The organism is Microbacterium sp. str. 'China' (genome assembly GCF_002993305.1).
GTDB classification, from domain to species: domain Bacteria; phylum Actinomycetota; class Actinomycetes; order Actinomycetales; family Microbacteriaceae; genus Microbacterium; species Microbacterium paraoxydans.
On the sequence record NZ_CP027434.1, the window covers coordinates 1,523,827 to 1,576,776 of the forward strand.

At 69.2% G+C, this 52,950-nt stretch carries 72 protein-coding genes and 1 tRNA gene (2 of these 73 cut by a window edge); 55 read left to right on the top strand and 18 right to left on the bottom strand.

What is annotated here, in order from left to right:
* From C6C15_RS07185 to C6C15_RS07250, 15 genes are all read left to right on the top strand, one after another.
* Positions 1-194, top strand: partial view of a hypothetical protein gene (locus tag C6C15_RS07185; RefSeq protein ID WP_105949674.1) — the 3' portion only. It extends 4 nt beyond the left edge of the window; 194 of the gene's 198 nt are visible here — the last part of the coding sequence; its start codon lies off the left edge, out of view; it ends in the stop codon at positions 192-194.
* The gene (locus C6C15_RS07190; protein WP_105949675.1) at positions 191-733 is read left to right on the top strand and encodes a hypothetical protein; all 543 of its coding nucleotides are present in this window, start codon (positions 191-193) and stop codon (positions 731-733) included. The genes C6C15_RS07185 and C6C15_RS07190 overlap by 4 nt, the downstream gene beginning before the upstream one ends.
* A gap of 12 nt (positions 734-745) precedes the next feature.
* Positions 746-1,375: a hypothetical protein gene (locus C6C15_RS07195; protein ID WP_105949676.1), complete on the top strand. Its 630-nt coding sequence runs from the start codon at positions 746-748 to the stop codon at positions 1,373-1,375.
* A gap of 2 nt (positions 1,376-1,377) precedes the next feature.
* Positions 1,378-1,761, top strand: a complete 384-nt coding sequence (locus C6C15_RS07200) for a hypothetical protein (RefSeq protein WP_105949677.1) — start codon at positions 1,378-1,380, stop codon at positions 1,759-1,761.
* 64 nt (positions 1,762-1,825) lie between these two features.
* A complete protein-coding gene (locus tag C6C15_RS07205; RefSeq protein ID WP_105949678.1) occupies positions 1,826-2,281 on the top strand; it encodes a hypothetical protein in 456 nt (151 codons plus the stop codon).
* The gene (locus C6C15_RS07210; RefSeq protein WP_105949679.1) at positions 2,278-3,276 is read left to right on the top strand and encodes a hypothetical protein; all 999 of its coding nucleotides are present in this window, start codon (positions 2,278-2,280) and stop codon (positions 3,274-3,276) included. Before C6C15_RS07205 ends, C6C15_RS07210 begins: the two co-directional genes overlap by 4 nt.
* A gap of 22 nt (positions 3,277-3,298) precedes the next feature.
* Positions 3,299-4,042: a hypothetical protein gene (locus C6C15_RS07215; RefSeq protein ID WP_105949680.1), complete on the top strand. Its 744-nt coding sequence runs from the start codon at positions 3,299-3,301 to the stop codon at positions 4,040-4,042.
* Between the two features lie 51 nt (positions 4,043-4,093).
* Complete coding sequence (locus C6C15_RS17050) at positions 4,094-4,321, top strand: hypothetical protein (protein WP_158698527.1); 228 nt, start codon at positions 4,094-4,096, stop codon at positions 4,319-4,321.
* Positions 4,315-4,638 carry a DUF4406 domain-containing protein gene (locus C6C15_RS07220; RefSeq protein WP_199787700.1) on the top strand — a complete coding sequence of 108 codons (324 nt, stop codon included), beginning with the start codon at positions 4,315-4,317 and terminating at the stop codon, positions 4,636-4,638. Before C6C15_RS17050 ends, C6C15_RS07220 begins: the two co-directional genes overlap by 7 nt.
* On the top strand, positions 4,635-7,088 hold the full coding sequence (locus C6C15_RS07225) for a phage/plasmid primase, P4 family (protein ID WP_105949681.1): 2,454 nt from the start codon (positions 4,635-4,637) through the stop codon (positions 7,086-7,088). Before C6C15_RS07220 ends, C6C15_RS07225 begins: the two co-directional genes overlap by 4 nt.
* Positions 7,085-7,429, top strand: coding sequence for a hypothetical protein (locus C6C15_RS07230; RefSeq protein ID WP_105949682.1), 345 nt, complete (start codon positions 7,085-7,087; stop codon positions 7,427-7,429). Before C6C15_RS07225 ends, C6C15_RS07230 begins: the two co-directional genes overlap by 4 nt.
* A gap of 11 nt (positions 7,430-7,440) precedes the next feature.
* Positions 7,441-7,638: a hypothetical protein gene (locus tag C6C15_RS07235; RefSeq protein WP_105949683.1), complete on the top strand. Its 198-nt coding sequence runs from the start codon at positions 7,441-7,443 to the stop codon at positions 7,636-7,638.
* Positions 7,635-8,297, top strand: a complete 663-nt coding sequence (locus tag C6C15_RS07240) for a helix-turn-helix domain-containing protein (protein WP_105949684.1) — start codon at positions 7,635-7,637, stop codon at positions 8,295-8,297. Before C6C15_RS07235 ends, C6C15_RS07240 begins: the two co-directional genes overlap by 4 nt.
* Positions 8,294-8,932: a hypothetical protein gene (locus C6C15_RS07245; RefSeq protein WP_105949685.1), complete on the top strand. Its 639-nt coding sequence runs from the start codon at positions 8,294-8,296 to the stop codon at positions 8,930-8,932. The genes C6C15_RS07240 and C6C15_RS07245 overlap by 4 nt, the downstream gene beginning before the upstream one ends.
* Complete coding sequence (locus tag C6C15_RS07250; RefSeq protein ID WP_105949686.1) at positions 8,929-9,498, top strand: hypothetical protein; 570 nt, start codon at positions 8,929-8,931, stop codon at positions 9,496-9,498. The genes C6C15_RS07245 and C6C15_RS07250 overlap by 4 nt, the downstream gene beginning before the upstream one ends.
* A 220-nt stretch (positions 9,499-9,718) precedes the next feature.
* On the opposite strand, the gene C6C15_RS07255 is transcribed toward C6C15_RS07250, so the two are convergent.
* The gene (locus C6C15_RS07255) at positions 9,719-10,252 is read right to left on the bottom strand and encodes a hypothetical protein (RefSeq protein WP_105949687.1); all 534 of its coding nucleotides are present in this window, start codon (positions 10,250-10,252) and stop codon (positions 9,719-9,721) included.
* A 71-nt stretch (positions 10,253-10,323) separates the two neighbouring features.
* On the opposite strand from C6C15_RS07255, the gene C6C15_RS07260 reads away from it, so the two are divergent.
* On the top strand, positions 10,324-10,551 hold the full coding sequence (locus C6C15_RS07260; RefSeq protein WP_105949688.1) for a hypothetical protein: 228 nt from the start codon (positions 10,324-10,326) through the stop codon (positions 10,549-10,551).
* Here C6C15_RS07260 and C6C15_RS07265 read toward each other — a convergent pair.
* Complete coding sequence (locus C6C15_RS07265) at positions 10,539-11,057, bottom strand: hypothetical protein (protein WP_105949689.1); 519 nt, start codon at positions 11,055-11,057, stop codon at positions 10,539-10,541. The genes C6C15_RS07260 and C6C15_RS07265 overlap by 13 nt on opposite strands.
* A gap of 272 nt (positions 11,058-11,329) precedes the next feature.
* Between C6C15_RS07265 and C6C15_RS07270 the strand changes: the two genes are divergently transcribed.
* Both C6C15_RS07270 and C6C15_RS07275 read left to right on the top strand, forming a co-directional pair.
* Positions 11,330-11,671 (top strand): hypothetical protein, encoded by a 342-nt coding sequence (locus C6C15_RS07270; RefSeq protein ID WP_105949690.1) that lies wholly within the window; start codon positions 11,330-11,332, stop codon positions 11,669-11,671.
* Positions 11,672-12,172: 501 nt separating this feature from the next.
* A complete protein-coding gene (locus tag C6C15_RS07275) occupies positions 12,173-12,487 on the top strand; it encodes a hypothetical protein (RefSeq protein WP_105949691.1) in 315 nt (104 codons plus the stop codon).
* A gap of 9 nt (positions 12,488-12,496) precedes the next feature.
* Here the strand turns inward: C6C15_RS07275 and C6C15_RS07280 are convergent, their stop codons facing one another.
* A complete protein-coding gene (locus C6C15_RS07280) occupies positions 12,497-13,273 on the bottom strand; it encodes a DUF5677 domain-containing protein (RefSeq protein WP_105949692.1) in 777 nt (258 codons plus the stop codon).
* Positions 13,274-13,442: 169 nt separating this feature from the next.
* Between C6C15_RS07280 and C6C15_RS07285 the strand changes: the two genes are divergently transcribed.
* From C6C15_RS07285 to C6C15_RS07400, 25 genes are all read left to right on the top strand, one after another.
* Positions 13,443-14,747, top strand: a complete 1,305-nt coding sequence (locus tag C6C15_RS07285) for a DNA methyltransferase (protein ID WP_105949693.1) — start codon at positions 13,443-13,445, stop codon at positions 14,745-14,747.
* A complete protein-coding gene (locus C6C15_RS07290; RefSeq protein WP_105949694.1) occupies positions 14,740-15,378 on the top strand; it encodes a terminase small subunit in 639 nt (212 codons plus the stop codon). The genes C6C15_RS07285 and C6C15_RS07290 overlap by 8 nt, the downstream gene beginning before the upstream one ends.
* A complete protein-coding gene (locus tag C6C15_RS07295; protein WP_199787701.1) occupies positions 15,338-17,008 on the top strand; it encodes a hypothetical protein in 1,671 nt (556 codons plus the stop codon). Before C6C15_RS07290 ends, C6C15_RS07295 begins: the two co-directional genes overlap by 41 nt.
* Before the next feature lie 11 nt (positions 17,009-17,019).
* On the top strand, positions 17,020-18,528 hold the full coding sequence (locus tag C6C15_RS07300) for a phage portal protein family protein (protein WP_105949695.1): 1,509 nt from the start codon (positions 17,020-17,022) through the stop codon (positions 18,526-18,528).
* Entirely contained in the window at positions 18,525-19,874 is a 1,350-nt protein-coding gene (locus C6C15_RS07305) for a head maturation protease, ClpP-related (RefSeq protein WP_105949696.1), read from the top strand. Before C6C15_RS07300 ends, C6C15_RS07305 begins: the two co-directional genes overlap by 4 nt.
* A 1-nt stretch (position 19,875) precedes the next feature.
* Positions 19,876-20,244, top strand: a complete 369-nt coding sequence (locus tag C6C15_RS07310; RefSeq protein WP_105949697.1) for a DUF2190 family protein — start codon at positions 19,876-19,878, stop codon at positions 20,242-20,244.
* A 10-nt stretch (positions 20,245-20,254) separates the two neighbouring features.
* Positions 20,255-21,172 carry a phage major capsid protein gene (locus tag C6C15_RS07315; protein ID WP_105949698.1) on the top strand — a complete coding sequence of 306 codons (918 nt, stop codon included), beginning with the start codon at positions 20,255-20,257 and terminating at the stop codon, positions 21,170-21,172.
* Entirely contained in the window at positions 21,172-21,591 is a 420-nt protein-coding gene (locus C6C15_RS07320) for a hypothetical protein (protein ID WP_105949699.1), read from the top strand. Before C6C15_RS07315 ends, C6C15_RS07320 begins: the two co-directional genes overlap by 1 nt.
* Before the next feature lie 13 nt (positions 21,592-21,604).
* Positions 21,605-21,973, top strand: coding sequence for a hypothetical protein (locus C6C15_RS07325; RefSeq protein WP_105949700.1), 369 nt, complete (start codon positions 21,605-21,607; stop codon positions 21,971-21,973).
* Positions 21,970-22,299, top strand: a complete 330-nt coding sequence (locus C6C15_RS07330; RefSeq protein ID WP_105949701.1) for a hypothetical protein — start codon at positions 21,970-21,972, stop codon at positions 22,297-22,299. Before C6C15_RS07325 ends, C6C15_RS07330 begins: the two co-directional genes overlap by 4 nt.
* An 11-nt stretch (positions 22,300-22,310) precedes the next feature.
* On the top strand, positions 22,311-22,631 hold the full coding sequence (locus C6C15_RS07335) for an HK97 gp10 family phage protein (protein ID WP_105949702.1): 321 nt from the start codon (positions 22,311-22,313) through the stop codon (positions 22,629-22,631).
* On the top strand, positions 22,624-23,043 hold the full coding sequence (locus C6C15_RS07340) for a minor capsid protein (RefSeq protein ID WP_234024231.1): 420 nt from the start codon (positions 22,624-22,626) through the stop codon (positions 23,041-23,043). The genes C6C15_RS07335 and C6C15_RS07340 overlap by 8 nt, the downstream gene beginning before the upstream one ends.
* On the top strand, positions 23,040-23,798 hold the full coding sequence (locus C6C15_RS07345; RefSeq protein WP_105949704.1) for a phage tail tube protein: 759 nt from the start codon (positions 23,040-23,042) through the stop codon (positions 23,796-23,798). Before C6C15_RS07340 ends, C6C15_RS07345 begins: the two co-directional genes overlap by 4 nt.
* A gap of 3 nt (positions 23,799-23,801) precedes the next feature.
* Complete coding sequence (locus C6C15_RS07350; RefSeq protein WP_105949705.1) at positions 23,802-24,203, top strand: DUF7426 family protein; 402 nt, start codon at positions 23,802-23,804, stop codon at positions 24,201-24,203.
* 110 nt (positions 24,204-24,313) lie between these two features.
* Positions 24,314-24,538 (top strand): hypothetical protein, encoded by a 225-nt coding sequence (locus C6C15_RS17055; protein ID WP_158698528.1) that lies wholly within the window; start codon positions 24,314-24,316, stop codon positions 24,536-24,538.
* Positions 24,516-27,383 carry a phage tail tape measure protein gene (locus C6C15_RS07355; RefSeq protein WP_105949706.1) on the top strand — a complete coding sequence of 956 codons (2,868 nt, stop codon included), beginning with the start codon at positions 24,516-24,518 and terminating at the stop codon, positions 27,381-27,383. The genes C6C15_RS17055 and C6C15_RS07355 overlap by 23 nt, the downstream gene beginning before the upstream one ends.
* A 3-nt stretch (positions 27,384-27,386) precedes the next feature.
* A complete protein-coding gene (locus C6C15_RS07360; RefSeq protein ID WP_105949707.1) occupies positions 27,387-28,214 on the top strand; it encodes a hypothetical protein in 828 nt (275 codons plus the stop codon).
* A gap of 14 nt (positions 28,215-28,228) precedes the next feature.
* Entirely contained in the window at positions 28,229-29,419 is a 1,191-nt protein-coding gene (locus tag C6C15_RS07365; RefSeq protein ID WP_105949708.1) for a phage tail protein, read from the top strand.
* A complete protein-coding gene (locus tag C6C15_RS07370; protein WP_105949709.1) occupies positions 29,419-30,183 on the top strand; it encodes a hypothetical protein in 765 nt (254 codons plus the stop codon). The genes C6C15_RS07365 and C6C15_RS07370 overlap by 1 nt, the downstream gene beginning before the upstream one ends.
* Positions 30,180-31,055, top strand: a complete 876-nt coding sequence (locus C6C15_RS07375; protein ID WP_105949710.1) for a hypothetical protein — start codon at positions 30,180-30,182, stop codon at positions 31,053-31,055. The genes C6C15_RS07370 and C6C15_RS07375 overlap by 4 nt, the downstream gene beginning before the upstream one ends.
* Before the next feature lie 9 nt (positions 31,056-31,064).
* On the top strand, positions 31,065-31,643 hold the full coding sequence (locus C6C15_RS07380) for a hypothetical protein (RefSeq protein WP_105949711.1): 579 nt from the start codon (positions 31,065-31,067) through the stop codon (positions 31,641-31,643).
* Positions 31,644-31,665: 22 nt separating this feature from the next.
* Positions 31,666-32,391, top strand: coding sequence for a hypothetical protein (locus tag C6C15_RS07385; RefSeq protein ID WP_105949712.1), 726 nt, complete (start codon positions 31,666-31,668; stop codon positions 32,389-32,391).
* A 75-nt stretch (positions 32,392-32,466) separates the two neighbouring features.
* Positions 32,467-32,832: a hypothetical protein gene (locus C6C15_RS07390; protein WP_060921002.1), complete on the top strand. Its 366-nt coding sequence runs from the start codon at positions 32,467-32,469 to the stop codon at positions 32,830-32,832.
* A gap of 2 nt (positions 32,833-32,834) precedes the next feature.
* Positions 32,835-33,431, top strand: a complete 597-nt coding sequence (locus C6C15_RS07395; protein ID WP_158698529.1) for a hypothetical protein — start codon at positions 32,835-32,837, stop codon at positions 33,429-33,431.
* Positions 33,428-33,934: a holin gene (locus C6C15_RS07400; protein ID WP_105949713.1), complete on the top strand. Its 507-nt coding sequence runs from the start codon at positions 33,428-33,430 to the stop codon at positions 33,932-33,934. Before C6C15_RS07395 ends, C6C15_RS07400 begins: the two co-directional genes overlap by 4 nt.
* A gap of 64 nt (positions 33,935-33,998) precedes the next feature.
* Here C6C15_RS07400 and C6C15_RS17215 read toward each other — a convergent pair whose 3' ends face one another.
* Together C6C15_RS17215 and C6C15_RS07410 are read right to left on the bottom strand one after the other, a co-directional pair.
* Entirely contained in the window at positions 33,999-34,652 is a 654-nt protein-coding gene (locus C6C15_RS17215; protein ID WP_199787702.1) for a hypothetical protein, read from the bottom strand.
* An 87-nt stretch (positions 34,653-34,739) separates the two neighbouring features.
* Positions 34,740-35,093, bottom strand: coding sequence for a hypothetical protein (locus C6C15_RS07410; protein WP_105949714.1), 354 nt, complete (start codon positions 35,091-35,093; stop codon positions 34,740-34,742).
* Between the two features lie 166 nt (positions 35,094-35,259).
* Between C6C15_RS07410 and C6C15_RS07415 the strand changes: the two genes are divergently transcribed.
* Positions 35,260-35,589 carry a DUF3263 domain-containing protein gene (locus tag C6C15_RS07415; protein ID WP_105949715.1) on the top strand — a complete coding sequence of 110 codons (330 nt, stop codon included), beginning with the start codon at positions 35,260-35,262 and terminating at the stop codon, positions 35,587-35,589.
* Between the two features lie 333 nt (positions 35,590-35,922).
* Here the strand turns inward: C6C15_RS07415 and C6C15_RS07420 are convergent, their stop codons facing one another.
* Complete coding sequence (locus C6C15_RS07420; RefSeq protein WP_105949716.1) at positions 35,923-36,267, bottom strand: hypothetical protein; 345 nt, start codon at positions 36,265-36,267, stop codon at positions 35,923-35,925.
* Between the two features lie 212 nt (positions 36,268-36,479).
* Here C6C15_RS07420 and C6C15_RS07425 point away from each other — a divergent pair, with 212 nt between their 5' ends.
* Together C6C15_RS07425 and C6C15_RS07430 are read left to right on the top strand one after the other, a co-directional pair.
* A complete protein-coding gene (locus tag C6C15_RS07425; RefSeq protein ID WP_060920996.1) occupies positions 36,480-36,707 on the top strand; it encodes a DUF2188 domain-containing protein in 228 nt (75 codons plus the stop codon).
* A gap of 57 nt (positions 36,708-36,764) precedes the next feature.
* Positions 36,765-37,079, top strand: coding sequence for a DUF7882 family protein (locus C6C15_RS07430; protein ID WP_025103247.1), 315 nt, complete (start codon positions 36,765-36,767; stop codon positions 37,077-37,079).
* Between the two features lie 56 nt (positions 37,080-37,135).
* Here the strand turns inward: C6C15_RS07430 and C6C15_RS17060 are convergent, their stop codons facing one another.
* The 3 genes from C6C15_RS17060 to C6C15_RS07440 all read right to left on the bottom strand — a co-directional run bounded on the left by C6C15_RS17060 (position 37,136) and on the right by C6C15_RS07440 (position 38,762).
* Positions 37,136-37,312 (bottom strand): hypothetical protein, encoded by a 177-nt coding sequence (locus C6C15_RS17060; RefSeq protein WP_158698530.1) that lies wholly within the window; start codon positions 37,310-37,312, stop codon positions 37,136-37,138.
* An 88-nt stretch (positions 37,313-37,400) separates the two neighbouring features.
* Positions 37,401-37,949 (bottom strand): hypothetical protein, encoded by a 549-nt coding sequence (locus C6C15_RS07435; RefSeq protein ID WP_105949717.1) that lies wholly within the window; start codon positions 37,947-37,949, stop codon positions 37,401-37,403.
* 15 nt (positions 37,950-37,964) lie between these two features.
* Positions 37,965-38,762: an inositol monophosphatase family protein gene (locus C6C15_RS07440; RefSeq protein ID WP_060920994.1), complete on the bottom strand. Its 798-nt coding sequence runs from the start codon at positions 38,760-38,762 to the stop codon at positions 37,965-37,967.
* Between the two features lie 155 nt (positions 38,763-38,917).
* Between C6C15_RS07440 and C6C15_RS07445 the strand changes: the two genes are divergently transcribed.
* Positions 38,918-38,990 (top strand) — tRNA-Lys (locus tag C6C15_RS07445).
* Positions 38,991-39,159: 169 nt separating this feature from the next.
* Here C6C15_RS07445 and C6C15_RS07450 read toward each other — a convergent pair.
* From C6C15_RS07450 to C6C15_RS07485, 8 genes are all read right to left on the bottom strand, one after another.
* The gene (locus C6C15_RS07450) at positions 39,160-39,435 is read right to left on the bottom strand and encodes a hypothetical protein (RefSeq protein WP_060920993.1); all 276 of its coding nucleotides are present in this window, start codon (positions 39,433-39,435) and stop codon (positions 39,160-39,162) included.
* A gap of 29 nt (positions 39,436-39,464) precedes the next feature.
* On the bottom strand, positions 39,465-39,734 hold the full coding sequence (locus tag C6C15_RS07455; RefSeq protein ID WP_144880981.1) for a hypothetical protein: 270 nt from the start codon (positions 39,732-39,734) through the stop codon (positions 39,465-39,467).
* A 64-nt stretch (positions 39,735-39,798) separates the two neighbouring features.
* The gene (locus C6C15_RS07460; protein ID WP_060920991.1) at positions 39,799-40,140 is read right to left on the bottom strand and encodes a DUF7882 family protein; all 342 of its coding nucleotides are present in this window, start codon (positions 40,138-40,140) and stop codon (positions 39,799-39,801) included.
* Between the two features lie 145 nt (positions 40,141-40,285).
* A complete protein-coding gene (locus C6C15_RS07465) occupies positions 40,286-40,978 on the bottom strand; it encodes an SOS response-associated peptidase (protein WP_085607360.1) in 693 nt (230 codons plus the stop codon).
* A gap of 82 nt (positions 40,979-41,060) precedes the next feature.
* The gene (locus tag C6C15_RS07470) at positions 41,061-41,543 is read right to left on the bottom strand and encodes a YbaK/EbsC family protein (protein ID WP_105949719.1); all 483 of its coding nucleotides are present in this window, start codon (positions 41,541-41,543) and stop codon (positions 41,061-41,063) included.
* Between the two features lie 22 nt (positions 41,544-41,565).
* Positions 41,566-42,804 (bottom strand): MFS transporter, encoded by a 1,239-nt coding sequence (locus C6C15_RS07475; RefSeq protein ID WP_060920988.1) that lies wholly within the window; start codon positions 42,802-42,804, stop codon positions 41,566-41,568.
* Positions 42,801-43,238 (bottom strand): MarR family winged helix-turn-helix transcriptional regulator, encoded by a 438-nt coding sequence (locus C6C15_RS07480; protein ID WP_060920987.1) that lies wholly within the window; start codon positions 43,236-43,238, stop codon positions 42,801-42,803. The genes C6C15_RS07475 and C6C15_RS07480 overlap by 4 nt, the downstream gene beginning before the upstream one ends.
* A 35-nt stretch (positions 43,239-43,273) precedes the next feature.
* A complete protein-coding gene (locus C6C15_RS07485) occupies positions 43,274-44,062 on the bottom strand; it encodes an IclR family transcriptional regulator (RefSeq protein ID WP_060920986.1) in 789 nt (262 codons plus the stop codon).
* Between the two features lie 103 nt (positions 44,063-44,165).
* Here C6C15_RS07485 and C6C15_RS07490 point away from each other — a divergent pair, with 103 nt between their 5' ends.
* From C6C15_RS07490 to C6C15_RS07500, 3 genes are read left to right on the top strand one after another with little or no spacing between them, the layout of a single operon-like run.
* Entirely contained in the window at positions 44,166-44,939 is a 774-nt protein-coding gene (locus tag C6C15_RS07490; RefSeq protein ID WP_060920985.1) for a CoA transferase subunit A, read from the top strand.
* A gap of 1 nt (position 44,940) precedes the next feature.
* A complete protein-coding gene (locus C6C15_RS07495) occupies positions 44,941-45,609 on the top strand; it encodes a CoA transferase subunit B (protein WP_174521412.1) in 669 nt (222 codons plus the stop codon).
* A complete protein-coding gene (locus C6C15_RS07500) occupies positions 45,602-46,786 on the top strand; it encodes an acetyl-CoA C-acetyltransferase (RefSeq protein ID WP_105949720.1) in 1,185 nt (394 codons plus the stop codon). The genes C6C15_RS07495 and C6C15_RS07500 overlap by 8 nt, the downstream gene beginning before the upstream one ends.
* 21 nt (positions 46,787-46,807) lie before the next feature.
* Here the strand turns inward: C6C15_RS07500 and C6C15_RS07505 are convergent, their stop codons facing one another.
* A complete protein-coding gene (locus C6C15_RS07505) occupies positions 46,808-47,107 on the bottom strand; it encodes a hypothetical protein (protein WP_025103262.1) in 300 nt (99 codons plus the stop codon).
* Positions 47,108-47,314: 207 nt separating this feature from the next.
* Between C6C15_RS07505 and C6C15_RS07510 the strand changes: the two genes are divergently transcribed.
* The 5 genes from C6C15_RS07510 to C6C15_RS07530 all read left to right on the top strand — a co-directional run.
* Positions 47,315-48,571 (top strand): MFS transporter, encoded by a 1,257-nt coding sequence (locus C6C15_RS07510; protein ID WP_060920983.1) that lies wholly within the window; start codon positions 47,315-47,317, stop codon positions 48,569-48,571.
* A 65-nt stretch (positions 48,572-48,636) separates the two neighbouring features.
* Positions 48,637-50,043 (top strand): alpha,alpha-trehalose-phosphate synthase (UDP-forming), encoded by a 1,407-nt coding sequence (locus tag C6C15_RS07515; RefSeq protein ID WP_060920982.1) that lies wholly within the window; start codon positions 48,637-48,639, stop codon positions 50,041-50,043.
* A gap of 43 nt (positions 50,044-50,086) precedes the next feature.
* Positions 50,087-50,884, top strand: coding sequence for a trehalose-phosphatase (gene otsB, locus C6C15_RS07520; protein WP_105949721.1), 798 nt, complete (start codon positions 50,087-50,089; stop codon positions 50,882-50,884).
* 9 nt (positions 50,885-50,893) lie between these two features.
* The gene (ilvD, locus tag C6C15_RS07525) at positions 50,894-52,612 is read left to right on the top strand and encodes a dihydroxy-acid dehydratase (RefSeq protein ID WP_060920981.1); all 1,719 of its coding nucleotides are present in this window, start codon (positions 50,894-50,896) and stop codon (positions 52,610-52,612) included.
* Between the two features lie 70 nt (positions 52,613-52,682).
* A protein-coding gene (locus tag C6C15_RS07530; protein WP_025103267.1) for an acetolactate synthase large subunit crosses the window boundary here: on the top strand, positions 52,683-52,950 show its beginning. It continues 1,532 nt past the right edge of the window; only the first 268 of its 1,800 coding nucleotides appear in the window; the start codon lies at positions 52,683-52,685; the stop codon falls past the right edge of the window.

Consider the following 52,950-nt stretch of genomic DNA (forward strand, 5'->3'; position numbering starts at 1 on the left):
ACCGCCTGCAGGTTCGCCGTCCGGGCGCGCTCCGCCGTCGCTCCAAGCGTGCGAGACGCGTCGCCGTGGCGCACGACATGCCCATGGAGTACTCGGCCCCGAAGCCCGCGCCGCGGTGGCTCGTCATCGGCACGGGGGCGCTGGGGCTCGGCGTGATCGTCGAGCTCGCGGTCGCGGTGGCGGTGACGCTGTGATCGCCGTGGGCCTGGACCCGTCGCTCACGTGCACGGGTGTCGCGATCGCGAACGGCGCCGACGTCGTCACCCGCCGGGTCGTGTCGCCGAACCTCGGGAAGAGCCTGCTCGCTCGCCGCAACCGGATCCGCCGCGCGGTCGAGGGCATCCTCGCTCCGATCCCGCCGCGGGTCGACGTGACCGTCATCGAGGTGCCGCATTCCCGTCAGCAGTTCGGTGCGCAGAACGAGCGCATCGCCCTGTACTGGTTCCTCGTCGACCAGCTGCTCGCCCGGGGGCCGGTGGTCGAGGTCGCCCCGTCGCAGCGCGCGAAGCTCGCCACCGGCAGCGGGAAGGGCACGAAGGACCAGGTGCTCGAGGTCACCCGTGCCGCCTACCCGGACGTGCATATCCCGGACGACAACGTCGGCGACGCCGTGGCGCTCATGTGGGCCGGCGCCCGCTGGGCCGGCGCCGCGACGCCCACCTACCTCCCGGGCCAGGAGGAAGCGTTCACGCGCCTCGCCTGGCCCACCCGCTCCACGACACCGACCCACTGAGAGGAAACCCACATGGTCAAGCTCGCCCCCGCACTCCCCAAGGAGTACGACGACAACGGCCTCGAGTCGAACACCCGGCACCTGCTGGACGTCTACCCGAGCCAGAAGTACCTCCCCATCGTCGCGCTCGTCCGCACGAAGGAGATCACCCAGAACGAGCACTTCGAGCGCGTCCCGAAGATCGAGCTCGTCCACGTCGAGATCGCGACGGACGAGCTCGATCAGGAGGCCGTGCGCGACCTCATCCAGCAGCTCCACGACGCCCGCGTCCAGCACATCAAGCAGCCGCTCGATCTGCCCGACACCGACGAGCCGCCGGTCCTCGCTCAGCCGCTCGAGCTGACCGCGAGCAGCGGCGAGTACTCGGTGCGACTGATCGATCAGGACGGCGGGAAGTTCTCGATCGAGCTGCGTGCATCGTCGGGCGCGCTCGTGCTCACCCGCAGCGCCCTGCCGCGCGAGGACTATGGCGAGCTCGTGCCGGGCGACTACCCGGTCGCGCAGCTCGGCGGCGAGATCGGCGAGCTCGCGACCCTGCTCGTCCAGGAGTTCGAGCAGGGCGTCACCAACGACGACGTCGTCGACGCCGAGGTCCTCGACGAGGACGACGACACCACTCACGAAACCAGCCAGGAGGCATGACCATGAGCAACCCCGCACCCATCACCCCGATCGACACGAACGTGCCGAAGTCTCTCGAGATCAAAGAGCGGCTGATCGCCCGCCGCGCCACTCTCAAGGCCGACCTCGAGTACATGCAGGGCGAAGTCGAAGCGATCGATGCGCAGCTGCTCGAGCTGCTCGGTGGCGAGGTCGGCACGCACGACATCGGCGGCACGAAGGTCCAGGTGCGCGAGTACACCCGCCTCGACACGAAGTGGATTGAGACGGAGTACCCGCCGTCGCAGTACCCGCAGCTCTACAAGGTCACGACCGCCGTCGACGCGGCCGCGGTGAAGAAGCAGTTCGCACCGGCCGTGCTCGAGGAGCACCAGGTGCACGGCGCGAAGTCGATCGTCGTCAAGTAGCACGACCGCCGCGACGGCATACACGCCGGGTTCGAGTTCCGGGGCGGCACGGAAAGGAGTCATCATGGCGATCGCCAACTACACCACCAGCAAGTCCGTCGAGGACACGGCGGCCGAGATCATCACGGCCCTGCGTCGACGGGGCATCACCCGCATCTCGACCGTCTACGACGACCACGGTGAGCCGTCCGGGCTCGAGTTCACCATGCGCACCGACTACGGCCCGCGCGACTTCGCCCTGCCGATCCGCACGGCAGGAGTCCTCGAGGCGCTCAAGCGGGCCGAAGCTGCCGGCGAGTTCGCCGCGTCGAGGAAGAAGGCCGGCACGTTCACGACCCCGGCGCACGCAGCACGCGTGGCGTGGGCGATCGCTCGCGACTGGCTCCGCGCGCAGTCGGCTCTTCTCGATGCCGAGCTCGTCACCCTCGACGAGGTCATGTTCCCGTGGATGGTCGGCGGATCCGACGGGCGGACCGCGTTCGCGATGTTCCGTTCGCAGCAGAAGGCGATCGAGTCATGACCTCCGTCGAGGACCTCTACCTCGGTGTGATCAAGGACGGCATCACCCGGCACCCGCGGTCGCTGCAGAAGCGCATCGGCCCGTCCGAGATGGGTCGCCCGTGCGATCGGTGGATCCTGCACAAGCTCAATGGTGACGGCGAGCCGGACCGCGGTCCCGCGTGGAAGCCCGCTGTCGGCACCGCGATGCACGACCAGCTCGAGCGCTGGTTCGATGCCGCGAACCGTGGCGGGGGAGAGGTCGACCGCACGGAGTGGATCACCGAGTGGGAGGTGACCGTCGGCCAGATCGGCGGCCAGCTCATCACTGGCCACTCCGACCTGTTCCACGTCCCTACGGGCACGGTCATCGACCACAAGATCGTCGGCCCGAAGCAGCTGTCGAAGTACCGGCTCCACGGTCCCAGTGAGCAGTACCGCGTGCAGGCGCACCTGTACGGGAAGGGCTTCACCGACGACGGGGGATGGGGACCGTGCCAGAGCGTGGCGATCGCGTTCCTCCCGCGGGACGGCGAGCTCTCCACTGCCTACTTCTGGACCGAGCCGTACAACCCGCACATCGCGGCCGAGGCGTTGCTCCGCAACAACCGCCTGCACACCATGCTGACCGTCGTCGGGATCGAGGCTGCGCTCGCCGCATCGCCGCTGTGCGACGACCAGTGGTGCACGTGGTGCCGCGCGGAGAAGCGCGCCCAGGAGCGCGCGGCCGGCGCGTCGCTGTTCGACATCGGCGAGCTGCGCGTCGTGCCCGAGGCTGCTGCGCCGGCGCCCGTGCGCGCCCTCCCGAGCGTGCCCGCGCCGACACCTGCACCCGAGCGGCGCCCGGTCGCGCACCTCTGCGACGACTGCGGCAACCCGCTGCCGCCGTCCGTGATCGCGGACGGACACACCATCCACCCATCCTGCATTCCCGCATTCCCCCCGGCTCCACGGCCGGTGTTCGCGCCGTCGCAGCCAGCGGCGATCGCACCCGTCATCAACCTGTTCGACCGCTGAAAGACCAACCAAGGAGAAGACCATGTCCCTTTTCGAATCCAGCAGCAAGGGTGTCAAGTTCGACACCGTCGGCACCAGCGTCACGGGCACCGTGAAGTCGGCCCCGCGCGAGCGGCAGCAGACGAAGTACGGTACCCAGGAGCCCGACTTCTGGCCCAACGGTGACCCGAAGATGCAGATCCTTGTGGACCTGCAGACCGAGCAGCGCGTCGACGCGTCGGACGACGGGGAGCGCACGCTCTACGTCGCGTCGAAGAACATGAAGCGCGCGATCGGCGAGGCGATCCGGGCAGCGAACGCATCGGACATCGCGCCCGGCGGCGTGCTGACCGTGACGTACGTCGGCAACGACCCGGCGTCGAAGAACCCGGCGAACCCCGCGAAGCTCTACCAGGCGCAGTACTCGGCGCCGAGCTCCGCGTTCGTGCAGCAGCCCGCGGCCGCGCCGGCTCAGCAGGCCCCGCAGCCGCAGGCGCCCGTCCAGCAGGCGTTCGTGCCGCCGACGCGGCAGGCGCCCGCCCCGCAGCAGTTCGTGCCGCAGCAGCCCGCTCCGCAGGCACAGGCCCCGCAGCAGGCCGTCGCGCCGGGGGAGGCCCCGTGGTCGACGCCGCAGGCGCAGCCCATGCAGCACGCCGGCGGGCTCACGAGCGAACAGGTCGCGCAGCTGCACCAGCTGCGCGGTGCCGGTATCCCGGCGGCGACCATCGCCACCGCGATCAACGCGACGCCCGAGGCGATCGCACTGTACGACAACACCCCCTTCTGACGAAGGGCGCCCGGACGGTCGCAGGCGAGGTTCGACTCCTCGCCCGGGCACATGAGCACCACGAGCAACGAGCACCCCATCACCGTCACCGCCCGGTTCAGCGGCGCCTGCGCTGACTGCGGCGGCCACTTCCAGGTCGGCGACACCATCACCCGCCCCAACCACTTCGAGCTATGGCGGCACACGTCATGCCCGCGCACGAAGTTCGACTTCGACCCCGGCGACGTCTGCCCCGTCTGCTTCACCGTCCGCACCAAATCCGGAGCCTGCTCGTGCTGATCTACATCGCCGGTCCCATGACCGGCCTCCCCGACTTCAACTACCCGGCCTTCCGCGCCGCGGCCGCCGAGCTCCGCGAGCGCGGCTTCGACGTCGAGGACCCGTCGACGAACGAGAACCCCACGCCGGGCGACTATCACGGGTGGTTGCGCGCCGGCCTCGCACAGCTCATCCGCTGCGACGCTGTCGCGCTGCTCGACGGCTGGGAGGCATCCGGCGGGGCCCGCCTGGAGGTGAACGTCGGCGCCACGCTTGGCCTCCGCGTCGCCCCGTTGAGCGCGTGGCTGGCCGACGCCAGCGAGAGGACCGCCGCGTGAACGCTCTTCTCGCCACCGCGCTCGAGCTGCACGCCGCCGGGCTCTCTGTCGTGCCCGTCGCGGCCGACGGCACGAAGCGACCGCGCATCGCCTGGAAGGAGTTCTCGGCCGCGTCCGCCGACGAGGCGCAGCTGCGCGCCTGGTTCGACAACGACATGGAGCAGGGCATCGGGCTCGTCACCGGCTACGGCGACGTCGAGCTGCTCGAGGTCGAGGGCGTCGCGATGCAGCAGATGAGCGAAGTCCTCGAGCTGCTCGATGGCACGGGCCTGCGCTCCATCTACGATCGCCTCGTCGCGGGCTGGTCGGAGCAGTCCCCGTCCGGCGGCCTCCACCTCATCTACCGTATCGACGGCGGCGCCGTCCCCGGCAACCAGAAGGTGGCCCAGCGCCCCAAGGACGAGGCCCCGTACCGGGAGACCCTGGCCGAGACGCGCGGCACCGGCGGGTTCGTCGTGCTCGCCCCGTCCGCCGGCGCCGTGCACCCCACCGCGAAGGCGTGGCTGCGCCTCGTCGGCGGGCCCGCCACGGTGCCGACGATCACGCGCGAAGAGCGCGACCAGCTCCACGCTGTCGTGCACGCCGCGCTCGACACGATGCCCGTCGAGGAGACGGTCAGCAACGGGGGACCGGTCGACGCGAAGTGGTCGACAACATTCCACGCGGCCGCCGGCGACATCACCCCCGGCGACGACTTCGAAGCGAAGACCGACTGGTCTGAGATCCTCGTCGGCTGGGTGCACGTGTTCTCCCGCGGTGCGACGAAGTACTGGCGCCGCCCCGGGAAGAACGACGGCATCAGCGCGACGACCGGTCACGCCGGCGATCGCGATCGCCTGTTCGTGTTCACGTCGTCGACGGAGTTCGAGCCCGAGGTGCCGTACACGAAGTTCGGCGCGTACGCGCTACTCAACCACCGCGGCGACCACGCGGCCGCAGCGAAGGCGCTCGCGGATGCCGGCCACGGCTACCGTGCACCGCGCGAGCTCACGCCGTCGACGCGCACGACGTCGACGGGCACGCAGATCGCCGCGGTCGGCGCGACCGCACCCGCGACGGCACCGGCCGCGACGATCGGCTCCGACAGCGCGGACCTCACCGACGACGGCAACGCGCGCCTGCTCGTCGCCGAGTACTCCGGCGAGCTGCGCTACGTCCCCGACGCAGGCAAGTGGGTCACATGGGAGGGCACCCGATGGCAGTGGCACCCGGACGACGGGCCTGCGATCGAAGCGGCACGCGACGTCATCCGCCGCATCCCGACCGACAACGCGCACCTGAAGGCGTGGCGGCTGAAGTCGATGCGTGCCCGCGCGATCGGCGACGCCGTGCGCCTGGCACGGTCTACGCCGGCGATGCGTATCGCGGCCTCGGAGTTCGACCGGCGTGCGTGGCAGCTGAACACCCCCGGCGGCGTGGTCGACCTGCGCTCCGGCGCGATCGCCGCGCCAACGCCCGCCTTGTTCCACTCAAAGCAGACCGCCGTCACGCCCGACGCCACGATGAAGACGCCGCTGTGGGACCGATTCCTGCAGACGACGTTCCAGTCGAACCCGCACCTCGAGCGGTACATGCAGCGCCTCGCCGGGCTGATGTTCATCGGCGAGGTCATCGAGCATGTGCTGCCGTTCGCGCATGGCCCCGGCGGCAACGGCAAGGGCGTCTTCGCCGAGGTCCTGCTCGGCATCGCCGGCGACTACGGCACGTCCGCACCGCAGGGGTTCCTCGTCGTCGGCCCGACGAAGCACCCGACCGAGCTCGCCATGCTCCAGGGGCGCCGCATCGTCGTCGCATCCGAGCTCAACGAGGACACGAAGTTCGACGAGGCGAAGATGAAGGCCCTCACCGGTGGCGACACGATCACCGCGCGCTTCATGGGGAAGGACTTCTTCGACTTCCCGCCGTCGCACACGTTCCTCCTGCTCGGCAACAGCCAGCCCCGCGTTGAGACCGGCGGCGATTCCGTATGGCGCCGCCTCCGCCTGATCCCGTTCACCCACTCGGTGCCAGAGGCGGACAAGATCGAGAATCTGCAGAAGCGGCTCGTCGACGAGGAGGGCCCGGGGATCCTGCACTGGATCATCCAGGGCGCTGTCGACTACGCCGCGGACGGCCTCCGTACCCCGGACGTCGTCCTCGCCGCGACCGACACCTACCGGGCCGAGGAAGACCACATGGGCCGGTTCGTGGAGGACCGCTGCTCCATCGGCGGCGGCGACATCGCCCGGGTCGAGATGAGCGAGCTTCGCAAGGCATACGACGTCTGGTGCCGGGAGCAGCACGAGGACGCAGTCAGCACGACCGCGTTCGGACGGCAGCTCAAGCAGCGCTTCAACATCGGCACCGCGAAGTCCCACGGCCGCCGGTTCTACACCAACGTCGTGCTGTTCGCCCCGGAGACGGAGTCCGACGAGGACGACCCGCGCGAGACCCGCTGGGACCAGCGATGAGCGCGCCCGCCCCGCTGTTCATCCGCTGCCCGCGGTGCAAGCGGGACGTGCTCGAGGTCCGCGCGGATGAGCAGCTCGGCGTCCTCGTCGGCACGCCGCGGCTCGACGCCGTGCAGCTCGACGAGGCGCAGATCACGGCGTGCATCATCACCGGGCTGCGCCTCTGGCAGATCGAGCGACGCGCAGGCCGGCTGTACACGAGCGGCCGATCCCGCTGGTGGCCCATCGAGCCGGTCCCCGGCTTCATCGTCCCCGAGCACTCCTGCTCCCGCGTCTGGGACGCACCCGCCCTCAACCTCGCACCCCCGGCCGTGCCCACGTTCGCCGCGCCCCCGTTCTGAAGGAGATCACGATGACCATTACCCGCCCCCACGTCTGCGAGCTCCTGCTCGCCAAGGCCGAAGCCGACGACCACGGCACCGTGGCGATCGCCGTCGCCGGCGCACCCCTCACCATCGACGAGGCACGCGAGTTCGCCGCCGAGATCTCCGCGGCCGCCGACACCGCTGCCGCATACCTGGCGGAGCAGGCAGCGCGAGGTGACCGATGAGCAGCGCAGACCTTTTCGAAGATGGCTTCCCGCACGGCACCCGCGAGGGCTACGCGAACGGGTGCCGCAGCGGCGCCTGCCCTGCCGGCATCGAGCACGGGCTGTCATGCCGACGCGCGAACATGCTCGCCTCGGGTGACTACCGCTACCAGAAGCTCGCGAAGGCCGGCGCGACACCGGGCGAAATCGCTGACCAGCTCGGTCTTAACCCGGAGATCCCGGCGATGCCCGCGCCGAAGAAGCGACCGCAGATGACCGTTCAGACTGCGCTCGTCGAGCCCGCCACGGTCGTACGACCGATCGAGCCTTCCCGGGAGCAACCGAAGCCGGTCGCGCCCGCGAAGTGGGCGGTGCGACACGCATGGGTCGCGTTCGCCCCTGATGGCACGATGCACGGACCGTTCGACGGCCACGGCACAGCGATGGCGTTCGTCGGTGAACAGCTCAAGCCGGCGCGGAAGGTGGGATCGACCTCCACTAAGCGACGGCCGATGACGGATGCTGACGTTGCGCAGCTGCGCCTGCTCCACGCTCAGGGCGAGACCGACGGCAAGATCGCCCGCCAGATGGGCAGGGCGCAGCCGCTGATCTCCAGCTGGCGTCGCCGGCTCGGCCTACCGGCGAACGCGAGCTTCCACCGCGCAGGGGGCTCCGCATGACCATCCCACTCGACGCCATCGACCCGGATGCCGCCTACCGCGAATGGGTCGACCGATTCCTCTGGCACGTCGACCAGCTTCCCGCCCTCGTGGAAACCACCGGCACGATTGCGCTGGCCGTTCGCGGTGTGCGCGCCTCGCAGCTCACTGAGCGCATCACCGGCGGCGGCTTCTACGACAACATCCCGCTCGTCGACGGCCCCGAGTCCCGCAACGCCCGCGCCGTATGGGACGCGCTCCGCGGCTACCTCGTCGTCGCCTCGTCTCGGCTCGGGCTTGAGGCGCCGGGGCTGCCCGTCGGGCTGCCTGACGATGTCGAGCTCGCGCGCGAGTGGGCATTCGCCGCGAACGCGTGGCTCTCCGACGTCGTCTACGAGATCCGATCCTGGCCTGACCTCGAGGAGCGCGAGGACCAGCTCTTCCGGCTCATCCGCCGCGCACGCTCCCGCCTCGACCTGCACACCACTCGCCGCGCCCGCCCAGAGCTCTGCACCCGCTGCGGCGAAACCGGTGTCACCGTCGACTGGATCAACGGACCCGACGGACAAGCCCGCCTCTCGAAGGTCTGCGTCGTCTGCCGCACCACCTACACGCCCGCGGCCGCCGCCGCACCCACCGAAGGGAACGCATCATGACCGAGAGCAACGACGCGCGGATCCTCACCGTCCGCAACCCTTGGGCCTGGGCCATCATCAATGCCGGCAAGACCGTCGAGAACCGATCGAGGAACGTCGCCGGCGACTACCGAGGTCCGCTGCTGATCCACGTCGCGAAGCAGTACGCCGCAGGGTGGCGATCGCCGGTTCTCGCCGGCCTCATGAACCAGCACGACGGCGTGTGGGATGAGCCCCAGCCGTGGCGCGCCCACGCAGGCATGATCGTCGGCGTCGTCGACCTCGTCGACTCGCACCCCGTCGACGACTGCATCGAGCAGCAGCACGACGGTGACTGGCTCGTCTGCTCCGAGTGGGCAGAACGCACCGGCCACCACCTCGTGCTCGCCAACCCGCGCGCGCTCGACGAGCCCATCCCGTACGCAGGCATGCTCGGCGTCCGGCGCACCGAGTTCGAGGTTAGTGGCGACTACCTCGCGCAGCGGGTCAACGCGTGCACCTGCGGCGGCGCCGACCAGTACGGCCACCCGGCCCATGGACTCGGATGCGGCCTCGAGTCCATCGCTCAACTGGTGGCCACCTCATGACCGGCAAGATCGTTCACGTCCCGTCGCCCCTGCAGCGCTGCGAGACAGCCGCGGGATGCGCCGACCGACCGCAGACCGCGCATCTGCAACCTGGCAACGTCTGGCGCTGCGACGAGTGCGGCCGTGAGTGGGTCGTCGTCGCCGGCGCCCAGTACAACGAGCCCTACCAGGCGTGGCGTCGGCTCACCGAGTCGAACCGGTCAGGACCGATGATGCTGCCTCAAGGGGCCGGCGGCGACACGGAAAGGAGTTCGTCGCGAGTGCGCTTCCGCCGCGGTGGCTGGTTCCACTGGAGGAACACAGCCACGCCGCCCGACCAGTCCACTGCCCTCGAATCTGTCGTGTTGAGGGTGGCTTCGTCGACGCCGATCTCACCTGACCCGGGCACGCCGATATGCGTCGTGAAGCTCTCGCCCGGGCGCAAGATCGCGGCTTCCTCGTTCTTGCGCCCGGAGACGTCCCGCCCCCGGACCTCCATGCGAGGGTGGTACGCGATGCCGTCCCCGACGTTCGTGATCGTGACGGTCACCGCCATCTCGCCGTCCCGGGCATCGGAGCTCCCGAGCTTGGCATCGGTCTTCCACACCGGCCGAGGGCGATCGCGCTCCGCGAGCAGGAAGCTGACTCCGGCCGCGACCGCTGCACCGATGATCGTCGCAAGTAGGGTCGCGGCGAAGGCGTTCCAGTCGAACCCGTTCATCGCGTCGGCGATGCGCGACAGCTCGCACGCCCAATCGCCCGTGTCACACGTCATGTCCCGCACTCTATCGGCGGTGACATGATGGCCGCTCCCGCACCCGTCCTCGAGATCCGCTGGTACCGCCGATGACCATGCTCACCTACCGGGAAGCAGCGCAGCGCGTTCGCCGGTCCCGCCGCACCATCCGCCACTGGAAGCTCCAGGGCATGCGGATGGGGTGGGACCGGCGCGATGGACAGCTCGTGCGCGTCGTCGATGAAGACGTCCTACTTGCCTGGTGGCGCGACCGCATGGACAACGACCCCGTGTGGCAGAACCGAGTCCGCGCGAAGCTCCGCGATCAATCGAGCTGACCCCAGATGTCGTCTCGGAGCCCCGCCAGGAGCTGCATTCGAACGTCGGGATCAACTCGATACCAGTCCGCCTTCTTCGCCGGAATCTGAATGTCGTCTTCGATGTCCTCGAAGGACACTGTGGTCACGATCGGCGGCCCGAACGTGCCTGGCTCCTCGTCGACAACTTCGATGCTGAGGGACTCGATCGAGGACCTCGCGACCAGCACTACGTCGGGCGTCTCGACGTCGCGAGAATCCTGAGTCTTGTCCACCTGCACTCGGACGACATACCTCTTCGTGAAGATCACCGCCCACAACCGGTCAGCCTCGACGGCATTGCCCTCGTACAGGGATCCGTTCAGATCACATCCGTACTCCGCGTATGCGATCTCTTCCCCGTGCAACCATGCTCTCAGTTCGACATCGAGCGTGCGCACCCACCTGGGCCAAGTGCTTCCATCCTTCAGCGCCACCCACGGCCCCCGAGCATCCTGAACAATCTTCCACTGAGCGTCTTCCACCATGGCTCCTTTGTTGAACGATGCGGCCACCCTACCGAAGCCTCGACACGCCGACACGATAACCGGATGTTGACACGTTCCCGTTTGCCGCCCCTACCTTGATGGTTGTACAGGTGTCGGACGCAGCACGCCACACCAACCACCCAACGCAGAGGGCCCCGGAGCAGATCGCTCACGGGGCCTTCGGCGTCACCGACCAGAACGGCCCCGACGCGCGCGCCAACGCACGCCGGGACCTAACCCCCTCATCGACTCGAACTCGATTGGAGGGCTACGTGGACTCTATCCGCGAGCCCGGACACGGCACCAACGCCGTCAACCGCCGCAACATCGCCCACCTCCGCGACCAACGCGACCGCGCCGGCCTCCTGCAGCTCGCCGACGTCCTCGCCACCCAGACCTTCCCCAACGCCGCCACGCTCGCCGACGAAGCCCGTGCGGCCGCCGACTGGATCGACGACACCACCCCGCGCACCTTCGACGCCGACGACGCCGCCGACATCCGGATCGGCGACATCCTCCGCTACCCGGCCAACGGCCGCACCCGCGAAAGCGTCGTCATCCGCACCGACGGCCACACGGCCACCACGACCCACGGCGACACCATCGCCATCTAATCCCTCGACCGGGAGTCCGAGCATCCCACGGCGCTCAAGCGTTGTCGGTGGCGCGCGCCCCGCTCCTCCCGGTCGAGGCCCCCGACCGGTGTCAACGCGGACCCTGCCATTGGCCGCGAAGGACTCTCATGAACGCCCGCCAGACTCTTCGGGCGAGGAGTACCTGCACCGCCTCGAGGGGCGCCCGCCCACCCCAGCCGGCGCCCCTCGAACACCCCGCCCAAACCGCGCCCCGCAACCGCGCCCCACCCCAACCAGCGCGGGGCGCGGTTCCCATCACGGGGCGCAGTTGGGGCGCAGTTGAAATCACCGACCGCGCCCCCACCTACACCCGGAATTACGCGGGTGAACCCACTTGGGGGCGCAGTGGGGCGCAGTTTTCTGAATCGCCACAGCTCTTTGAATAGTTACTAAGGGACATAGTTATTCGCGCGCACGGCACGACTAGCCTGCCCAGCCGGCCGAACTGCGCCCCCGAACCCACCCAGGAGGCGCGTCACCATGAGCGGCCAGCGCACCAACACCCGACGCGACCACGAGCTCCGCCAGGCGTTCTTCGAAGAAGGCCAACGACTCGACGCACTCGGCGACCCCGAAGCGAACTGCTGGCTCTGCCACCAGCCGATCGACTACACCGCCGGCCAGGGCACCACCCCCGACTCCCACAACCTCGACCACTACCTCACCGTCTCCGAGCACCCCGAGCTGCAGTCCGACCCCGACAACTTCCGCCACTCGCACACGCTCTGCAACCAGCAGCGCGGAGCCGGCGCACCCGCCCTCGACCTCGGCGAACAGTTCCCCGACTGGTGGTAAACAACCACATCAGGAAGCAGGGAAGGCGCGGAGCTCATCGGGCCAGGTGTCGTCGTAACGCATCGGAAGCCTCAGTTCGTCCGACGCTGAGTCGAGCCGCGCCAGCATATCGTCGTCTTCTCGAACATGCGCCATGATCCACGTGGCGGACATCACAGCGAGCGCGAGGGTGTAGGTCGTCTGCGGCCTGAACCGGTCGACATCGGAGTGGTGATTCAATTGCCAGGTCTGCCGGTCCTCGCTGGTCACGACAAAGTGCTGCGACATTGAGGTGGGCGTCACATGAGTTGCTTGCGAGAGAACCGCATACGCCTGCCGGAAGATCACGTCCTCCGGGTCGAGCGTCGTGAAGATCTGGTCAATCGGCGGCAGCCCCTTTCCTGCTATCGGGACCTCGACGTCGGTTGCCATCCGCTGATACTCGTCGACGCCGGTGAACCTGTAAAGGCGAAGGAAGAGGTCAGCTTGATTGAGCTGCGCAGCCTTGAACAGCCGGTCGAGACCATCCGACCTGAGATAGGCGTACTGCGCGGTCCCCGCGTACTCCAAGGCACTGCGAACTAGGAGCCTCGCCTCGATCGGTAGCCCCGACTCAGACAGCAGCTTCCAACCACGGGCGTAACGAATGATCTGGGCGCAGATGCCGAACAGCATCTTGAACCGCCGTGCATTCTCCGCCTTGACCTGTACCCCGCTCGGGAAACGAAAGTACTCAACACACTCGTCAATGAACGCCGAGAGAGCGTCGGAGTCGAGCCGATTGTCTACGACGTCGTCTTGATCCACGGCCCCAATCGTGGCGCAGTAGCGGTGCGGGTGTCCAGGGCGCGCCCCACCCCGCGAAAAATCCAGCACCCGGCCCGGGGGCGGACCACAGCCCGGGGGAGTGGTCCTCTCTCCCCGGGCATTTCGGGCACCCCCATCGCGCACGCGCGCAAGGAAAGTGAGGCATCGCATGGCCGATTCGATCGTCACCCGCCTCGAGGTCACCGCTTTCGACGTCGCCGCGCTGCAGGTGTTCCACCGCAACCCGCGCCGCGGCGACGTGCGCGCGATCGCGGAGTCTCTCGCGACCCACGGGCAGTACCGACCGATCGTCGTGAACGTCGGGACGCACACGGGCCGGCCGTTCGAGATCCTCGCGGGCAACCACACCTACCTCGCAGCGTGCTCGCTCGGCTGGGCGACGGTGCAGGCGACCACCGTCGACGTCGACGACGCGACCGCGCACCGCATCGTGCTCGCCGACAACCGGCTCGCGGATCTCGGCGCCTACGACGAGGTCGACCTCGCGGCCGCGATGACCGCGGCCGGTGACCTCGCTGGCACCGGCTACGCGTCGTCCGATCTCGACGAGCTGCTCGCGCAGCTCTCGGCGCCTGTGTCTCTCACCGACCCGGACGACGTGCCGGCGAAGCCGGATGCCGCGGCCGCGCTGTCGCGCGTCGGCGACGTCTGGATGCTGGGCCCGCACCGCCTGCTCGTCGGGTCGTCCGGCGACCTCGACGCGGTGCGCGCCGCGATGCCCGAGGGCGTTCGCTGGGACTGCGTCTGGACAGATCCTCCGTACGGCGTGGACTACGTCGGCGGCACCGGCATGACGATCCAGAACGACGGCCCGGCGGCGGCGATCGCCGTGTCGATCGCGTTCCTCGAGGTCGCGACCCAGATGGCTCGCCCCGGTGCGCCGGTCTATGTCGCTCACGCCGATGCGCTGCGGGTACCGTTGCAGACCGCGATGGAGCAGCTCGGCATCCGGTACCGCCAGACGCTGATGTGGGTGAAGGACCGATTCGTCCTGTCGCGCGCGGACTACCACTACCAGTCGGAGCCGATCCTCTTCGGAGAGGTCGACGCCGAACTCGAGCGCGAGCACGACCCCATCGCCTACGGCTTCACGCCGGGCGGCGACGGACGCCTCGGCCGAGGCGGCCCCCACTGGCATGGCGACAACCGTACGTCGACCGTGTTCGATGTGCGGCGCCCGTCGCGCTCCGCCGAGCACCCGACGATGAAGCCTGTCGAGCTCGTCGAGCGGATGCTCGTCAACTCGAGCGCTCCGGGTGCCTGGGTGGCGGACGGGTTCGGCGGCTCCGGGTCCACGCTGATCGCCGCGCACCGACTGAGTCGCAAGGCGTTCCTCGTCGAGCTGGATCCGGCCTACGCCGACGTCATCTGCCGCCGGTTCCAGGAGCACACCGGGATCGTCCCGGTTCGCGATGGTGCACCGGTCGACTTCAGCGCGGTCGAGTATGTCTGAGCGCGAGCAGTGGAAGATCGCGCTCACCCTGTTCAAGGCCGGCGCGACGTACGAGGAGATCGCACCGAAGGTCGGTAAGAAGACCGCGGCCGCGGCGCAGCGCATCGTGCAAGACGCGATCGCCGCGTCGACGATCGCGCTCGACCAGACCGCCTCTCGGATCGTCGACCTCGAGCGGCTTGAGACCCTGCACCGGGTGTACTGGCCGAAGGCGCTGGCCGGCGACGTCGCCGCGTTCGATCGAGTGCAGAAGATCGCCGAGGACCGCAGACGGCTGCTCGGCGAGCCGACGCGCGTGAAGAACGCGATCACGGACGCGCTCGACAAGTCGCTCAGCGCACTCGAGCTGCAGGATGCCGACGAGGCGCTCGTCGCCTCGTGCCGGCAGGTCGCTCGGCAGATCGATCACGCGGTCGCGAACGGCACCTCGCTCGAGGCGACCAAGGCGCTGTATCTGCTGCCGCACTTGTGGAACGGGCTGCGCGAGCTCGGCGCTACGCCGGCTGCGCGCGCCGCGCTGCAGGCATCCCTCCCGGCGCCGGATGCGTCGGCCGAGACGGATGCGCCGAAGGGGGGCCCCGTTGACCTTGGTGACTTCAAGCAGCGGCGTCGCGGAAGCGGGGGAGGCTGACTTCTCGGGCCTCGTCGGCTCGGAGGAGCCACGCCTGTGGACGCGGCCGCTGCGGCCGCTGACCGAGGAGACCTCTCTGGGCTTCGAGGTGATCGAGTTCGCGCGGCTGTTCCTCGGCATCGCGCTCTACCCGTGGCAGCGGTGGCTGCTCATCCACGCGCTCGAGCTGAACGTCGACGGCACGTTCCGGTTCCGGCGCGTGATCGTGCTCGTCGCCCGGCAGAACGGGAAGAGCCTGCTCGCCGCGGTGCTCGCGGCGTGGTGGCTGTTCGTCGACTCCGACCGCTTCGAGGATCGGCTCCCGCCGTTCCGGTTCAAGGTGCTCGGTACCGCGCAGAACCTCGACACCGCGCAGGACGTCTGGAACCTGACGGGCCGCTGGTGCGACCTCGAGAACGACGGGCACGTGCCGGCCCTCGCCGACCTGGTGCAGAAGGTCCAACGGAAGAACGGCCAGCCCGGCATCTACCTCCGCAACGGCGCCCACTACGAGGTCCGTGCGGCATCCCGAAAGGGCGGCCGCGGCAAGGCGGCCGCACGGGTGCTCATGGACGAGATGCGCGAGCAGCAGACGTTCGATGCGTGGGACTCGGTCGCGCAGACCACGAAGGCGATCTTCAACTCGCAGCTGTGGGGGATCTCGAACGCCGGCGACGTGCGCTCTGTCGTCCTCCGCAAGCTCCGCGACAACCTGCTCGCCGAGATCGAGGAATGGCTCGCGCGCGGCCTCGACGAACTCGAGGCGTACGCGAACGGCGAGATCGCGGCATCGACGTCGGCGCTGTTCGAATGGTCGGCGCCGGACGGCTGCGCGCTCGACGACGTCGACGCGATCCTCCAGGCGAACCCGAGCATCGGCCACGGTGAGATCACCGTCGAGATGTGCCTGCAGGACGCACGCGACATGCTCGAGGCGAGCTACCGCACCGAGGTGCTCTGCCAGTGGGTGACCTCGAAGGTGCACTCGTTCATCTCGCCAAAGGAGTGGCGGCCGCGCCACACTCGGATCGCAGACATCGAGATCCCGAAGGGCTCGCGCACCGTCTGGGCGATCGACACCTCGACGCCCGATCGCTCGACGACCTGGATCGCGGCCGCGGTGATGACTGCTGACGGCCGTCCCTTCACCACGGTGCGGCTTCGCCGCGCCGGCATGCTCTGGGTGCCCGACTACATGGCCGAGCTCGCCGAAGCATCCGGCCACAAGGAAGTTGTGATCCAGGCTCGCGGCACCGCGGCGGTCGAGTTCATCGAACCGCTCAAGGCCCGCGGGCTCCAGGTGCATGCGCTCGACGGCGGACAGTTCGCGATGGCGACGGGACGCATGCGCGATCGCGTGCGCGATCGCCGCCTCGTCGTCATCGAGCAGCCGCCGATCGACCTCGCAGTCGAGGGCGGCGTCGTCACGCAGTACGCCGAGAACCTCGCCTGGTCACGGCACAAGTCGCAGCCGATCGACATCGCCGGCCTGGTCGCCATGACCGAGGCCCTCTACGGGCTCGAGGTCCTCGAGCCCGCACCCGCGCCGGTGATCCCACCCCCGCCGCCGAAGGCTACGACCCTGCAACGCGCGCGCGGAGGTGACCCCTCACGAGCTCGGAGCGAGAGCGTCCGAACGCTCCAGTTCTGAAAGGAGACCCCGTGGCCAAGGAAATCGGCTACCAGACGACCACCCTCCCCAGCTGGGCCGCGCTCGCAGGCGTCGCGAACGAGACGAACCCGCAGTTGGTGTGGCCGCTCTCGATCGACGCGTACGACAGGATGCGGCGCGAGGAGCCACAGGTCGTGTCGGTGCTGCGCGCTGTGATGCTCCCCATCCTGTCCGCGCAGTACCAGCTCGATCCGGGCGAGGCGCGTGAGGAAGTCGTGACGCGCCTCGCTGCGGACCTCGGCCTCACCATCAAGGGGCGCGACCCGGTCCCGCCGCACCGGACTCGCGGCCGCTTCTCCTGGCGGGAGTACCTGCGTCTCGCGCTGCTCTCCCTCGTCTACGGGCACTCGGTGTTCGAGCAGGTCTACGAGCCTGACGCGTTCGGACTCCTGCGCCTCAAGAAGCTGGCCTGGCGTCCGCCGCGCACGATCTCGCAGTTCCTCGTCGCGCCCGACGGCGGCCTCGAGGCGATCACTCAGCACGGGCTGCTCTCTGGGCAGCGTGGCGCGGTGAAGATCCCGGTGAGCCACCTGGTCGTGCACGTCAACGAGCGTGAGGGCGCGAACTGGATCGGGCAGTCGCTGCTCCGCTCGGCCTACAAGATGTGCATCCTGAAGGACCGTGTCCTGCGCGTCCAGACGATGTCGATCGAGCGGAACGGCCTCGGTGTTCCCGTCTACACGAGCGCCCCCGTCCCCGACAACGCCAGCCCCGAGAAGCACGCAGAGTGGGTCGAATCCGAGAAGGATGCCGGCCTGCAGATCGCGCAGGACTTCCGGGCCGGCGACGACTCCGGCGCCTCGATCCCGCATGGTGCGAAGCTCGAGCTGCTCGCCCTCACCGGCAAGCTGCCCGACACCAATCGGCCTCTGCAGTACTTCGACGAGCAGATCGCACGTGCCGTCCTCGCCCACGTCCTCAACCTGGGGGGCGACGACTCGACCGGCTCCTACGCGCTGGGCGACACACTCGCGTCGATCTTCACCAACTCGCTCAACGCGGTCGCCGCCGACTTCGTCGATGTGACCCAGCAGCACGTGATCGAGGACTACGTCGATCTCAACTGGGGGCCGGACGAGCCGGCACCGCGACTCGTCGTCTCGAAGATCGGCGCCGACACCCCGGTGACGGCAGACGCTATCCGGGCGCTCGTCGACGCCAAGGTGATCACTCCGGACGAGGCACTCGAGGGACACGTCCGTGAGCTCATGCGGCTGCCGGCGAAGCTCGCCGAGGTCATCCCCGACCCGGACGCGCCGGCGGTCACGCCGAGCGGTGCGGACGCGCTCGTAGCCACCATCGCCACCGCAACCGACGCCGAGCAGGCGCGCTTCGCTGCGGAGACTCTGCAGAAGGCGTATCTCGGCGTCGACAAGGTACTCACCCGCCGGGAGATCCGCGAACTCGTGCGGCGCTCCGGCGCGGACATCGACCCCGATGCCGCACCCGACCAGGAGCCCGTCCCGGCTCCCGAGGCTCCCGAGGAGGAAGCTGCATGAACGACGTCCGAAAGTCCATGACGCGCCCCGCGGCGCTGGCCGGCACGGAGAAGAGCGGCGAGCATCAGGCGCGCCGCTACTGGGGATCGTTCGAACCCCCGCAGAACCGATCCGAGTTCTTCTCGGCGGTGACTGCGCCGTCGGCGACGGAGGACGGCGCCACCGTCGCGACGATCCGCATGTACGGCCCGATCGACTCCTGGGGTGGGTGGTGGGGCATCTCGACCGAAGACGTCGCTCACGTCCTCGACAGCCTCCCCGAGTCCGTCACCGAGATCGTGCTGCGGATCAACTCGCCCGGCGGTGAGGTCTGGGAAGCGATCGCGATCCTCAACATGTTCGGCGCACACCGCGCCCGTGTTGTCGCCGTGGTCGACGGGCTCGCAGCGTCGGCCGCGTCGTTCATCGCCGCGAGCTGTGACGAGACGGTCATGTCGCCCGGGTCGCAGATGATGATCCACTCGCCCCACACGATCGCGTGGGGTAACTCGGTCGAGATGCGCAAGACCGCGGACTTCCTCGACAAGCTCCAGGAGTCGATGGTCGAGGTCTACACGGCCAAGGCCGGCGAGCAGGACTGGACGACGTTGCTGGCGGCGGAGACGTGGCTCACGGCCGCCGACACCGTCGACCTGGGCCTCGCTGATCGCGTGGCAGTCGTCCCCGACGCCGGCACCGCAACAACCGTCGGCACCGAGGAGGACGACGAGATGGAGGTCGTCCTCATCACCGCCGACATGGACGACGACGCGGACGCCGAAGCGCGCACCGTGCGCGTCCGCGCCGCCGCCGCCTCCGCGCGCGCGGCTGCCCCAAAGCCCCCGAGCTCGTCCGAGCCGGGTGAACCCATCCGAAAGGAAAACGTCATGGCTTATGACGACCTGAAGGCTGGCCTCGCGAAGCGGCTCGGCGTGTCCGAAGCCGATGTGTCGGACGAGACGCTGCTCGCAGCGCTCGACGAGACGCTCGACGAGCAGGCCGACACCACCCCCGCGGCACCCGCCGCAGCCGCCATCGAGGGCACCGTGACCGTCGAGGCGGGTGCCTTCGCCGAGCTCCAGCGTCAGGCCGGGCTCGGAGCGACGGCGCACGCAACGCAGCAGACCGAGCGTCGCGAGGGGATCGTGCAGAACGCGATCAACGAGGGCCGCATCGCTCCCGCGTCGCGCGAGCAGTTCCTCGCCCTGCTCGACAAGGACGAGGCCGGCACCGTCGCGGTGCTGGCGACGTTCCCGAAGGGCACCATCCCCGTGGCCGAGATCGGCCACAGCGAGTCGGACGCCGTCACCGACAACCAGCGTCTCGCCGCGAAGGCCGGCTGGGGCACGACCAAGAAGGAGGCCTGAGATGGCTGACTACCTGCCCAAGTTCAACCCCGGCGCCCAGGTGCCGCTGACCGTCGGCGCCACGCCGGTCGTCGGCGGGCGCCTCGTCGAGGTGTCGACCGCGAACGCGATCGTCCCCTCGGGTGCCGACTCCGCCAAGGTGCTCGGCGTCGCCGCGCAGGATGCCGCGGTCGGCGACCGCGTCACGGTGTTCGCGCGCTCCGGCGGCGTCCACCGCCTCACCGCCTCGGGTGCCATCGCCGTCGGCGCTCGCGTGATCTCGGCTGCCGCCGGGAAGATCGCGACGATCGGCGCCGGCACCAACGCCATCGGCATCGCCCTCGAGGCCGCTGCCGCCGACAACGACGTCATCGACGTCCTGTTCATCTGAGGGAGATGACGTGTCCTACACCTACCCGGTGAAGCACCCCGAGGGGACTCTCACCACCGCGGAGCTGCACCTGCTCCTGTCCAACCCGACCGTCATCGCGCACCGCGTCGCCGAGCTCGCCGATCAGAAGTTCATCGCGGACTTCCTGCTCTCGGGTCGCTTCTCGGCGCAGGGTGGCGGCGTGTTCTACGAGACCGGCGAGGAGATCTTCGCCGGCGAGGACCCGGAAGCGATTTCGCCGCTCGGCGAGTACCCGACCGTGGTGCTCGAGTCGGGCGAGGTCGTGTCGGCGCGCACCGTGAAGTGGGGCCTCGACTCCGTGGTCAGCGACGAGAAGATGGCCCGCCAGGGCATCGCGTACGTCAACCGCGGCATCACCCGCCTCGTCAACACGGTCGTGCGCCACGTCGACCGCGTCGCGATGGCCGTCATCGCCTCCCGCGTGACGAGCACCTTCGCGTCGCTCGAGACGTGGACGACCGCGGGCAGCGCGGTCGAGGCTCTGATGACGATCCAGGCGGAGCGCGCCGCGCTCGGCTTCGGCATCGACCTCGACACCGTCGTCCTGCGCCCGGCGCAGTACGCGAAGGTCATCGGCATGCTGATCGACGACAAGGCGCTGCCGCGTGAGTCCGGTGCCACGGCGATCCAGGGCAACCTGCCCGTCGACGCGCTCGGTCTCACCTGGGCGACCACGCCGCACTTCCAGGGCGCGAACCCGCTCCTGGTCGACCGGGAGCAGCTCGGCGGTATGGCCGACGAGGATCTCGGCGGCCCGGGCTACGTCCGCACCGAGGCGTTCGGCGTCGAGGCGAAGACGATCCGCGAGGAGAAGCCCGAGGGCTACATCCTCCGCGCGCGTCGCGTGACCGTCCCCGTCGTCACCGAGCCCCTGGCCGGTGTCGCCCTGACGAACACGGGTCTGTGATGAGCGCGCTCATCGTGACGGCCGCAGTCGCCGTCCTGCCCACCCGTGACGGCCGCGAGCAGTACCTCTACGAGGGCGCGGTGTTCGACTCGGACGCGATCACCGAGGAGGGCCTCGAGCACGCTCGTGCTCAGGGTCTGATCGGTGACGCCCCCGAGGTCGTCGAGGAGGCGCCCGTCGAGGCTGCGTTCACGCAGGCCGACGTCGACGCCGCGGTCAAGGCCGCGGAAGACGCGAAGGACGCCGAGCTCGCCACGGCCCGCAACGCCGTCGAGGACAAGGCGCGCGAGGTCGCCGCGGCGGCCAAGCAGCTCGAGGTCGACAAGTCGGCGTTCGAGACCGCGCAGGCCGACGCCAAGAAGGCCGAGGGCGCGAAGGCCCAGGCCGCGAAGGCGACTGCTGCGAAGCAGCAGTCCTGATCGAGAGGGAGCGATGATGCCAATCGCACACGGTGACATCAGTACGGACGAGAACCTCGGCCGGCGCGTGCTGGTGCGAGCCCGCATCATCGCTCCCTGCCTCGACTCTCTCGACCCCGAGTCGGACGCAGGCAAGGATGCGATCGCGATCCTCAAGGGTGTGATTGCGGAGATCCCCGCCGCTGGCTCCCGGCGCACACGAGGCCTCAGCCGCAACGGCACGTCGATGTCCTTCGAGGTGATCGACGCCGCCTTCGACGCCGATGCGCGCCTCTCCCTGCAGTCGCTATGCGGCCAGATGCAGCCGACCGGGCTGCCGCGTGGCCACTTCCCGAAGAGCCGCCCCCTCGGGCGGATCTGGCCCGAAGGGGAGTACTCGTGAGCTGGCCGGGCTGGTTCTTCTTCCCGCACGTCGTCGAGGTTCGAGACCTCCTGCCCGGCGGAAGCATGGGCCCACGGCACGCTGCGTCGGCGCGGAACCTCGACGCGGAGGTCATCGAGCAGCAGGAGCTCGTCCGCAACGCCGACGGCGAGGAGGTGACGTCCTCCACGCGGGTCACCGTCCCGATCGAGGCCAACGTCCCGCTCGGCTCTCTCGTGACCGTATGGCCGGGCGGCTCCAAGGAGCGCACCGCGACCGTGCTGCGCGTCGGCCGCGACGAGAACGACCCGCCGCTGCCCTCGCACGAGGTGCTCTGGCTCACCTGAAGGAGGTCGCCGTGGGCGAATACAAGCCGATCCTCTCCGCTCTGGAGAAGGCCGCCCAGGACGGTATGCGCAAGGGCGGGCGCGAGATGCTGAGACGCGCGCGCGAGCTCGCCCCGGAAGACGACGGAGACCTCCGGCGTTCCGGCAAGGTCGTCGTCGACGACATGAGCATGTCGGTCCGCTTCACCGCGCCTCACGCCGTGTTCCAGCACGAACATCTCGATTGGGAACACGACGGCGGCGGGGGAGCGAAGTTCCTCGAGATTGCGTCCGACGAGATCGACCTCTCCGAGTTCGTCGCCGCAGCGGTCGAGGAGGCCCTCGGTGGATGACGAGACCCTGACCCATCGCCTCGGCGAGATCCTCGGCCGAGTCCCCACCTTCGCCTGGCGACCCGGGGAGAACGACCCGGCTCCTACCCCGCGCGAGGTCGCCGTCATGTACGGCAAGCTCCGCGACGCGCCCGATCGTGGGATCGGGATTAGCGTCTACAACTCTCTCGACGAGCCCGACGTGCTCAAGCGTCGGGTGCAGTTCCACATTCGCGGAGAACGCCTCCAGCCGTTCGGTGCAGACCGCATCGCCGGAGTGGTGTTCGCCGTGCTGGAGGGCCGGCTCCGCGGGGGCGGCATCTCCAGCATCGTCCGTCAGTCGTTCACGCGACTTGGCGCGGACGCCAACGGCCGCGAACAGCGGACCGAGAACTACCTGATCACGCTCGACAACCTGGAGGCACTCCTATGAGCAATCGCGTTCCCCTCCCCGGCGGCACTGTCCTCGGGAAGTCCTACGAGTACGGCTGCGATGTCAATCTCGGCACGTACGCCAACCCGCTGTGGCAGGCCATCCGCCGCATGAGCGGCTGGCAGCCGTCGTACCCGCCCACCACGACCGACGTTGCGTCCTACGACGACCTCGGCTCGCCGAACGAGGACGTCACCGGCCGCGGCTTCGCGTCGTCCTTCACGGTCCAGGGCAACCGCAACGTTAACACCGGTCTCTACCTGCCCGAGCTCGAGGCGATCGTCGCCGCGTCGAAGGGCAAGCTGGAGGGCGCGGTGCTCGACGTCCGCTGGTACCACAAGCCCGAGAACGGCACCCCGAACCCGACCGACGCCGGCCGCTCGCTCGTGACCGTCGAGGTCACGCGCTCGAACACCGACAACTCGGGCATCGAGGTGAAGTCGGTGACGTTCACGGGCAAGGGCGAGTTCGAGCCGATCGTCAACCCGTTCCCGGGATGGGGCGTCACCGCCCCGACCATCCAGGCCGTGTCGCCGGAGGGCGCGGGCTCGGGAGAACTCGCCACGATCACCGGCACCGGCCTGCTCGGCGCCACGGGCATCACCGTGGGCGGCATCGCCGTCCCGGAGTTCGAGGTCATCTCGGGCGCCACGATCGTCGCGCTGCTCCCCGTCGACGAGGCCGGCGACGCACCCGTCGTCGTCACCACCCCGGGCGGCGTCTCGGATCCGTTCCCCTTCACGCGCGGAGCGTGACGCATGGGGACCGCCACTGACTTCACGTCATGGGCGGTGCCGGACCTGACCATCACGCTGGGCGGGCGCGACTTCGTCGTGCACCCGCCCAGCGTTGGTGACATGGGGAAGCTGCTCGCCTGCGCCGTTCGCGGCGAGGTGGGCCTCGGCATCGTCAACGGCCCGATCCCGCCCGAGATCCAGGACGTGCTCGACTCCATCAAGGACGAGCACCCGGCGCTCGGCGACGCCTATCAGGAGATGGTCGAAGCAGGGGTTCACCCCACGACCATCGATCGAGCGGCGTACTACTCGGTCTTCTACTGGACCCGCGGCAAGGAGTACGCCGACGGTCTCGCCGCTCTCCTGTGGGGTCGCGAGCCCATCGACGCCGAAGGAGCGGGTGAGCCCGCCCCAAAAGACTAGAGACGGCCGAGGACTGGGCGCCGTACGGCGTCGGCGAACCCGACGCCGACGGCTGGTATCCGGACTATCGGCCGGTTCCGGTGCACCTCCAGCCGGAGCCTCTCGCCCCCGTGCCGAAGGCGCCCGAGATCGACGGCTCCTGGCTCGCGATCGTGCTGCACTGGCGGCTCGTCGTCGCTGAGCTCATGGAGCGCGGCGTCGACCTCTACGACCCGGTCGTCCGCGCGCGCCCGTGGCCCGGTGTCCGAACGCTCATCTTCTCGCTGCTCGAATCCAACACCCGGCTGAGAGCAGCCCTGCGGAAGGATCCCGATGGCAAAGCTGACGGTCGCTGACCTCGAGGTCCTGTTCACGGCGAACACACTGCAGGTGGCGAAGGCCGACAAGCAGATCCTTGCCATCGGGAAGAAGATCGAGTCCAACCCGATCGAGATCAACGCCGATGCCAAGGGTGCACTCGGCAGCATGGACCGTGTCGAGCAGGCCGCGAAGAAGCTCGTCTCCGAGCGCGCCGTGGTCAAGCTCGACGCGGACATCTCGCGCGCCGAGAAGAACCTCGCGCGCGCCGTCGACCGCCTTGAGGATCTGCACATTCGGGCAGAGGGCGGCCTCGACGTGACAGCCGACGTGCGTCGCGCGGAGGCCTCGATCCAGCGCTTCGAGCGCCAGCTCGACGGCCTCCGCAGTGCGCGCAACGTCGTCGACGTGGAGCTCGACCCCGAGCCGGTCGAGTCCAACCTCAAGCGCTTCCTCAGCCTCTTCCGCAAGAAGACCGAAGAGGCCGGGGCCGAGGGCGGCCGCTCGCTGTCCCAGAACCTTGACGCTGCGACCCGCGGCGCCGGCCAGAAGGTCGGAGAGGTCGTCGGTGGCGACATCGAGTCCACCCTGATCGACGCCCTCGCGGCCATCCCGATCGCCGGCGGAATCGTCCTTGCCGGCGTCGCGATCGGCAAGGGCATCACCAGCGCCATCCAGGACGGCCTCGCAGTCGAGAAGAACACCGACCGGCTGCAGGGCCTCACCGGTATCAGCGAAGCCGATGCACTCCGTCTCGGACGCGCATCCGGCGAGGCCTACGCCAACAACTTCGGTGAGTCGATCGAGTCCAACATGGACGCCGCACGCCTCGCCCTGCAGTTTCGGATCCTCGACCCCTCGGCGACGACCCGCGATGCGCAGCTCGTCATCCAGGGGCTCGCCGGCATCTCCGACGTCCTCGGCGAGGACGTGCGCCCGATCGCACAGGCTGTCGCGCAGCTGCTCAGCAACGGCCTCGCCAAGACCGCGCAGCAGGCCTATGACCTCATCGCGGCCGGTGCCCGAAACGGCATAAACCGGAACGAGGACCTGCTCGACACCCTCACCGAATACCCATCGCTGTTCAAGCGCCTCGGGCTCTCAGGCGAGGAAGCACTTGGTCTCGTCAACCAGGGCATGCGGGCTGGAGCGCGCAACAGCGATCTCGCCGCGGACGCGCTCAAGGAGTTCCAGATCCGCGCTACTGATGCGTCGGTGCAGTCGGCTGAGGGCTTCCGTAAGCTCGGCCTCGACGCCGAGGACATGACCGCGCGGATCGCGCGGGGCGGACAGGAAGCCCGAGACGGGCTCGCCGAGGTGCTGACCAAACTGCGCGAGACCGAGGACCCTGTCGTCCGTAACGCGGCCGCCGTCGCTCTGTTCGGCACGCAGGCCGAGGACCTCGGCGACGCACTGTTCGCGATGGACCTGACCACGGCCGTTGCGCAGCTCGATGGGGTCACCGGTTCTGCGCAGCGCATGTTCGACACGCTCTCCAGCAACGACGCGTCCAAGATCGACCAGGCGCAGCGGAACATCGAGGTCGCTGCCGAGGGCATCAAGGGCGCCCTGGCATCGGTGTTCGCGGAGCCGCTCGGCGACTTCGCTGATTGGGTGTCGCAGAACCGCGGTCCGATCCTGCAGTTCTTCCAGGACCTGATCAACGGTGCGATCGACTTCGGGATCTCCGCTACTGAGTCGTTCGGCTCGTTCGTGTCGGGGCCGCTTGCTGAGATGGTCGACGGCCTCGCTGGGCTGATCGACTTCTTCAACGGGGGAGAGGAGCGGCCGAAGGAGCTCGACGATCTCGCGGAGAGCATGCGCGGCTTCGAGTCCACCACGGACGATGCCGTGACCAGGCTCGAGGAAATGCGCGGGCAGTTCAACGACTTCACCGATCCACTCGTGGCGCTCGGCTATGTCAACGACGCCGCGCTGCGGACAGCTGATGCCGTCTCGAAGGTGGGCTACGCCGCCGCCGATGGCTCGTCCCTGCTGGCCAACTTCACCGTGGCGCAGGATGGATCCGTCCGCGCGAGCGGTGAGCTCAAGTCGCAGCTCGACGCCGCGGCGGAAGCGCTGCGCGCTGAGTACGACGCGGCGATCGCCGCGGGGGAGTCCCAAGGGAATCTGCAGGGCCGCTACACGGCGACCCGCGACGCTCTCATGGGGCAACTCACCGCGATGGGGCTCACGACCGAGCAGGCGCAGGCGCTCATCGACACCGTGTTGCAGACGCCCGAGGAAGCGTCGACGAAGTTCAGTTCGAACGCCGACTCGGAGCGTGGCAAGGTCGAGCGTCTCGGCGGGAAGATCATCACGCTTCCCGACGGGAGCTCCGTGATCTACGCGAACACGAAGCCGGCGTACGACTCGCTGAACTACTTCATCCGGGACGCGAGCAATCGGGTCATCCGGGTGAAGGTCGCGGCCGACGGCACGTCGATCCGGATGGGGTCGATCACCGCTTCCGCGCAACACGACGGCGCCATCGTCGAGATGATGGCGGCTGGCGGGCTCCGGGGTACCGGGCTGACGCCGATGCAGCCGCTCGCGCAGATGGTCCCGGCGAACACCTGGCGGATCGTCGGTGATCGTGCGGACGTGCCCGAGGCGTACATCCCGCTCGACGGTTCGCCGCGGTCGGTCGCGCTTCTTATGGAGACGATCCGGCAGATGCCGAACTTCTCAGCGATGGCGGCGGGGGCTGTTGACGCGGCCCCAGGCGGGCGGACGTCGGCCGGGACAGATCGTCTCGTCGGCCTCGAGGTCACCGGTCGACTGGCCGTGGACACGTCGGGCTTCGCGCGGCTCATCGACGCTCGAGTCGTGGCAGCCAGTCGAGATCGTAGGCGCGCGCTGGAGAACGGACGGAGGAGGTAGGTCATGGTCACCACGTCTGAGCCGCAGCTGTCCGTCGACGTCGCGGGCAATCCGTACGTGGAGGTCTTCTTCGACCCGAGCGGGCTGGAACCGGATGCGGCCTACATCCGTGTGGTGCGCTACTCGGAGAGGCGGGAGTGGCCAGTCCGGGGCGGCGTGAACATCGCGCCGGGCGTGGCCGCTCTCGACTTCGAAGCGCCGTTCAACGTCGAAGCGACGTACCGGGCTCAAATGTTCACGGCTACCGGCGCATCGATCGGCTGGACAGAGGCGTCGACGACAGTGCTCGAGTACGCCGGAACGATCGTGCACCAGCCACTCGACCCCACATCGTGGGTCGCCGTCGACGTCATGCCGGGTAGCGTCAGCCCGCTCACGCGCCCCGAGGAGGGGACTCTCGTCCAGACCGAGGGTCGCGATGTCGGCGTGTGGATCGGGTCCGGACGTCGGGGACTCCGCGGCGTGGGAGTCTCCCTGCAGACGAGGAGCATCGCTGAGGCTGACGCGTTCCGGGACCTGCAGGGAAGCTATGCGGTCCGGCAGATCGGAACGGTGTGCATTCGTACCTCGTCGACCATCCGGTGGCCTCGGACATTCTTCGCCCGAGGCGACTTCGCGGAGAACGATCGCACCATCCGATTCGGCGGGACCAAGGTCACATTCGACGCGCGCGTCGACGAAGTCGAGCCGCCGTTCCCAGGGCTCGCGGTACCGCTGCTTACGTACGGCGATCTGGATGCGGCATACGCAACGTACGCCGAGCGCGACGCTGCCTACCCGACGTACACGGACATGGATCGCGACTACTCCCTGGCGGGGCTGGCCGACTGACTTCGGGAGGTGTGATGCGCTTCGGATCCGAGGTTCTTCGCGGTCTGCTCACGAGCTCGTTCGACCACTACTGGGAGGCGGACCTGTACTACGACGGCGAGCGCCGACAGGAGCGCGTGCCGCTGACCGATGTGCGGCCGTCAGAGGACGCAGGCGCAGAGATCCAGCAGTCCATGACGTGCGCGGTCGTGTGGACGGACGACTTCGGTCGTTCCGTCCTTCCGACTGCAATGGAGGATCCGTTCGCTCCGTTCGGCGCCCAACTGCAGGTGTTCTCCGTCGTCCACTCCGGCCCGTTCGTGGAGCGGGTCCCGTACGGCTGGTTCCTCATCACCGATGTCCCGTCCGCACGCGACGAGCAGATGCGCTTCCGCGGTGACTGGATCACGGTGGGCTCCACAGTCGAACTCGAACTCAAGGAGCTGACCGCGGCGATCGGCGAGGAGACGTTCGACGTGCCCACAGCCCCGGCGTCGCTGGTCTCCGCATGGGACGAGGTCGGCCGGATCTCAGGCATGCCGATCGAGCGGGCCGTCCCAGACGCGGCGATCACCCGCTCGGTGATGTACGAGGACGAGAAGATCAAGGCGCTGTACGAGCTGATGGACGTGATCCTGTCTGCGGTCCCGCACATGACCGCCGACGGTGCTCTGTCAGCACGCCCGAAGGCGTGGCCCGACCCGGTCGACCGCATCACTCGCGAGGTGCTCGTCGACATCGGGTCGATGATGTCAGCAGGGAAGGTCTACAACCGGGTCGTGGTCCGCGCGAACGGTGCCGATCAGGCGGCCGTCCTCGCGGTCGCCGAGATCACCACGGGTCCACTGCGGGTCCGGAACCCGGCCGGGGGCCGTTCACCGTTCGGCGCCCGCACCCACTATCTGTCGAGTGAGCTCGTGACCACCCGCGCGCAGGCGCAGAAGTGGGCGAACGAGACCCTCGCGCAGGTCTCCACGCTCCGCACACGGGTGGTTCCGGTGGTCGAGCTGTTCAACCCGCTGCGGGAGCGCGGCGACGTCGTGCTCATCGAGCGTCCCACCCACTGGCTGATCGGCCGGGTCGTGACGATCAACCGAGGTCAGGCGACGCAGTCGCTCACCGTCGAGATCGGTGGCACTACAACGGTGGCCGATCCGGAACCACTGCTACTTCCTGGTGACTCGACGTTCCCGGGCGATGGGGTCTTCCCCGGAGGAGATATCTGATGCCGTTCACCCCTCGCGTCTACCAGGACAAGCCGGCCCGCACGACACCGGTCCGCGCCGAAGATCTCGCGCACTTCCAGTCGCAGTATGCCGCGGTGATGACCGACCTGGGCAACCTGGGGATGGTCATCGGCGACCCGGGACGACGCATGCGGATGATCGGATGCTCGATCCGGAACACCGGCTCCGGCTTCCAGTACATCGAAGACGCTCAGCACCAGCGGGTTGGCTTCGACACCATAAGCCAAGACGACTCGGGGGTGACGCTCGGGCTGTCATTCGACGCCACTCGCGTCGTCGGGCTCGTCGTCGGACAGGACGAGACGTACGCGCAGCGCGCGATTCACCCCGGCGCTTCCGTAGGGACCGACGAGATCCTGATCCGGTTCGGCGACGACTCGGGCTTCTACGACTACGTCCAGTGGGACGGCAGCAACTGGGTGTCGCTCACCGGGTTCGTAATCGCAGGGGCGATGAACGCGACCACCGGGCTCATCACGTTCACCCACAAGGAGGCCGCCACCGACTACGGCGGGAGCATCGAGATCCGGTCCGCGAACCTCCGGCTCTCGGCGGAGGGCCGGTCGAAGACCTCGATCGGGGCCCTCGTCTACCCGTACAACTCGGCCACTTCCGCCAAGGCCCCGACCACGGACATGAAGTTCTGGATCACGCGCCCCGGCTCCCGCCCGGTCAAGCCGTCCGAGCTCACCGCCGCCTCCGGGAACTTCTGGGTGGTGGGCTTCCAGGAGGTGCCGGAGTGAGCACCGAAACCGAGACGATCCTCGACCTGATCGGTCAGAAGTCGAGGGTGCAGATCGTCGCCGGATTTTTCCGCGGCATCGACGGGCTGCGCGCAACGGTCGACTTCAGCGACGGGCGGGTGCCGGCGAACTTCACCAGCTCCTACATGCCCGAGCTGAACGAACCGGTGTGGGTGCTCGTCGCCGACGGCGTCGCCTACATGCTCGGCCCGACACGACCGAAGCCGACGAACGGCGTGATCGCCACGATCACCGGCGGCGTCGCCAGCGTGCAGACCGACCTCGGGCGCGTTGACGCGACCTTCGACCTCGGACGCACCTACAGCTCCGGTGACGCGGTAAAGCTCCTCTGGGGCGACGGATGCTGGATCCTCGGCGTGCGCTCCGACGTCAAGCCGGACCCCGAGGTCCCGCCAGCACCGGGCGGCGGCGGTGGTCGGCGGACCGTCACGTTCACCGCGATCGACTCGGGCGCGTACGAGAACAGCTGGTGGCAGAACGACGTGTGGTGCTCGGTCCGGAACATCGGGGCGTGGTTCTACGGCACGAAGATCCGCGACACGATCCCCGACAACGCGTCGATCATCAGCGCTTCCATCTACCTGCCGCAGACGAAGAACCTCGGCGCCGCGCCGTTGGGCCGCCATGGCTTCGCGACCAAGCCAGTCGGGCCGGTCACGTTCGCTGCAGTCAGCGAGCTCCCCGAAGTCAGCGGTCGGCGCACGGGCTGGCGGAGCATCCCCGTCGGACTCATCGAACACCTCAAATCCAACACCGGGGGCCTCGGCTTCGCGGGTGGCGGCTACTCGATCTGGGCCGGCACGCAGAAGGACGCTCAGTCCGGAGCCGTGCGGGTCACCTACACCACCTAGGAGAACCACATGGGCTACTCACCGACCGGCGGTCCGAAGGGCCTGGGCACCTTCAACGACACGCCCCAAACGGCCGCGGACTTGAACAAGCTGCGCGACCTCCTCGCGCTCATGGGCAACTACCGCGGTGGGATGACGGAGGCTGAGCGCGATGCCATCACCGGCCCCTCCCGATTCGACGGGCTCGCGGTGTTCAACCAGAACACCGCCGAGATCAACGTGTGGAGCGAGGACGCGTTCGATTGGCTGTCACCGACGACCGAGACGGTCTTCGGTCCTGAGTCGATGGGACCGGGCTGGACCGAGTCGCCGACCTACCCGATCCTGCTCCGTCTCGTCGGGAACCGCGTTCACGCCGAAGGCGCAGCAGTGGTCGGCACGGGCGCCGCATTCACCCACATCTTCACCGCTCCCGTGCTCACCCGCCCCACCGCTCTTCGGTGGATCGGGGCAACCGTGGGGCAGGGCGCCGCGGTCACAGGGATGTTGGACATCACCACGGCCGGGCAGGTCCGGCTGCCGTATCGCACAGGTTCGCTCGCTGCGGGGCAGACCCTGCCGATCGTGGGCTCGTTCGCGCTCTCCTAAGCGCGGGAAAGGGGGGAAACTGATGGGCGGTCTCGTCATCGAAACTGTCCGCCCCGGGGTGCAGTTCATCCCCGATGCGGCGGCCGCGTTCCGTCGCGCCGATGCGCAGGTGCTCGCCGAGCTCGGGCGGCACATCGACGTCAACTCGACGTACCGATCGTGGTCCGACCAGATGCTCATGTTTGTCAACTGGGGCCGGTACGTCTCCTCGGGCTACAAGGCTGCGCTGTACCCGGGGCATTCGAAGGCTGTGCACCCGTCCGAGTCGTTCCACGTCGCCGGTACCGCGCTCGACTCCGACGACTGGGTGAATGCCCGCATCGTCGAGATCCTCGCCGAGAACGGCTTCATCCGGAACCGGCTCTACGTTCCGAACGAGAACCACCACTTTGAGTACATCCGTGCTCGCGACACGAACTACGGCAAGCCCGCCACTACCGGCGCCGCTGCGACACCGATCATCCCCGCCGGGGAGGAAGACGAGGACGACATGTACGTCAAGAACGTGATGCACCACAAGATCAACTCGGACAAGCGCATGGAGGTGAAGGTCAGCAACCCGGGATCTGGTTTCGAGCTGAACTTCATCACCGGCTCGAAGGACACCCTCCAGGCGTTCGCCGACCAGTACGAGACCGGCAACTCGATGAAGGTTTCCGCGTCCATGTTCCGAGTCATCGGCGAGGCCTGCGCGGCGGTGCGCCCGCAGGGCCAGATCGCCGTCAGCCTCGGCGACGCGGACGCCTGATGACCGAGCCGGAACCGACCGGCTGCAACGTCGAGCGGGCGATGCGTGAACTCGGAGCCGGAGGAGGTGGCGTCCATGGGTGAGGAGCTTCCTCCATCCCTGTTCAACATCCTGCGAGGCGATCTTCGTGACACCCGGTCGGAGATCAACGGGCGTCTCGATGGCCTGGCTCGGGACATGGTCACGTCGGCGATGTTGGCCCAGGTCCAGGCGAACCAGAAGGAGCGCGACGACCGGCAGGATGCGCGAATCCGCGGCCTTGAAGAGGCGGACGCCGAGCGCGAGAAGGAAGCGCGGCGCATCGCTGAGGAGCAGCGCAAGACGCGCGCGCAGCAGTTCTTCTCCATCGGCCTCGCCGCGTTCAGCGCCGTACTCGCACTCATCGGCGGCATCGTCGTCTGGACCGTGACGGCCGGGCTGCAGCAGATCGCAGGAGGTTGAGCATGTTCTCGACGAAGATGTGGACCGTCGGCTACAAGGTCATGGGCGCGCTGATCGTCGTGCTCGTGCTCGGCGCGATCGTCCTGGTCTCCCTGAACAACGCGCAGCTCCGTGCGGAGAACCAGGACATGTACGCCGACCTGCAGGCGTCGCAGTCGAACGCGCAGAGCCTGTACGAGCAGCTACTCGCCGAAGGCGTCGAACCGGAGGGAGAGGCGCCCGCAGAGGTCGCCCCGGGGCCAGCAGGCGATCCTGGCCCCCGGGGAACTCCGGGGCCGACGGGACCCCGCGGGAGCGACGGCGAGGACGGTGAGGACGGCATCTCCGGTCCTGCAGGCGCTCCCGGTGCCGCCGGCGAAGCAGGAGAGCCGGGCGCCTCCGGGCCGCCGGGTGCGGCTGGGCCAGCGGGTCCGAAGGGTGACCCCGGCCCGCCCGGCACCCAAGGTCCCGCCGGACCCACTGGCGCCCCTGGGCCAGCCTGTCCCGCGGGGAGCGAACCGGATACCCGCTGGGTCAAAACGGCCGACACCCAGCTCGGCCCGTTCATTCCGACGCAGGCGACCGTCTGCATACCGACTGCCGTAGGAGGCACCCCATGAGCAAGCTCACCGACCCCGCCTGGTGGAACGCCGCGCTGCTGCGCGCCGTCTACACCGCCATCGCCATCGCGATCCCGTACATCGCCGCCGTGCAGTTCGCAGACGTCCCGTGGCTCATGGCCGCATCGGCCGCCACGGTCGGCGCGATCCTGTCCTTCGCGACGTCGCTGTTCGGGCTGCCCGAGTCCGAGGGCGTGGACTTGCCCTGGTGGCTCGCCGCGCTCGAGCGGGTCGCGAAGACCTTCGGCCAGTCCCTCGCCGCCGGACTCACCGGAGCTGTCCTTCTCTCCGACGTCGACTGGTGGGTCGTACTGCAGGCCGCTCTCGGCGCCGCGTTCATCTCGCTGTTGCGCCTGATCCTCGCGACCCTTCCCGCGGACCCGACCCCCGCGGCGGCGGTCACGCTCGCGCAGACCGAGAACGGCACCTGGGCAGACGCTCGGAAGGAAGATCCGGGCCTCGGCTCCCTCGCGCGAGACCCCCAGAGCCGCACCTTCCCCTGAGCGCTGCGCCGCGCAGAAGAGACCCCCACCTAGCCTTCGGGCCAGGTGGGGGTCTCTTCTGCGTTCACTGCGCGGGTTCGGGCGGGGTGAGCACGTTGAACGAACCGGAGTACCAGACGTTCGCGCCCTTCTTGCTCAGCAGTGACGGGTTGACCCGCTTCTTGCTGTTGCCCATGAAGAAGAAGACGTCAGCGTAGGTGAGGCCGACGGAGGCCCCGACGCGGACGTCGGCGGATGCGAACTCGTCGTCGACGGTGACGCTGAAGTCGCGGACCTCGGCCGCCCCGAACTCGTAGAAGATGCGTACCCGGTCTTTGAGGACGAGGACGTGGGAGGTGCCGTACGGGGTGTGCGCCCGGTCATCGACGAGAGCCCACTGGTAGCGGTTCGCCCACCGGATCGTCCCACCGATCTCCTGCACCTGCAGCTCGGGGTCCGGCGTCGGCGTCGGCTCGGGCTCCGGTTCCGGATCCGGTTCAGTCGGCGGCGTCTCTGGGTCCGGCACAGGCTCCGGGAGAGGTTCCGTCTCATCGGCGGAGACACGAAGGTCGTGGGTCTTGTTCGTGGTGGTGGCAGTCGGTTCGTCGGTGGGCGCGACGGCAGAGGTAGGCGAGGGCTCCGGTGAAGGGAGCGTCTGACCGAAGATCAACGCAGTGACGATACTTGCCGTGGTTGCGCCGATTACCGCTGCCGTTGTCGCCGAGCGGATCGGCTTCATCGGTCTACTTTCTTGCTGGCTTGGGCTACAGGATACCCATAGGGAGTCCTCGTGAGCGACCGTGGCGCGTGATCGTTATCCGCTCGGTCAGGGCGCGTCGAGGACGGCGGAGTCCGTGGTGATGTAGAGGGGGAGCGCAGCGGCTTGGCCGTGCCCCAGGCGCTCGGGCGTGGACGGGTCTGGGAGTGATCGTCGATGCTGGCCGAGAGCAATCCACGGTTCGAGGTCGGCGAGCTCGCGTAGCGCGGTGCACAGGATCCGCGTGTAGTCGTCCTCGAAGAACCCCACCCACGTGCCGACCGACTGCGCCAGCAGATCTGTGCGGTCACCCGCCGTGGCGCGGAGCTCGTCGATGACCGGCGCGGGGTCTTTCGTATACCGGTTCCTCGAGCAGATGGCGTCGAGGTGGATGCTGAGCAGGGTGTCGCGCGAGAGCCGCATGGTGGCCGGGTGTCCTTTCCCCGGCCGAGAGATCTCGAGTCTAGGTGAGACCGCCGACGGACTGAATGTCGGCGGTCGGGGTGAGGATCGTGATCGTGCATCAGATCATCGACCTGGATCGCGGGGAAGACCGCCATGGGCGTCCGCGCGTGGTGTGGACGTGTGAATGCGGGAGCAAGGGCTCCGGCGCTACGGAGAAGGCCGCCGCGAGCGGTTGGAAGCGGCATGCCCGCGCTGCCGCTCGCAAGGAGTACTACGGGTGAGGCCCGAGGTACTGCTTGCGTTCGAGTCGAGGGGGCCGGGACATTCGTCGGAGAAGGGCGAGCGGATCCGTCGCGAGCTCAGCATGACGCCGGCTCGCTACTATCAGCTGCTCGTCCGTGCGGCGGAGTCGATCGACGGGATCGCGGCGGAGCCGCTCACCGCGCGTCGCGTTCGTGAGCTCGGTGCAGCTCGTGCGGCCGCTCGCGCTCGTCGCACCGGCATGGCTGCGTGACGTGGCCGCGTGCCCACATTCTGCCCACTCCCGCCCCCATCGCACGACGTAAGCGACCATCGCTTACCATCGCTTTCTTCGCGTGATTCCGCGGGTGCCGAACTGTCATGCGGGGCGAGGCATAGTTCGATTCCCCCCAGCTCCACCAGGTCGCTGTCACACAGAATGAGGCCCGCCTCCCTAGTGCTCACTGGGGAGGCGGGCCTTACCTTCCCGCCGTGGACGATCGAGACCGAGAACGGAACCGAGTACGCGCTGTGGTGGGAAGCCCGTCAGGGAAGCAACTGCCAAGACGGTCTGCGTTAGGCTCCGCGGCGCGGTGACCGCGATCCTCTACGCGGTCACCCAGCGGACGCCGTCGGCGTCGGGGGTGAAGCGGCGCCCGGCGTCCGTCTCCAGTTCCTCCATGAGGGGGATGATGACGCTCCACAGCGCCCAGTGCTCCGGAGTGCCTTCACCACCTTGTGCCCTCCCCTCCCACCGGGCGGCTGCCGGAAGCGGAACGCGGAAGCCGAACCGGGTCCCCGTCGAGTCGGTGACCTCCGCGCTCAGCGATCCCGCTCCGGCCGCCAACTGCGTCAGGGTGAAATCCCGGGGGATGATGAGTGTTCCACGCGCACGGTCCCAGGCCTGACGGACAGCCGTCAGGAACGGCCCCGCGATCATATCGGTCGTCATCAGAAGTCTCCTTCCCCGATCGGCGGGACAGCGCCCGCCCATTCGACTCCCTCACCGAGATGATCGCAGGCGGAGGGGCCGGATGTCTGTCCCCTCTTCGGGGGACGCGAACGGATCCCCGGCCGCGTACGACCGATCCGGCGCGCGCGCAAGGGGGTCGGAGACGAGCGGCGTCGCGCGGTACCAAGGGGTTCACGACGAAGGGAGACACCATGCCGAAGGGCGATGTCGACACGTTCCACCAGGAAGGCGGCTGGTTCAATCGCGTCCAGGGCGAGGTGAACACGTTCAGCGGGCCGCATGACACGAAGGACGAGGCGGTCGCCGTCGGGCGGGAGACGGCTCGGGCGCGTCAGGTCGAGCACCTCATCCGACGGGAGGACGGCACGATCGGGGAGCGCAACAGCTATGGCGACGACCCCAGGGACGTCCGCGGCTGAGATGCACGCGGCATGACGGCCCTGGTGGCGGAGTCGGGCGAGGCCTATGATTCGCACATGGGGTTCATCATGTACGACAGCACGAGCCAGCTCCACATCGAGGACCGCGCGCTCGCGCACCTCAAGGTCGTGATCGCGACGAAGCTCCGACGCAACGAGAGCTTCACGGTGTCGTGGACCCACCCCGAGGGCGACGCATACGGACGCTCCACGATCTGGCTGCATCCGTCGATCCCGCTGCGCTTCACGTTCGAAGGGCGGGAGCCGCCCAAGCTGAACCCGAAGTGGATCGACGACCTCATGCAATCGGCGAACTCCACCGGAGGCATCACGCTCGTCGACGAGATCGTCCAGGGCTCGACGACGGAGTGACAGCGCAGAAGCCCCACCTCGTGCGAGGCGGGGCTCCTGTCATCGGGCCAGCGGGCTCAGTGCGAGCGGTCCGGGTCCTCGGCGAGCACGTCGTCGCCGTCGTCATCCGATCCGTCCGTGGGCGGAACGGTGCGCGGCTCGCCCTTGTTGTCCTCGGCGCCGAGGTTGTCGTTCTCCTCGGGGCCGGGGGAGGGCTCGGTGCTGATGTCGTTGCGGTCGCTGTCGTTACCCATGGGCGTTCCTTTCCTCGGATGCCTCCAGCCTCGTCCATCACCGGCCGCAGGCCCAGCCGCTTGACAGCCGACCGGATGGTGTGTGCCGTCAGCGGGGGCCTTCGATGAGGAGGAGTCCTTGCTTCGTGTCGGCGACCTTCACCCAGCCGTCGCCGAAGAGGTAGGTCATGCCGTACCCGTCCTCGTCCGTGCTCATGGCGAACTGCGGGTCCTCGGTGACGTACGTGCCCTGGGCGTCTTCCTCGCTCCGCCACCCCTCCTCCTCGAGGCCCGCCTGTGCGCGCTCCGCCTCCTCGATGGACAGGGGAGACCAGCCGTACATCTGCCCGTGGTCCGAGGGCACGCTGAAGTCCGCCCAGAAGCAGAGGAGTCCCTGTGTCAGCTCGACGCCCCCGACGCGGAACTCGCGCGGCTCTGCCGTCCAGCCGGCGTCGGTGAGGGCCGCGACGGTGCCTTCGGAGATCATCGACTCGCACGTGAGCTCGTCCCCGCCCGGTGTCGCGCTCGCGCCGCCGTCTCCCGTGGGAGCGGCAGAGCCCGGCGCCGACGGATCAGGGGTGCCGCCACCCGTGCATGCGGTGAGGGCGGCTCCCGCGAGCACGAGACCGATCAGGATCGCGAGTCGTCGGGTGGTCATCGTGGCCTCGGAGAGTCAGTCGTGCAGGAGACGGAGGAACTGGTCGTGAAGGGTGCCGTTGGTGGCGAGTGTCGAGCGCGCCGAGATCGTCTCGGAGCCGTCGAATGCCGTCATGCGCCCGCCGGCCTCGTTCACGATCGCCACAGCCGCTGCGATGTCGTACTCTTTCACATCGAACTCCGCGACCGCCTCCAGTCGCCCTTCGGCGAGGAGCATGTAGGCGTAGACGTCGCCGTACGCCCGATCGCGCCAGACGTGCTCGCTCAGGCGCAGCAGGGCATCCAGCTGCCCGGCGTCACGCCACTGCGCGATGCTCTGGAAGCTCACGCTGGCCTCGTCCAGCGAGGAGACGGTCGAGGTGGCGAGACGGCGCTCGGTGCGGTCGCTGAGGGTCCAGGCGCCATGTCCGGCCGCCGCCCACCAGCGTCGACCGAGGGCGGGCATGCTGACCACGCCGACGCGCGGCACGCCGTCGATCGCGAGAGCGATCATCGTGCCCCACAGAGGAACGCCGCGGAGGAAGTTCGCGGTGCCGTCGATCGGGTCGATGATCCACTGCCGGGCGGTGCTGCCCTGAGCGCCGAACTCCTCGCCGAAGATGCCGTCGTCGGGTCGTTCCTCCTCGAGGATCCGGCGGATCGCCCGCTCCGTCGCCAGGTCGGCGTCGGTCACGTGCGAGTGGTCCGCCTTCGTGGAGATCTCCAGGTCGGCGGCGTCGAAACGCGGGAGCGACTGGGCATCCGCGGCGTCGGCGAGGCGAAGGGCGAGCTGGAGATCGGCGCGCAGGTCGGCGGCGTCGGGAGTGGCGGTCACGCTCTCAGGATAGTCGCCGCCCCGACCGCGCCCGCAGAGACCATCGGCCAGGATCAGGGGGCGAAACGCCCGAGCCACGCCCGGGCCGCGCCGGATTTCGTGTCGGCGCCAACCGCTGGTAATGTAATTCCTCGGTCGGGGTTATCCCGGGCCACGCACCTCTAGCTCAATCGGCAGAGCAACTGACTCTTAATCAGTGGGTTCAGGGTTCAAGTCCCTGGGGGTGCACGGAACAAGCCTCAGAGATCTCGCCATCTCCGAGGCTTTTTCTCTGCCCGTTTCGGGGCCGGATCGCTCGGGCCGGGATGGAAACCGTGCCTTTCGCGGCCGGGAGAGGAACCTTTTCGAACCCGCACGGGGCGGGAGGGGGCGGCGGGATCTGGGGGTGGGGCGCGCGTCAGGCGCGGCGGACGGACAGCAGCTGCCAGCCCTCGGGAACCTTCGCCTCGATGCCCGCCATGTCGTCGGCCTCGATCTGCTCGACGCCGTCGACGCGCTGGAACGTTCCCGTCGCCTCCATCTTCGCCTCACCCTTGAGCATGCGCACCGGGGCGGAGGTGAGCGCGTAGCCCGGCTCACGATGAGCATCGAGCTGGGTGTGGACGTCTTCGAGGGATGTCCCGGTGACGTCGACGGTCATGGATCCTCGGGGGCGGATGAGGGCGACGAGCATCCGTCCAGTCTACGAGCGGACCGTGCTGCTCAGAGATCCCAGTCGAGCGTGGAGCGCACGTCGACGGGGGCGTCGTGACCGGCGTCCTCGCGGATCAGGTAGACGACGACACGCGACTGCGCGGTGATGAGCACGCTCGTCAGAGCGTCGCCGGTCGCCAAGTCGATGAACGTCGGTTGCGAGCGCGCCGCCGCTTCGATCCGAGACATGAGGTCCGCGACATCCGTGCTGCGAGGCAGGAGGAAGTCGTGCCCATCGATCTCGATGTGCGTCGTCGTCATTCCCGTCTGGTTCCCCATGCGCTCCACGGTACGAACCTCCTCGGAACCCGACAAGAGGGGTTGAACCCCGTCGAAGAGCGTGTTAGGACCGCGTGAGAGCGCTCTCGCTGCCGTCCGACAGCTGCTGCTCCGCAGGCTCGGGGACGAGGTACAGACCGCTCGGGGCGTTGGCGGTGAATGCGAGGGCCTCGATCCAGGCGCGGTTGACGCTGGGCTGGCGACTGCCGTGGTACTTGTACACGAGCGAGCTGCCGGCATGGATCCAGACCGTCGTCCGGCCGCCGCCCATGCTGACGTCGTCCTTCCACGTGAAGCCGAAGGGCTCGCCACGGCGGAGCTTCGCGGTCATGACCAGCTGGATGTGAGTGAGAGCGCGGTCTTCGATATCGACCTTGACGCTGTTCTCGTAGATGAACTTGCCCATTGCAAGATTCCCTTCTCGCCACGGGAACCTGTGCGAAGAGGCGCGGACGCGATGACCGCTGGTGTGGGGTGTGCTCAGCGTTTCACACTTCTGCCCGTTCTCCTACCCGACCGGGGTGTCGTGCGTCGTCGCGTGTCTCCCTGTTTCAGGCCACCGGATCGAGAAGCGTGGGATCGGACGGGTCGACGGTGCGCGTGTTGCTCACCTTGCGGTCCACGACGTGTCCGCGGAGCGTCGCCGCGACATCGGCGGAGGTGTGATCGAGCATCGCCAGCGTGTCGAGCTTGGTCTGCCCGGTGAGCTTCTCCGGTGTGAGCCACGCGTCCCAGGTGTCGGGAGTCAGGAAGGCGGGCATCCGGTCGTGCACCTCCCCACCGGCGTCGCGTGCCTCCCGCGTGACGACGACGAAGCAGCGCACCTTCTCTCCTTCGTGCTCCATCGACCAGGTGAGGCCGGCGGCGGCGAGCAGGCCGTCACCGTGGAGGAAGTGCGGGGTCTTGTGGCCCTTCTCGCCCGTCCATTCGAAGTACCCGCGCATCGGGACGAGGCACCGCGCGGCGGAGAACGCCGGCGCCCAGAACCCGGCGGCGAGCTTCTCCATCCGGGCGTTGATCAGCGGGGCGCGCTGCGGACGGTTGGGGGGACTCTGCCAGTCCCACCTCACGAGTTCGAGGATGCGGCCCTCGCCGCGGTCCCGGACGATGGGGGCGCTCTCGGTGGGCGCGATCGAGTAGGCGCCGTGCCAGGACTTCCACCAGTCCTCCGGGCGGCCGCCTTCGGCGACGAACTCCCGGATCAGCTCGTCCGTCGCCGCATCGTTCGCGAATCGTCCGCACATGTCGTCGCCTCCGTCTCGCCGGTCGCTCGCGCCGCGGCCCGCATCGCCTCCATCATGGGGCATGGCGCGGACATCCGGGGTGTCAGACCACGTCGATCACGGTGCCGCCGGTCAGATCCGACAGCTGGGCGAAGGTCAGCGGCATGACGGTGTGCGGGTGGCCGGCCGCCGCCCAGACCACGTCGTTTAGCTGCAGGGCACTGTCGATGAAGGTGGGGAGGGGCGTGGGGTGGCCGACGGGCGCCACTCCGCCGATCGCCTGTCCGGTGGCCTCACGGACGACGGCGGGCGGAGCCATGACCACCGCACGCGCCCCGATGCTCCGCGCGAGGACCGCGAGATCCGCGCGGTGCCCGCCGCTGGTCATGACGAGGACGGGACGGCCATCGGCGAGGAAGACGAGGCTGTTGGCGATCGCTGCGACGTCGCAGCCGATGGCGGCGGCGGCCTCCGCGGCGGTGCGGGCGGAGTCGGGAAGGACCCGGATCTCGGTCTCCACGCCGGCGGCGTGGAGGTGTTCCTGCACCCGTCGGCTGCGCTCGGGGAGGGGAGGAGCGTCGGTCATGTCCCCACGGTAGCCGAGCGGGTCAGCCGGCGTCGCCGACGAGGATCGCCGCCGCGTCCTCGGTGGCCACGTCGCCCGGCTCGTCGTCGATGTGCGCGAGGACCTTCCGGCCGAGGAGGATCGTCAGTGCGGCCAGCAGGACCGCGGCGGCGGCGAAGAGATACGGCACGGTCGCGCTGAACAGGTGCCACAGCAGAGCCGCGATCGGCGGGGCCATCGCGCCGCCGAGGAAGCGGACCGCGGAGTAGGCCGAGGACGCCACCGAGCGGGGGAGGTCGGTCGCCTCCATCACGGCTTCGGTCAGCACGGTGTTCATGACGCCGAGGAGCAGGCCGCCCACGATGATGCACACGACGAGAGCGGCAGGTTCGGCGACCACCAGCCCCGCGACGACGAGGTCGACGGCGAGCAGCGGCAGCACGGTGAGGATCACGTGGGTCCTCGGCATCCGGCGCATCAGCACCGGCGCGACCCACACGCTGGTGATCGCGAGGGCGACACCCCAGCCGAAGAACGTCAGGCCGATGCCCATCGCTCCGAAGCCCAGGGGGAAGGGCGAGAACGCGAGCAGCACGAAGAAGCCGATGTTGTAGAACAGGGCGGCCACGGCGAGGATCGCGAGCGCGGGACGGCGCAGAGCCGTGAAAGGGGCGGAGAACTTCACCGGCGTGCGCTTCTCGCCCGGTCCCCGCAGCAGCACGAGCACGGCGATGAAGGCGATGGCCATCAGGGCCACGACGCCGAAGAACGGTCCTCGCCAGCTCTGCTCACCGAGGATGCCGCCGAGCAGGGGACCCACGGCGATGCCGAGGCCGAGCGCCGCCTCGTACAGCACGATGGCCGCGCTGCTGCCGCCGGATGCGGCACCGACGATCGTGGCCAGCGCCGTCGAGATGAACAGCGCGTTGCCCAGCCCCCAGCCGGCACGGAAGCCGATGACCGCGTCGACGCTGCCGCTGATCGCGCAGAGGAAGGCGAACACGACGATCAGGCCGAGACCGACGAGGAGCGTGGCCTTGGCGCCGATCCGGCTGGAGATCCAGCTGGTGACGAGCATCGCGAGGCCGGTGACGAGGAGGTAGCTGGTGAACAGCAGTTCCGTCTCGACCGGCGTGGCCTCGAGCGACTCCGCGATCGCCGGGAGGATGGGGTCGACGAGTCCGATCCCCATGAAGGCGACGACGCACGCGAAGGCGACGGCCCATACCTGGGCGGGCTGCCGCCAGACCGAGGGGGCGGGGGATGCGGGGGCGGTGTTCAACGGATGTCTCCTGTCCGGTCGGCAGAGGTGTGGGCGGCGAGGATCTCGGCCGCACGGGTGAGGGCATGCCAGTCGTCGTCGTCGAGGTCGGCGAACCGCGGTGCGATCGTCTCCCGGAACTCGGAGCGCCAAGCGGCCAGGGCCGCCGTGCCGTCGGGGGTCGCGGCGACGACGGTGGCACGGGAATCGTCGGGATCGGGGGAGCGGCGGATGAGGCCCTCGCGTTCGAGGGCGCCGAGCAGCCGGGTCATGCCGGGCTGTGTCGTGCGGGCTGCCGCGGCGAGCTCGCCGACGCGATGGGGGCCTGACTGGTCGAGCAGGCTGAGCACCCGCCATTGCGCGGCGGGGGCCTCGTTCCCCGCGTCTTGGGCGGCGATGCGACCCAGCGCGTAGCCCGACAGGACGAGCGACGGGATGACCTCGGAGCGATTCATACCAGAAAGTATATACCTTTGGGTATGTATCGAGGTCACCGTCGGGCGTGCGCGATCCTCGCGGAGAGCTGATGCGCGTGCGCGAGGAGGATCCGGCCCAGCTCGGCCTGACGCTCCGGGCCGAAGCGGAACGCGACACCGGTGAGGCTGAGGGCCCACTCCGGGCGTCCGGCGCGGTCGAACACGGCCGCGCCGAGGCCCCAGCTCCCCTCGACGATCAGGCCGGGGTTGACGGCGAACCCGCGCTCCTTCGTCTCGGCGAGGCGCTTCCGCAGCGGGCGCTCGCCATGAGCGCGTCCCCAGTTCTCGACGAGCTCCGGATGGCGCTCCAGGTAGGCATCCACATCGTGGTCGGGGAGGAAGGCGAGGATCGCCAGGCCCGCGCTCGCCACGCCGAGCGGGAAGCGCACTCCCTCGCTCAGCACGAACGAGCGGATGGGGAACGAGCCCTCTTCCCGCAGCAGGCAGACCGTCTCGTCCGCGCGGCGGACGGAGAAGAATGCGCTCTCCTCGGTCTTCACCGCGAGCGACCGCACGATGTCCCGGGCCAGGGCGGTCACGTCGTATCGAGCGGCAGCCACGGACCCCATGAGGAAGAGCTCGGGTCCCGGCATCCAGCGCGTGCTGTCGGCGTCGCGGTCCACGAGTCCCTCCGCGCGGAGGGCACTGAGCAGGCGATGTGTGGTGGGTCGGGAGAGCCCGGCGCGTGCCGCGAGCTCCTGCAGGGTGGCGCCGTCGGTGCCGGCCGCCGTCACCAGGCGCAAAAGCCGAGCCGCCCGCGCGACGGCCTGAGTGCCGGGGACGGCGTTCGTCACAGTGTCCACATCGTGGACGCTAGTGGTGCGGGCGTCCACATCGCAAGAGGGTGCTGGCCGTGGCTCCGCCGGGGCGAGAGGCTGGAGGGGACACGGAACCGAAGGAGCAGACGTGATCGACAAGCAATGGGAGTCCGCGGCCGCCGCGGTCGCCGACATCCCGGACGGCGCCTCGCTCGCGGTCGGAGGCTTCGGGCTCTCCGGGAACCCGATCGCCCTCATCGAAGCGCTCCTCGCCCAGGGCACGACCGACCTGAGCGTCGTCAGCAACAACTGCGGGGTGGACGACTGGGGGCTCGGCATCCTGCTCGCCGCGCAGCGCATCCGGAAGATGACGTCGTCGTACGTGGGGGAGAACAAGGAGTTCGAGCGGCAGTTCCTGTCCGGGGAGCTCGAGCTGGAGCTGACCCCGCAGGGCACGCTCGCCGAGAAGCTGCGGGCGGGAGGATCCGGAATCGCGGCGTTCTTCACCCAGACGGGCGTCGGCACCCAGGTGGCCGAGGGCGGTCTGCCTCGCCGGTACCACGCCGATGGCTCGATCGCGGTGGCCTCGCCGCCCAAGGATGTACGCACGTTCACGGTGCACGGCGAACCGCGCGAGTTCGTGCTGGAGGAGGCGATCACCACCGACTTCGCCCTGGTCCACGCGGTCCGCGGCGACCGGCACGGCAACCTCGTGTTCCGGAAGGCGGCGCGGAACTTCAACCCGCTCGCCGCGATGGCCGGGCGCGTGTGCATCGCGCAGGTGGAGCGGCTCGTCGAACCGGGAGAGCTCGACCCGGACGCGATCCACCTGCCCGGCGTCTTCGTGCACCGGATCGTCGAAGTCGGCGAGGACATCCCCCAGCGCATCGAGCGACGGACCGTCGCCGCGGAAGGAGCCTGACATGGCGCTCACGAGAGACCAGATGGCCGCGCGTGCGGCGGCCGAGCTGCCGGACGGCGCGTATGTGAACCTCGGCATCGGCCTGCCCACCCTCGTGCCGAACCACGTCCCGTCCGACGTGACCGTGGTGCTGCAGTCGGAGAACGGCATCCTCGGGGTCGGGCCCTATCCGCGGGAGGCCGACGTCGACCCGGATCTCATCAACGCGGGGAAGGAGACGGTGACCACGCTGCCCGGGGCGGCGTTCTTCGACTCCGCCCTCAGCTTCGGCATGATCCGCGGCGGGAAGATCGATGCCGCGATCCTCGGGGCGATGCAGGTCTCCGCCTCGGGAGATCTCGCGAACTGGATGATCCCCGGCAAGATGGTCAAGGGCCCCGGGGGCGCGATGGACCTCGTGCACGGCGCCGGACGGGTGATCGTGCTGATGGAGCACGTCGCCAAGGACGGCTCGGCGAAGATCGTCGACGCCTGCACGCTGCCGTTGACCGGACGCGGCGTCGTGGACCGGATCATCACGGACCTCGCGGTGATCGACGTGACGCCGGACGGGCTCGTCCTGGTCGAGCTCGCGCCCGATGTCACGGTGGAGCAGGTGCGGCACGCCACGGAGCCGCCTCTCCGCCTCGCCCCGGAACTGGACAACGGAAGGACCGAGATCAATGAGTGAGAACGATGTCGTCATCGTCGCCGCGGCGCGCACCCCGCAGGGGCGGCTGAAGGGGCAGCTCGCCGCCTTCACCGCGCCGCAGCTGGGGTCGTTCGCGATCCGCGGTGCGCTGGAGCAGGGCGGAGTGGACCCGGCTGACGTCGACGCGGTCATCGTGGGACAGGTGCTGGCCGCGGGGTCTGGTCAGAACGCCGCCCGTCAGGCCGCCATCGGCGCGGGAATCGGCTGGGACGTCCCCGCCCATTCCGTGAACAAGGTCTGCCTGTCCGGGCTCACCGCCGTGATCGACGCGGCGCGCGTGATCCGGACCGGGGACGCCGAGGTCGTCGTCGCCGCCGGCATGGAGTCGATGACCCGTGCACCCCATCTGCTCATGGGATCGCGCGAGGGCTGGACCTACGGCACCGTCGAGGTCCTCGACCACATGGCCTACGACGGGCTGACGGACGCCTACGACCGGGAGAGCATGGGCGCGTCCACGGAACGGCACAACGCGCGCTACGAACTCACCCGGGAGGCCCAGGACCAGGTCGCCGCGCTCTCGCATCAGCGCGCCGCCGCCGCGCAGGAGAGCGGTGTGCTCGACGCGGAGATCGTCGCCGTCGAGGTGCCGCAGCGCCGGGGCGAACCGGTGCGCGTGACCAGGGACGAGGGCGTGCGCCCCGAGACGACGGTGGAGACCCTCGCGGGACTGCGAGCCGCCTTCGCCGAGGGTGGCTCGATCACGGCGGGTAACTCGTCCCAGATCTCGGACGGCGCCTCCGCCGTGGTCGTCACGACGCGGGCGACCGCCGAGGCCAAGGGCTGGGCGGTGCTCGTGACCGTCGGCGCGAGCGGCCAGACCGCCGGCCCTGACAACTCGCTCCAGGCGCAGCCGGCGCGAGCGATCGAGCAGGCGTGCCGGAAACAGGGCATCACCCCGCAGGACCTCGACCTCGTGGAGATCAACGAGGCGTTCGGGGCCGTCGTGGCCCGCTCGCAGACCGAGCTCGGGCTGGACGGTGAGATCGTCAACGTGCACGGCGGCGGCATCGCGATCGGTCATCCGATCGGTGCCTCCGGCAACCGTCTCGTGGTGCACGTCGCGCACGAGCTGGCCCGCCGGGGAGGCGGAACCGCGGCGGTCGGCCTGTGCGGCGGCGGCGGTCAGGGCGAGGCGCTCATCCTCACGCGCTGACGCGGGAGGCGCGGGGGTGCGTCAGGACCGCTTGTCCTGGGCGTGCCCCTGCGCGTCGGCGAGGGCCTTCTGCGAACGGAACTGCAGACGCTGCGCCTTCTTGGACTTCTTCACCGACTGCGGGGAGTCCGCGTCCACCGGCACGCCGTGGCGTTCGCGGCGCATGTCGACGACCGCGCCGACCGCGAGCGCCATCGTGATGCCCCAGCTCACCCACGACAGGAGCGAGCGCCAGGTGATGGGTTCGTTGCGGGTGCCGCGCAGCAGCGAGATCCCAGCCGAGATCGCGGCGACGAGTCCGGTGCTGAAGAGGTAGCGCATGCCCCTACGGTACCCGCAGCCGGGGTGCGCGGGCCGGAGCCTTGACAAGCCGGGGGAGAGGCTGGCAGGGCGCCCGCCCAGGGGCACCGGATATCATGGAAGGGTCGCGGTTCGCCCGCGGCCGCAGAAACCGTGTATCTACCGGCCGTCGGCGTCTCCGGCGGACAGCGGCGGCACCCGACATCGCGTCGTCGACGCGCGAGAGCCATGACACACGCCAGCACCACGCCCGATACCGCCGAGCCGAGCCTCTTCCGCCTCGCCGGCCTGCCCTACTTCCTGATCGCGTTCATCGCGCGTCTGCCCTTCGCCATGATGGTGGTCGGTGTGCTGACCGTCGTCGTATCGGCGCGGGAATCCCTGTCCCTCGGCGGGCTCACGTCCGCTGCGGTCGGTCTCGGCACCGCCTGCTTCGGTCCGCTCCTGGGCGCCGCCGCCGACCGCTTCGGCCAGCGCACGGTCCTCCTCGCGCTCGCCGTGGGCAACGCGGCGATGCTCCTGCTCTTCACCGCGGTGGTCTATGGTCCGGCCGCCGACGGCTTCGTGCTTCTCACCGCGATCGGCATCGGCGCGACGGCCCCGCAGGTGGCGCCGCTCTCGCGCTCCCGTCTGGTCACGATCATCGGCGAGCGGATGCCGGCGGAGCGCCGCGCCCGCACGGTCTCCGGCACGATGGCGTACGAGTCGGCCGCCGACGAGACCGTCTTCGTGTTCGGTCCTTTCCTCGTGGGTGTCCTCGCCTCGGCACTCGCGCCCTGGGCGCCGCTGGTCGGCGCCGCCGTGCTGACCCTGGTGTTCGTCGGGGCCTTCGCGCTGCACCCGAGCGGACGGCATGTGTCGCAGGACCGCACCGAGGACGGCCGGGCGCCGTCCGCCGTGTCCGAGCTGTTCCGGCCGCAGCTCCTCATCGTCGTCCTCGGCATCCTGGGAGTCGGCATCTTCTTCGGGACCATGCTCACCTCGCTCACGTCGTTCATGGCCGACCTCGGTGCCCCGGAGCAGGCGGGCCTGCTGTACGGCGTGATGGGCGTCGGCTCCGCGCTGCTGGCCCTGGGTGTCGCGTGGCTCCCCGCGCGGTTCTCGCTCCGGGCGCGATGGCTCGTGTTCTCCGGAGTCCTCCTCGCCGGCTCGCTGCTGCTCGGCATCGTCGACTCGCCGGCGGGGATGATGCTCGCCCTGGCCATCATGGGCATCGGCATCGGTCCGACCCTCGTCACCCAGTACAGCTTCGGAGCGGCGCGGAGCCCCCGTGGCCGGTCGGCGACGGTGATGACGATGCTCGGCTCGGGGGTGATCGTCGGCCAGTCGATCGGCGCCGCGGTGGCGGGGGAGATCGCGGAGAGCCTCGGCACGTCGGCCGCCCTCGTGCTTCCGATGATCGCGGCCGGCATCGCGTTCGCGGCGGGTCTCGCCAACTGGGCCCTCAGCGGTCTGCACCGCGGAACGTCCGCTGTCAAGGCCTGAGCGCGGACCAGCGGTCGGCGCTCATCCTCGGTAGGTTGGAAGCTCCTGGACCGAGGAGTGCCCCTGTGACCGCTGCTGATTTCGTCGTCGTCGCCAACCGCCTCCCGGTGGACCGGGTCGTGGGGCCGGACGGCGAGGAGACCTGGCGGACGTCGCCCGGCGGACTCGTCGCCGCCCTCGAGCCGATGATGCGCCGCGTGCACGGCGCCTGGGTCGGCTGGCCCGGTCAGCCGGACGTGGAGCTCGAGGCCTTCGATGCCGATGGGATCCATCTCATCCCGGTGACGCTGAGCTCCGAGGAGGTCGCGGACTATTACGAGGGCTTCGCCAACGACACGATCTGGCCGCTCTACCACGACGTCATCGCCCCGCCGCAGTACCACCGTGAGTGGTGGGAGGCGTATGTGCGGGTCAATCGCCGGTTCGCCGAGGCTGCCGCGGCCGCCGCCGCTGAGGACGGGACCGTCTGGGTCCACGACTACCAGCTCCAGCTCGTGCCCCAGATGGTCCGCGAGCTGCGCCCCGATGTCACGATCGGCTACTTCCACCACATCCCGTTCCCCGCGCACGGCCTCTACGCTCAGCTTCCCTGGCGCGACCAGGTCCTCCGCGGACTGCTCGGCGCCGACGTCATCGGTTTCCAGCGGGCGCAGGACGCGACCTACTTCCTCACCGCGGTGCGGCGCCGGCTGCGCTACGAGGTGAAGGGGCCGAACATCACGGTCCCGGAGCAGGGCGGGTCGCGGACGGCGATCGCCAAGGCGTTCCCGATCTCCATCGACACCGCCCCGTACCTCGAACTCGCCGCGCGGGAGGACGTCCGGGCGCGGGCCGCGGAGATCCGCGCGAGCCTCGGCAACCCCAAGCGCATCCTCCTCGGCGTCGACCGCCTGGACTACACCAAGGGCATCGGGCACCGGATCAAGGCCTACGGCGAGCTCCTCGAAGACGGCCGCCTCGATGTGGAGGACGTCACCCTCATCCAGGTGGCGAGCCCGAGCCGGGAGCGGGTGGACGCCTATGCGCACCTCCGGGACGAGATCGAGCTCGCGGTGGCCCGCATCAACGGCGACCACGACACGGTCGGCCACTCCGCCATCCGCTACCTGCATCAGGGATACCCGCGCGAGGAGATGGTCGCCCTGTACCTCGCGGCGGACGTCATGCTCGTGACGGCGCTGCGCGACGGCATGAACCTCGTCGCGAAGGAGTACATCGCCACGCGGACGGACAACCGCGGCGTGCTGGTGCTCAGCGAGTTCACCGGCGCGGCGGACGAGCTCCGTCAGGCCGTGCGCGTCAACCCGCACGACATCGCCGGGCTCAAGGACGCGATCATGGAGGCCGTGGAGATGTCGCCCGCCGAGCAGGGACGCCGCATGCGGTCCCTGCGCCGACGGGTGCTCGACAACGACGTGAACGCCTGGTCGTCGTCCTTCCTCGAGGCCCTCGCGGACGTCCGCAGCCGCTGACCGCCCTTCCTGCACCCCCTTCTTCCTCTCGATCGGAGACACCGTGACGCGCCCCTGGATCCCCGGAACCGCCGACGCCGACCTCACCGCCCTCGCGACGACGCCGCGCCTGGTGGTCGCCCTCGACTTCGACGGCACCGCGTCCCCGCTCGTCGTGGATCCCATGGCCGCGCGGGCGCTTCCCGAGGTGGCCGTGCAGATGAATCGCCTCGCTGCGATGCCCGACACCGTGGTCGCCTACGTCTCCGGGCGCAGCATGCACGACCTCCGCGAGATCACCGAGCACACCGACGACTCCGTCGTCGTCCTCGCCGGCTCCCACGGCGCGCAGTACTGGTTCCCCGGCGAGGGGGCCGCCGACGCGCCGGGCGATGCGACCGAGACCGGGGCGCGGGAGGAGCTGTGGGCTGCCGCGCAACCGATCATCGACCGTTACGAGGGGGCGGAACTGGAGCCCAAGACCTTCGGCATGGGCGTGCACACTCGCCGCGCGGACCGGGACACCGAGGAGAAGGTCTTCGCCGAGATCGATGCCCTCGTCGCCGAGCGCTTCCCGCAGTGGCGGCGGCGTGCCGGCCACCGGGTGCTGGAGTTCTCGTCGCGGAACGAGGGGAAGGACGCCGCGATGATCGCCCTCCGTGAGCGCTTCGACGCGACGGGCATCCTCTTCGCCGGCGACGACGTGACCGACGAGGATGCGATGCGCGCGCTGCAGGAGGGCGACCTCGGCGTGCGCGTCGGGCCGGGGGAGAGCGCCGCGACCCTCCGTGTGGACTCTCCACAACAGATCGCCGCGCTTCTGGAGACGCTCGCGAACGAGAGGGCCGTCGCGCAGGAATAGACTCTCGTCATGTCCTCGCATGATCCCTCCGCCAGCGCGCCCATCGACATCAAGCCCCGCAGTCGCGTCGTCACCGACGGCATCGAGGCCACGACCTCCCGCGGCATGCTCCGCGCCGTCGGCATGGGGGATGCCGACTGGGACAAGCCGCAGATCGGCATCGCGTCGAGCTGGAACGAGATCACGCCCTGCAACCTGAGCCTCGACCGGCTCGCGCAGGGCGCGAAGGAGGGCGTGCACTCCGGCGGCGGGTACCCGCTGCAGTTCGGAACCATCTCCGTCTCGGACGGCATCTCGATGGGCCACGAGGGGATGCACTTCTCGCTCGTCTCCCGCGAGGTCATCGCCGACTCGGTCGAGACCGTGATGATGGCCGAGCGCCTCGACGGCTCCGTCCTGCTCGCGGGCTGCGACAAGTCGATCCCCGGCATGCTCATGGCCAGCGCGCGCCTCGACCTGTCGAGCGTCTTCCTCTACGCCGGGTCGATCGCGCCGGGCTGGGTCAAGCTCTCCGACGGCACCGAGAAGGACGTCACGATCATCGACTCGTTCGAGGCGGTCGGTGCCTGCCGTGCCGGCCTCATGAGCGAGGAGGACCTCAAGCGCATCGAGTGCGCCATCGCTCCCGGTGAGGGCGCGTGCGGCGGCATGTACACGGCCAACACCATGGCCTCCGTCGCCGAGGCGCTCGGGCTCAGCCTCCCGGGCTCCGCCGCGCCGCCCGCCGCCGACCGCCGACGCGACTACTTCGCGCACCGCTCGGGCGAGGCGGTCGTGAACCTGCTCCGCCAGGGGATCACGACGCGCGACATCCTCACCAAGGAGGCGTTCGAGAACGCGATCGCCCTCGCGATGGCCCTCGGCGGCTCGACCAACGTCGTCCTCCACCTGCTCGCGATCGCCCGCGAGGCCGAGGTCGAGCTGAGCCTGCACGACTTCAACCGCATCGGCGACAAGGTCCCGCACGTGGCCGACATGAAGCCGTTCGGCAAGTACGTCATGAACGACGTCGACCGGCACGGCGGCATCCCCGTGATCATGAAGGCCATGCTCGACGAAGGGTTGCTGCACGGCGACGCGCTCACGGTCACCGGCAAGACGCTCGCCGAGAACCTCGCCGAGCTCGACCCGCAGCCGATCGACGGCGAGGTCATCCACACGTTCGACAACCCGATCCACGCCACCGGCGGCCTGACGATCCTGCACGGATCGCTCGCGCCGGAGGGTGCCGTGGTCAAGACCGCCGGCTTCGACGCTGCCGTCTTCGAGGGCCCCGCGCGGGTGTTCGAGCGGGAGCGCGCCGCCATGGACGCGGTCGCCGAGGGCAGCATCGAGCCGGGGACGGTCATCGTCATCCGGTACGAGGGCCCCAAGGGCGGACCGGGCATGCGCGAGATGCTCGCCATCACCGCGGCCATCAAGGGCGCGGGGCTCGGAAAAGATGTACTACTCTTGACGGACGGACGATTCTCAGGCGGCACAACCGGCCTGTGCATCGGCCACATAGCACCCGAAGCGGTGGACGCAGGTCCTATCGCCTTCGTGCGCGATGGTGATCTGATACGGGTCGATATCGCAGCTCGCTCTCTCGATCTACTCGTCGACGAGGCAGAGCTCGCCTCCCGCCGCTCTGGCTGGGAGCCGCTTCCCCCGCGCTACACCCGAGGCGTTCTTGCCAAGTACTCGCGCCTCGTGCGGTCCGCCGCCGAGGGAGCGACGACCGGCTGATCCATCGACCGGCTCAGCAACCGCTCGATCGGAGCGCCGGTGTCCCGCACAGTTCATCAGAAGGAAAGTCATGACTGCTGACTCCGTCTCGGCCGTGCCGAGGCCGCCCGCCCGTCCATCCGCTCCGGAGATCACCGGTGCGGAGGCCGTCGTCCGCTCGCTCGAGCTTCTCGGCGTCACGGACGTCTTCGGCCTTCCCGGCGGCGCGATCCTCCCGGTCTACGACCCGCTCATGGACGCCTCGCAGCTGCGCCACATCCTCGTGCGGCACGAGCAGGGCGCGGGTCACGCGGCCGAGGGCTACGCGTCCGCATCCGGCAAGGTCGGCGTGTGCATCG

Coding starts and splice junctions, on each gene's coding strand:
- C6C15_RS07195 (WP_105949676.1), top strand. CDS start 746: ATGGTCAAGCTCGCCCCCGCACTCCCCAAGGAGTACGACGACAACGGC.
- C6C15_RS07200 (WP_105949677.1), top strand. CDS start 1,378: ATGAGCAACCCCGCACCCATCACCCCGATCGACACGAACGTGCCGAAG.
- C6C15_RS07205 (WP_105949678.1), top strand. CDS start 1,826: ATGGCGATCGCCAACTACACCACCAGCAAGTCCGTCGAGGACACGGCG.
- C6C15_RS07210 (WP_105949679.1), top strand. CDS start 2,278: ATGACCTCCGTCGAGGACCTCTACCTCGGTGTGATCAAGGACGGCATC.
- C6C15_RS07215 (WP_105949680.1), top strand. CDS start 3,299: ATGTCCCTTTTCGAATCCAGCAGCAAGGGTGTCAAGTTCGACACCGTC.
- C6C15_RS17050 (WP_158698527.1), top strand. CDS start 4,094: ATGAGCACCACGAGCAACGAGCACCCCATCACCGTCACCGCCCGGTTC.
- C6C15_RS07230 (WP_105949682.1), top strand. CDS start 7,085: ATGAGCGCGCCCGCCCCGCTGTTCATCCGCTGCCCGCGGTGCAAGCGG.
- C6C15_RS07235 (WP_105949683.1), top strand. CDS start 7,441: ATGACCATTACCCGCCCCCACGTCTGCGAGCTCCTGCTCGCCAAGGCC.
- C6C15_RS07240 (WP_105949684.1), top strand. CDS start 7,635: ATGAGCAGCGCAGACCTTTTCGAAGATGGCTTCCCGCACGGCACCCGC.
- C6C15_RS07245 (WP_105949685.1), top strand. CDS start 8,294: ATGACCATCCCACTCGACGCCATCGACCCGGATGCCGCCTACCGCGAA.
- C6C15_RS07250 (WP_105949686.1), top strand. CDS start 8,929: ATGACCGAGAGCAACGACGCGCGGATCCTCACCGTCCGCAACCCTTGG.
- C6C15_RS07255 (WP_105949687.1), bottom strand. CDS start 10,252: ATGACGTGTGACACGGGCGATTGGGCGTGCGAGCTGTCGCGCATCGCC.
- C6C15_RS07260 (WP_105949688.1), top strand. CDS start 10,324: ATGACCATGCTCACCTACCGGGAAGCAGCGCAGCGCGTTCGCCGGTCC.
- C6C15_RS07265 (WP_105949689.1), bottom strand. CDS start 11,057: ATGGTGGAAGACGCTCAGTGGAAGATTGTTCAGGATGCTCGGGGGCCG.
- C6C15_RS07275 (WP_105949691.1), top strand. CDS start 12,173: ATGAGCGGCCAGCGCACCAACACCCGACGCGACCACGAGCTCCGCCAG.
- C6C15_RS07285 (WP_105949693.1), top strand. CDS start 13,443: ATGGCCGATTCGATCGTCACCCGCCTCGAGGTCACCGCTTTCGACGTC.
- C6C15_RS07290 (WP_105949694.1), top strand. CDS start 14,740: ATGTCTGAGCGCGAGCAGTGGAAGATCGCGCTCACCCTGTTCAAGGCC.
- C6C15_RS07305 (WP_105949696.1), top strand. CDS start 18,525: ATGAACGACGTCCGAAAGTCCATGACGCGCCCCGCGGCGCTGGCCGGC.
- C6C15_RS07310 (WP_105949697.1), top strand. CDS start 19,876: ATGGCTGACTACCTGCCCAAGTTCAACCCCGGCGCCCAGGTGCCGCTG.
- C6C15_RS07320 (WP_105949699.1), top strand. CDS start 21,172: ATGAGCGCGCTCATCGTGACGGCCGCAGTCGCCGTCCTGCCCACCCGT.
- C6C15_RS07325 (WP_105949700.1), top strand. CDS start 21,605: ATGATGCCAATCGCACACGGTGACATCAGTACGGACGAGAACCTCGGC.
- C6C15_RS07345 (WP_105949704.1), top strand. CDS start 23,040: ATGAGCAATCGCGTTCCCCTCCCCGGCGGCACTGTCCTCGGGAAGTCC.
- C6C15_RS07350 (WP_105949705.1), top strand. CDS start 23,802: ATGGGGACCGCCACTGACTTCACGTCATGGGCGGTGCCGGACCTGACC.
- C6C15_RS07355 (WP_105949706.1), top strand. CDS start 24,516: ATGGCAAAGCTGACGGTCGCTGACCTCGAGGTCCTGTTCACGGCGAAC.
- C6C15_RS07360 (WP_105949707.1), top strand. CDS start 27,387: ATGGTCACCACGTCTGAGCCGCAGCTGTCCGTCGACGTCGCGGGCAAT.
- C6C15_RS07365 (WP_105949708.1), top strand. CDS start 28,229: ATGCGCTTCGGATCCGAGGTTCTTCGCGGTCTGCTCACGAGCTCGTTC.
- C6C15_RS07370 (WP_105949709.1), top strand. CDS start 29,419: ATGCCGTTCACCCCTCGCGTCTACCAGGACAAGCCGGCCCGCACGACA.
- C6C15_RS07380 (WP_105949711.1), top strand. CDS start 31,065: ATGGGCTACTCACCGACCGGCGGTCCGAAGGGCCTGGGCACCTTCAAC.
- C6C15_RS07385 (WP_105949712.1), top strand. CDS start 31,666: ATGGGCGGTCTCGTCATCGAAACTGTCCGCCCCGGGGTGCAGTTCATC.
- C6C15_RS07390 (WP_060921002.1), top strand. CDS start 32,467: ATGGGTGAGGAGCTTCCTCCATCCCTGTTCAACATCCTGCGAGGCGAT.
- C6C15_RS07395 (WP_158698529.1), top strand. CDS start 32,835: ATGTTCTCGACGAAGATGTGGACCGTCGGCTACAAGGTCATGGGCGCG.
- C6C15_RS07400 (WP_105949713.1), top strand. CDS start 33,428: ATGAGCAAGCTCACCGACCCCGCCTGGTGGAACGCCGCGCTGCTGCGC.
- C6C15_RS17215 (WP_199787702.1), bottom strand. CDS start 34,652: ATGAAGCCGATCCGCTCGGCGACAACGGCAGCGGTAATCGGCGCAACC.
- C6C15_RS07410 (WP_105949714.1), bottom strand. CDS start 35,093: ATGCGGCTCTCGCGCGACACCCTGCTCAGCATCCACCTCGACGCCATC.
- C6C15_RS07415 (WP_105949715.1), top strand. CDS start 35,260: ATGCGGGAGCAAGGGCTCCGGCGCTACGGAGAAGGCCGCCGCGAGCGG.
- C6C15_RS07420 (WP_105949716.1), bottom strand. CDS start 36,267: ATGACGACCGATATGATCGCGGGGCCGTTCCTGACGGCTGTCCGTCAG.
- C6C15_RS07425 (WP_060920996.1), top strand. CDS start 36,480: ATGCCGAAGGGCGATGTCGACACGTTCCACCAGGAAGGCGGCTGGTTC.
- C6C15_RS07430 (WP_025103247.1), top strand. CDS start 36,765: ATGGGGTTCATCATGTACGACAGCACGAGCCAGCTCCACATCGAGGAC.
- C6C15_RS17060 (WP_158698530.1), bottom strand. CDS start 37,312: ATGGGTAACGACAGCGACCGCAACGACATCAGCACCGAGCCCTCCCCC.
- C6C15_RS07435 (WP_105949717.1), bottom strand. CDS start 37,949: ATGACCACCCGACGACTCGCGATCCTGATCGGTCTCGTGCTCGCGGGA.
- C6C15_RS07450 (WP_060920993.1), bottom strand. CDS start 39,435: ATGCTCGTCGCCCTCATCCGCCCCCGAGGATCCATGACCGTCGACGTC.
- C6C15_RS07455 (WP_144880981.1), bottom strand. CDS start 39,734: ATGGGGAACCAGACGGGAATGACGACGACGCACATCGAGATCGATGGG.
- C6C15_RS07460 (WP_060920991.1), bottom strand. CDS start 40,140: ATGGGCAAGTTCATCTACGAGAACAGCGTCAAGGTCGATATCGAAGAC.
- C6C15_RS07465 (WP_085607360.1), bottom strand. CDS start 40,978: ATGTGCGGACGATTCGCGAACGATGCGGCGACGGACGAGCTGATCCGG.
- C6C15_RS07470 (WP_105949719.1), bottom strand. CDS start 41,543: ATGACCGACGCTCCTCCCCTCCCCGAGCGCAGCCGACGGGTGCAGGAA.
- C6C15_RS07480 (WP_060920987.1), bottom strand. CDS start 43,238: ATGAATCGCTCCGAGGTCATCCCGTCGCTCGTCCTGTCGGGCTACGCG.
- C6C15_RS07495 (WP_174521412.1), top strand. CDS start 44,941: ATGGCGCTCACGAGAGACCAGATGGCCGCGCGTGCGGCGGCCGAGCTG.
- C6C15_RS07500 (WP_105949720.1), top strand. CDS start 45,602: ATGAGTGAGAACGATGTCGTCATCGTCGCCGCGGCGCGCACCCCGCAG.
- C6C15_RS07505 (WP_025103262.1), bottom strand. CDS start 47,107: ATGCGCTACCTCTTCAGCACCGGACTCGTCGCCGCGATCTCGGCTGGG.
- C6C15_RS07510 (WP_060920983.1), top strand. CDS start 47,315: ATGACACACGCCAGCACCACGCCCGATACCGCCGAGCCGAGCCTCTTC.
- ilvD (WP_060920981.1), top strand. CDS start 50,894: ATGTCCTCGCATGATCCCTCCGCCAGCGCGCCCATCGACATCAAGCCC.